We start from the raw sequence: 57,671 nt of genomic DNA, 5'->3' as shown, positions 1-57,671 counted from the left end.
TCAACGTGGTGGACGTCGACCACTACCTGCTCAAGCCGTGGGATCCGCCGGAGGAGAAGCTCTACCCGGTGCTGGACTCGCTGCTCGACGCCTGGCAGGCGACCGGTGACCGGGAGCAGCCGGACATCCGGGTGGTCGGGCACCGGTGGAGTGAGCCGTCCTTCCAGATCCGTGACTTTCTGGCGCGCAACCTGGTGCCGTACCGGTATCTCGGCGCCGACGAGCCGGAGGGCCGCCGCCTGCTGGAGGCCGCGGAGGCCGGGCCGGAGGCGGTGCCGCTGGTGGTGACCGCGGACGGGCGGGCGCTGTCCCGGCCGACCGTGCAGGAGGTGGCGCGGGCGGCCGGCCTGTCCACCGACCCGGGCCGCGACTTCTACGACCTGATCATCGTGGGCGGTGGGCCGGCCGGGCTCGGCGCCGCGGTGTACGGCGGCTCCGAGGGCCTCAGGACGCTGCTGATCGAGCGGCAGGCGGTCGGCGGCCAGGCCGGGCAGAGCTCGCGGATCGAGAACTACCTCGGCTTCCCGGACGGCATCTCCGGCGCCCAGCTCACCGACCGGGCGCGCCGGCAGGCCGACAAGTTCGCGGCCGAGACGCTGACCACCCGGGAGGTGGTGGGGCTCCGGACGGACGGGTCCGCGCGGACCCTCACGTTCGCCGACGGCGGCGAGATCTCCGCGCACGCCGTGCTGCTCGCCACCGGGGTCTCGTACCGTCCGCTGCTGGCCGACGGGGTCGCCGGCCTGACCGGTTCGGGCGTGTTCTACGGGTCGGCGGCCACCGAGGGGCCGGCTTGCGCCGGCACCGACGTCTACATCGTCGGCGGCGCCAATTCGGCCGGTCAGGCCGCGTTGTTCTTCTCGAGGTACGCGCGCCGCGTCACCCTCCTGGTGCGCGGCGACTCGCTCGAGGCGTCCATGTCGTACTACCTGATCCAGCAGCTCGCCCAGGTGGAGAACATCGAGGTGCGGACCCGCTGCGAGGTGATCGGGGCACAGGGCGCGGGCCACCTCCAGGCGATCACCGTCTGCGACAGCAAGAACGGTACGAAGGCGACCGTCGAATGCGGATACCTGTTCGTGTTCATCGGCGCGGAACCCCGGACCGACTGGCTCGGCGACACGGTGCTGCGCGACGACCGGGGCTTCATCCGTACCGGGCCGGATCTGCTCGTCGGCGGGGAGCGTCCGCGGGGATGGGATCGCGACCGGGATCCGTTCTATCTGGAGAGCAGTGTTCCCGGCATCTTCGCCGCCGGCGACGTTCGAGCCAGCTCGGTGAAACGGGTGGCCTCGGCGGTCGGCGAGGGAGCGATGGCCGTCGCGCTGGTCCACCGCTACCTGGAGGCATAGCCATGTCCGACGTCGAGGAGATCCGGCTCGAGCCCTGCGAGCCGGGGGTTCTCACCCCGGCCGACCTGAGGACGCTGTTCCTGTTCGAGAAGCTGACCGAGGAGCAGCTCGGCTGGCTGGCCACGCACGGTTGCACCATGCGGGTTCCGGCGGGCGGCCTGGTGATTCGCGAGGGCGACCCGGCCGAGGCGTTCTTCGTGCTGCTCAGCGGCACGATCGCGCTGACCCGGCGGGTCGGTGAGGACGACGTCACCACGATCCGGACCGAGCAGCGCGGCGTCTACATGGGCGCCACCCAGGCGTACCTGCGTGACGACGGTGTGCCCCGCAACTACATGGCGTCGATGCGGGCGCTGTCCGACAGCGAGTTCTTCATGGTGTCGGCGGCCGACTTCGGGTGGCTCATGCGGGAGTGGTTCCCGATGGCGATCCACCTGCTCGAAGGCCTCGCGCTGGGGATGCGCAGCTCGCAGGCCGCGATCGGGGAGCGGCAGCGGCTGGCCGCCCTCGGCGCGCTCTCGGCCGGCCTCATGCACGAGCTGAACAATCCGGCGGCGGCCGCCGCCCGGGCCACCAGCGCGCTGCGCCAGCGGGTCGCCGCCATGCGGATGAAACTCGGCAAGCTGGCGGCCGGCAAGGTGGCCCCGGACCGGCTCACCGCGCTCCTGGAGTTGCAGGAGGAGGTGATCGAGCGGGCCGCCAAGTCACCCACGCTGACCGCGATGCAGACCGCCGACCTGGAGGACGCGCTCGGCGAGTGGATGGACGAGCGGAACATCACCGGCGGCTGGGACGTGGCCCCGGTCTTCGCCCAGGGCGGCATCGACACCGCGTGCCTCACCGAGCTGGAGTCCCGGCTCGCCTCGCCGGAGCTGCTCGACCAGGCGATCCACTGGATCGGTTACGCGCTGGAGACCGAGCAGCTGATGAGCGACATCGAGGACGCCACCGGCCGGGTGTCGTCGCTGGTGCAGTCGGCGAAACAGTACTCGCACCTGGACCGGGCCGCGCACCAGTGGATCGACGTGCACATCGGGCTGGAGAGCACGCTGGTCATGCTGGCCCACAAGATCGGCGACGGGGTCGAGGTGGTGAAGGAGTACGACCGGGAGCTGCCGCAGATCCCGGCCCACCCGGCCGAGCTGAACCAGGTGTGGACCAATCTGATCGACAACGCGGTCCAGGCCATGTCCGCTGCGGGCACGTTGACGATCCGGACGTTCCGGGAGGACGACCGGCTCGTGGTGTCGGTCGGGGACACCGGCCCCGGGATGCCGCCGGAGATCCGCAAGCGGGTCTTCGAGCCGTTCTTCACCACCAAGCCGGTCGGTGAGGGCACCGGGCTGGGCCTGGACATCTCGTACCGGATCGTGGTCAACGGGCACGGCGGCGACATCTCGGTGGAGTCGCGGCCGGGTGACACGAGGTTCCTGGTCCGGCTGCCGTTCGCCGAACCCGCGTCGTCGTGAGGGCACCCGGGGGCGGCCACCCCGTCGCGGCCGCCCCCGGCGCCCCTCAGGCGATCAGGCAGGAGATCGCCGGCCAGGTCCAGTTCCCGTTGTGCATCACGGTGAAGCCGAACGAGTTGCCGCTGCCGTTCGGCCGTGCGGTCAGCACCGTGTTGTTGCTGCTCAGGGTGGTCGCCGCGTTCCAGCTGTTCTGGAAGTACTGCGGGGACTGGGCGGTGACCGTGACGACCCAGTTGGTGCTGCCCGAGACGTTCACCGTGAGGTTGAAGCGGTCCGCCCACTGCTGTCCCTGCACGTAGCTGGTCGAGCAGGTGCCCGGCGCCGACGGCGAGGTGGACGGCGAGGTCGGCGGCGAGGTGGACGGCGAGGTCGGAGTGGTGCCGCCGCTGAGGTCGGGGGTCTGCCAGTCGCGCCACTCGGCCAGGTTTCCGGTCGCGCGGCTGGAGATCCGCATGACGCCCGTCTGGTTCCCGGTCTTCAGCAGGAACCTCTGGATGTTCTGCCGGAGCGGCTCACGCCACTCGGCCCGGTTGGCGCAATGGCTGCCGTCCTGTACGTCCGACCAGTACGTGATGTTCCCGCCCGCCCCGAGCGCCTTGTAGACCTCCGCCCCGGCGAGTGCGGCCACACTCGCCGACCGCGGACCGAGGTTGGCGATGTGCGGGTTGTCCATGATGAACAGCCCCCGCGGAGCGATCATGGCCACCGTCTCGTGGGTGTCCACCGGCAGCCGGGTGGGGCTGCCGGTGAACGAGCCGAACGCGTCACCGAGCCACGGCTGCTCCCCGTACGCGCTGCTCAGGCTCTGTGCGCCCTCGCCGGGGACGCCGCGGAGGATCGGCACGCCGGCGGTGCCCGACTCGATCGGCATGGTGAGGGCGATCCGCTGGTCGAACGCGCCGGTCACGAACGTGCCCTTGCCGAACCGCGAGCATCCGGTGACCCCGGTGGCGTCGCCGCGCAGGATCGAGCCGCCGGACTGCTCCAGCACGTCGATGATCCGGCTGACGCCCCACGCCCAGGCCACCAGCAGGCCGGTGGCGCTGTTCGAGCCGTGGACGCTGTAGAAGGCGCCCTGCTTGTTGGCCCGGCCGGTGCCCTCGCGGCCCACCGTGTACGGGTCATATTTGATCACCGCGGCGCCGGCGGCCTTGATGGTGGCGGTGTCCGCGCCGAATCCGCCGAGCACCACCACCGCGGGGAACGGCCCGGTGCCGCTGGGCAGCTCGACCCCGGCCGAGAAGGAGGCGCTGCGGCCGTTGTGGCTGACGTTCACCGTGATGTTCGACGCCGAGACGGTGCCGGTGACGCTCGACGGCCTGGCCGGCTTCTCGCCGTAGACGAACTTCTCGGCCAGCTTCTTGATCTCGTTACGCTGGCAGCGCCAGTCGGCCTGCGAGGTGATGCGGGTGCCGTTCAGCCGTTTGAACGGATCCGGCAGGCGGGTCACGGTGGGCAGCGAGCCGGCGTCCGGCAGCGCCGGGGCGGGGCAGCTCACGCCCTCGTCCTCGACTCCGGCCGCGGCGGCGCGGGACTCGGTCGCGGCGGTCGCGCCGACGGCCACGGCGAGGGCCGCCAGCAGGGCGATGGCCGTTCTCCTGAGCAATGGGGGCGGGGACGGGCGCACGGGTCCTCCTCGGGGAGCGGGGGATCCCGGCGCGGCCGTGGGGATGCGGCCGGCACCGGGGCTGACACTCATCGATGGGCTGAGTATTTGACCCCGGTGCGCGACTGTCAATAACTATCGGAAACGTAACGGTAGCAACATTCTTCTTAATGCCTGCTCAGACGCTATTCGGTTGATGGTTCGGTCGACTCCCTCTCCGGAGTCTCCGAAAGTTTCGGATCCTCGGTGGCGGGCGGAGTGGTCGCCGTGGGCTCGGCCGTCTCCGGAGGGGCGGACGGTGCGGGTGCCGTCTCCTCGGTGGCCGGCGTGGTCGGATCCGCCGACGGCGTCACGCCCGACGGCTCCTCTTCGGAGTCCTCGCTCACCGACTGGAACAGGATGGTCGGGGTGCCGGTGTCCCGCCCGTTCGTCACGTCCGCCGCCGATCGTCCCGCGAACAGCTCCGCGGTCGTCAGCGTGCCCATCCCCAGGGCGAAGAACGCGGCGGCCGCCAGCCCCACCCGCTTCCAGTGCACCCGGCGGTCGTTCTCCCCGGACGGAGCCTCGTCGGTGGCGGGCACGTCCGGGGTGCCGACCGCCGCCGGTGCGACCGTGAACGCCGTTTGTAGCCGTCTCGTCCCCCGGTCGATGAACCGGTGGTAGACCTCCGTGCCGATCGAGCTGATCAGGGCCGCCACCGCGGCTCCGATCAGGGTGCCGGCGACTCCCAGGAAGGAGCCGGCCACGGCGGCGGAGACGGCCGCGAGCGTGCCGGCGACGGTCTTCGGAATGTCGATACCGGACCAGAAGCGGCCCTGTGCCTGCTCGGACATGTCCTCCCGATCCTCTGCGCTGGACTCCCGGGTCAGCTCTTCGCCTTAACCCCTCGCTCCGCCGCCAAACCCCGACGCTCCGCCAGCACCGTCCACAGCGGGGGGACCACGATGCCCTCCCGGCGCCGGGCCAGCCGCCGGGTCCGCAGAATGCCTGCCACGCCCACGGCCGCCACCAGGAACTGCACCGACATCGCGACCTTGAAATCATCGATGTGATAGTCGTTACCGCCGCCGGTACGGGCGTCCAGGATCAGCCCGATCAACTGGATGGTGATCAGTGACGCCACGAAGCCGCCCACGTTCACCACCCCGGTCGCGGTGCCCAGCCGGCTCGGCGGGTTGAAGCTGCGCGCGAAGTCGAACCCGATCATCGAACCCGGCCCGCCCAGGCCCAGCGCCACCACGAGCAGCACCAGCACCGGCAGCGGCGCCCGCCCCGGCCATGCGATGACCAGCGCCCAGGCGCCCATGTTGGCGGCCACGATCCCGAGCACCAGCTGGGAGCGGCGCAGCGGGTGCCGCTGGGTCAGCAGGCCGAGCACCGGCCCGGCCGCCATGCCGGTCACCACGAAGACGGTCAGCAGCACGCCCGCGGTGGCCCGGCTCAGACCCTCCCCGGCGATCAGGAACGGCACACCCCACATCAGCGCGAACACCGTGCCGGTGAACTGGGTGGTGAAATGCGCCCACAGGCCCAGCCGGGTGCCCGGGTGCCGCCAGGAACTGCCCAGGTCGGTGCCGAGCCGCTGCCAGCTCATCGCGCCGCCGCTGCTGATCCGCCGCTCCGGGGTGTCCCGCAGCGCGATCAGCACCGCGACCGCCACGAACAGGCCGGTGGCGGCGGCGCCCAGGAAGCCGGTGGCCCAGCCCGCGCCGGCCAGCACGGCGGCCAGCGGCACGGCGGACAGCACCTGCCCGATCTGGCCCATGATCCCGGTGAGCTGGGTGAGCACCGGCACCCGCCGGGCCGGGAACCAGGCCGGCACCAGGCGCAGCACGCTGATGAAGGTCATCGCGTCCCCGGCGCCGACCAGCACCCGGGCGGTGATCGCGCCGCTCAGCCCGTCGGTGAACGCCATCAGGGTCTGCCCGGCGGCCATCACGAGCGCGCCGGACAGCACCAGCCTCAGTGATCCGAAACGGTCCAGCAGGAGCCCGACCGGGATCTGCAACCCGGCATAGACGAGCAACTGGACGACGGCGAAGACGGCCAGCGCGCCCGCGCCGACGCCGAAACGCTCCTGCGCGTCGAGCCCGGCCACCCCGATCGAGCTGCGGTGCAGGACGGCGACGATGTACGCGGCCAGCCCGGCGGCCCACACCGCCCAGGGACGCAGGGGCATGGAGAGCCTTCCGCCGGTCGGGGTAACGTGCCCTCCAACCCTTCTCCCTTACCGGCACCCCGGCAACGTGCGTCTTCTCACTCGGCCGTCAGATAGAGAGACAGCCAGTCCAGGGTGACCCGCAGGAACTCGGCCCGCGCGGAGCGGTGCAGCAGTTCGTGGCCCTCGCCGGGGAAGAGCAGGTAGCGGTGCGGGTGCCCGCGTTCGGTGAGCGACGCCACCACCCGCTCGGCCTCGATCACCGGCACGTTGCTGTCGTTCTCGCCGTGCACGATCAGCAGCGGGGCGCGCAGCCGGTCCAGCCGGTGCAGCGGGGACAGGTCGCGCAGCAGGCCGGCGTCGTGCACCGGATGGCCGTACTTGCTCACCGCGGCCGCCGCGATCCACGGCTCGGTGTGCCGATAGAAGCTATCGAAATCAGACATCCCGCAGATGTCGACGCCGACCGTGAACAGGTCCGGGAAGGCGGTCAGCGCGGCCAGCGTCAGGTAGCCGCCGTAGGAACGGCCCATGATCCCGACCCGCCCGGCGATCCCGGACTCCCGCAGGAACGTCACGCACGACCGGACGTCCTCGATCGCGTCGTAGCGGCGGGCGCCGTTGTCCGCTTCGACGAACGTGCGCCCGAACCCGGACGAGCCGCGCACGTTCGGCGCGAACACCGCGATGCCCCGCGCCACCAGCGACTGGAACAGCGGGCCGTGCCCGGGCCGCTCCTGCGCCTCCGGACCGCCGTGGAACCACAGCACGGTCGGGTGCGGGCCCGGCGTACCTGGCCGGAAGAGCCACCCGCTGAGGGTGAGCCCGTCGTGCGCGGTGACCACCTCCAGCGTCGGGTGGACCGCCTCCGGCGAGGCCGGCGCCGCCGAGACCGCACGCATCTCGCCGGTCTCCCGGGCCCACACCCAGACGCCGCGCGGTCGACCGGGCCCCTCCGCCGTGAAGGCGAGCGTGGCCCCGTCGAAACTCCACGCCAGGCCGCCGACCACCGGGCCGGGCAGCGGCGACACCGGCGTCGGGCCGCGATCGCCGTCGTGGTCCAGGTCGATCAGCGCGGCTTCCGACTCGCCGCCCCGGACGTTGAACAACACCGCGGCGGTACGCCCGTCGGCGGTGATCGTGAAGTCCTCCAGCTCGCCACCCGAGGCCAGGACCTCCACGGCGTCACCGGCGACGCGGATCAGCGCCGGGAACTCGCCGTCCTGGCTGAGCGCGTAGACGCACCCGCCGCCCGGGCTGAACACCGCCTTCTCGCCCCGGGTGACCGGCTTCCCGGTGCCGGTGGACAGATCACGCAGCATGATCTCGCGGGCGCCGCGCGGCCCGTACCGCAGAAGCGCGAAGCGCCCGGCCGGGTCGACGTCCAAGAGCGACAGAAGGTCGCCTTGCGCCACCACCGTCCTGGTCCCCGCGGTCACGTCGATCAGGATGGCGCTGGTCAGGTTCTCGGTGAGGGCCAGCACCGGGCGGCCCGGCAGCCAGCGCATGTCGTCCGCGGTGTCGTCGCCGAAGCCGGCGACCTGATGCAGGTCGGAGCCGTCCGGCCGGACCAGCCACACCTCCTGCCGGGGCGCGCCGCCCGGGGCGATCTGGCAGGCCAGCCAGCCGCCGCCGGACGACCAGGCGGCCGCCGACACCGGCTCCGGGCCGGTGCCGACGCGGAAGGCCAGCTCGCTGCCGACCGGCTGCACCCAGACCGCCGGCGCGCCGCCCCGGTCGGAGACGTACGCCATGTGCCGCCCGTCCGGTGACAGGGTGGGCGACCAGTTCCCGGCGATCTCCGGCTCGACGCGGTTCCAGCCCGCGGGCAGCACTGTCACGTCGACACGGTGGAGCTGACCCTCCATGCTCAGATTCCCCTGTTCTGCAGCCACATCTCCAGCAGCGCGAGCTGCCACAACTGATTCGCCCCGAGCGTGGTACGCGGGGTGTTCGGGTCGGCGAGCAGCGCCGACACGTACTCCGGCCGGAACAGCGCCCGCTCCCGGGCGGCCGGCGCGTGCAGCGCGTCCCGGACCATGTCGAGCACCGGACCCTCCAGATGCCGGATGCCGGGCACCGGGAAGTAGCCCTTCGGCCGGTCGATGACCGCGTCGGGCACCAGCCCGCGGGCCGCCTCCTTGAGCACTCCCTTGCCGTCGTGGGCCAGTTTCAGCTCGGGCGGGCAGGCCGCCGCGAGCTCGACCAGTTCGTGATCCAGGAACGGTACGCGTGCCTCCAGCCCCCACGCCATGGTCATGTTGTCGACCCGTTTGACCGGATCGTCGACGAGCATCACCTGCGAGTCGAGCCGGAGCGCCGCGTCGACCGCGGTGGTCGCCCCGGGCCGGCCGAAGCTCTCCGCCACGAACTCCCGGGCCAGGTCCTCGCCGACCGTCCAGGCGGGGTTGAGCTGCCGGGCCAGTTCGGCGTGCGTGCGGTCGAAGAACTCCTTCGCGTACGCCTCGGCGGCCTGTTCCCGGGGCACGCCGGCGAGGGGTGGGTACCAGCTGTAGCCGGCGAAGATCTCATCGGCACCCTGCCCAGATTGCACCACCTTGACATGCTTTGCAACGTCTTCACCGAGGAGGTTGAAGGCGATGCAGTCGTGGCTCACCATCGGCTCGCTCATCGCCTCGACGGTCCGCATCACCGCCGGCAGGAACCGCTCGTGACCGATCCTGATCTGGTGGTGAGTGGTCTGGAAGTGCTTGGCCACGATGTCCGAGAACTCGAACTCGTCCCCGCTCTCCCCGCCGCCGGCCTCGAACCCGATGCTGAACGTGGTCAGGCCCGCCTGCCCCCGCTCGGCCAGCAGCGCCACGATGAGGCTGGAGTCCAGCCCGCCGGAGAGCAGCACCCCGACCGGCACGTCGGCGACCATCCGCCGCTCCACCGCCTGCCGCAGCTTGTCCCGGACCGCGGCGGCCCAGTCGGCCCGATCCGCCGGGCGGGTGAAGGACGCCTCCCAATACACCCGCTCGGTGGACGTGCCGTCCGCCCGGATCACCCGGATCGTGGCCGGCGGTAGTTTGCGGACCCCGGCCAGGATCGTGCGCGGCGCCGGCACCACCGAGTGGAACGTCATGTAGTGCTGCAACGCCACCCGGTCGAGGGTGGTGTCCACACCGCCCGCGGCGAGCAGCGCGGGCAGCGTGGAGGCGAACCGCAGCCGCCCCGGCGACTCGGCCAGGTAGAGCGGCTTGATCCCGAGCCGGTCGCGGGCCAGCGTCACGGTCCCGCTGTCGTGCTCCACCACCGCGAAGGCGAACATCCCGAGGAAGCGGGTGACGCAGTCGGCGCCCCACCGGTGGTACGCCTTGAGGATCACCTCGGTGTCCGAACCGGAGAAGAACGTGTAGCCGTCCTTCTCCAGCTCCAGGCGCAACTGCCGGTAGTTGTAGACACAGCCGTTGAAGACCACGGTCAGGCCCAGCCGGTCATCGGTCATCGGCTGGGCGCCGGCCTCCGACAGGTCGATGATCTTCAGTCGCCGGTGACCGAGAGCGATCCGTCCGTGCGTCCAGAGCCCGTGGCCGTCCGGGCCGCGAGACGCAAGGCTTGGCAGCATCCGCCGGACCGCCTCGGTGTCCGCGGGCCGGTCGCCGAAACGGATCTCGCCGGCGATTCCACACATGAAATACCTCCTGATGTCAGCCGAGCAACCAGGTGTCCTTCGATCCGCCACCCCGCGAGGAGTTGACGATCATGCTGCCGGCGGGCGCCACCCGGGTCAGGGCCGCCGGGGCCACCACCGACTCCGTACCGGTGAAGACGAACGCCCGAAGGTCGACGTGCCGCGGGGCGAGCCGGTGCCCGTCGAAGACCGGATGGGTGGAGAGCTCGACCAGCTCCTGCGCCACCCAGCGGTGCGGGGCGGCCCGGATCTGCCGGCGCAGCGCGTCCAGGTCGGCGGGGCTCGCGTGCGGGCCGATCACGATCCGGTCGCCGCCGTAGCCGTCGACCGGCTTGCAGACCAGCTCGCCGAGACGGCTCAGCACCTCGGCACGCTGCTCCGGGATCCCGCACAGATAGGTGGGCACGTCCGCGAGCAGCGGCTTCTGGCCCAGGTAGTACTCGATGAGGCGGGGGACGAAGGCGTACACCGCCTTGTCGTCGGCCACCCCGTTGCCGAGCGAGTTGGCCAGCACGACGGTGTCCGCGTGCAGCGCGGACACCAGGCTGGGGCCGAGCGGCATGCCGTCCGCGCCCGGCGAGTGCACCAGACTGTCCTCGCCCATACGCAGGTAGATGACGTCGACCGGGCGCCGGTGGCCGTCCCGCAGCCGCCACACCCGGCCCTCGTCGACGAACAGTTCGGTGCTGCGGACCACCGGCACCTCCATGGCCTCGGCGAGCATCCGGTGCTCGAACCAGGCCGAGTCGTCCGGACCCTGGCTGAGCACCACGAGCGCCGGATCGTCGCCGGCGGACGGGCCGGCCGCCTCCAGCAGGGCCCGCTTCAGCAGGCGCGGGGTCTCCTCCACCGAGGTCAGCGCGGCCGGGCGGGGCAGCTCGGGCAGCACGCTCCAGGTGAGACGGCGGTTCTGCATGGCGTACGCGATCCCGGACGGCACCCGCAGGTTGTCCTCCAGCACGCACCACTTCCCGGCCCCGTCACGGACCAGGTCGACCCCGGCCACCTGGGCGCGGACCGCCGGGCGGCTGATCAGGGCGCCGCTGGCCCGCAGCTCCGGCGACCCGTCGATCACCCAGCCGGGCACGATGCCGTCGGCCACCACCTGCCGGTCGCCGTAGACGTCGTTGAGGAACGCGTCGAGCGCCCGGACCCGCTGCGTCAGGCCCTCGGTGAGGTGCCGCCAGTCGCCGGCCGGCACGATCCGGGGCACCAGGTCGAACGGGAACAGCCGGGTGGCGGCCTCACCGGCCACACTGAACGTGATCCCACGGGCGCGCTGCTCGTCGTCGCGGTGGTCCTCACGGTGCCGCAGGCCGGTGGCGCCGAGCGAGGTGAGCACCGGCAGGATCCCGGCGTAGGCGGGGGAGACGCGCCCGCCCGGGAAGGCCTCGTCGCCGTCGGCCACGTACGCCTCGATCAGCGCCGGCGCCGGGGCGCCCGCCGGCCCCGTCTCGGTCACCCCGCCGCGGGTCTCGGCCACCAGCAGGTCGACCACGTCGGAGAGCCGGCCGCGCCGGGCCTGGGCGCGCCGCTGCCGGGCCGCCGAGCTGCCCCGGCTCAGCGCTCGCAGGGTGAGGTCGAAGACCTGGTCCCAGTCGCCCAGCTCCTCCAGTTGCGGGCGCAGCTCGCCGACCAGGCGCTCCACCGCGACGGCGGCCGGCACCGGAACCGGCGAGCGGGGCAGGTCCAGCAGGTCGCCCTCCAGACCGGACCGGGCTGCCCGCCACATCGCGGCCCGGTGCAGCGGCGGCCTGATCAGGAAAGGTCTTGTCTCCGTTTTACGGGTGGTTGGCGGGGCGGTTGGATGGGGCATCGGGAGACCGGCCCGGTGCTCGGCCCGGGCGCGCAGCACGAGCGCGCGGAACAGCCCGGCCAACAGCACCACGGTCTCCACGTCGGGGCTGGCGTCGGTGACCCGCAGCTCCACGGTGGGCACGTGCGCGGACGGCCGGACGTCGAAGTAGACCATTTTCGGGTCACTGATCGTCCCGGACGCGATCAGGTCGCTGACCAGGGCCTCGTGCTCCTCCGCCGAGTGCAGCCGGCCACTGTCGCCGGCGGTCGGCCAGCGCATCCACACCAGGGAGCGGACACTGGCGTACCCGGAATCCTCACCCATCCAGTAGGGCGAGCTGGCGGAGAGCCCGAGCAGCACCGGCAGCACCGGCGTCACCCGCTGGGCGACCGCGACCGCCTCGTCCCGGTCCGGCACCCCGACGTGCACCTGGGCGCCGCAGATGAGCTGCTCACGGACGAGCATCTGGTACTCGTGCAGCATCCGTTGGTAGCGGGACGTCGGTGTGACAGGCAGCGCGTCCAGGTCGACCAACGGTACGGTGCCGGCCGCGACCAGCCCGAGGCCGAGCGACTCGGCCACCCCGATCGCCGCCCGCCGCCGGGCGACGATCCCGGCCCGCAGATCGTCCAGGGTGGTGCTGACCGGGGTGTTGGTCTCCACCACGGACCGGTGCAGCTCGGCCGAGAAGTGCGCCTCGTCCAGCCGGTCCAGGATCTCCGGCGCCCGGGGAACCAGCTCACGGGTGCCGAGGTCGACGACGTGGAGTTCCTCCTCCACGCCGAGGGTGAGTGCGGTCCGCTCGGGGACGCGCGGATCCGACGCCTGTAATGACTCCGTCATCGAGACCGCCTCTGCACTAGGTTCAGCCCGGTTTCGCCGGAGCCTTTCCATAGGATGTAGCGAATCTGTGACGTGCCCGTTTCGTGCCGCGGTCAAGCATGACGATGGCGACACTCCAGCCCGGGCCGGAGGTCCTTTGCAGCTCACCGGTAGTGTCGCCCGGTGACGCCCGACACCCGCGGAGGTCCTTCATGAGCAGCGTCGTCGTAATCACCGGATCGGCCGGTCTGATCGGTTCGGAGGCGGTCCGGCACTTCGCCGCCCTCGGCATGGACGTGGTCGGGGTCGACAACGACATGCGCGGCTACTTCTTCGGTGCCGACGGCTCCACCCAGTGGAACCTCCAGCGCCTGGTGAAGGAGGTCGGCGACCGGTACACCCACCACAGCGTCGACATCCGGGACCGGGACGGGCTGGACAAGCTCTTCGCCGGCCTGGGGTCGAACGTCGGGCTGGTCATCCACGCCGCCGCGCAGCCCAGCCACGACTGGGCGGCCCGCGAGCCGTTCACCGACTTCGACGTGAACGCGGTCGGCACGATCAACATGCTCGAGGCGACCCGGCGGCACGCGATCGACGCGCCGTTCATCTTCACCTCGACCAACAAGGTGTACGGCGACACGCCCAACTCCCTGCCGCTGGTCGAGCTGGAGACGCGGTATGAGCTGCCCGAGGACCACCGGTGGTACGGCGGCATCGACGAGACCATGACGATCGACAACAGCATGCACTCGGTCTTCGGCGCCTCGAAGGTGGCGGCCGACATCATGGTCCAGGAGTACGGCCGCTACTTCGACATGCCGACCGCGGTCTTCCGGGGCGGCACGCTGACCGGTCCCGGCCACTCGGCGGCCGAACTGCACGGATTCCTGGCGTACGTGATGCGCTGCGTGATGGAGCAGCGGACGTACAAGATCTTCGGCTACAAGGGCAAGATGGTCCGCGACGCCATCCACTCGCACGACCTGATCACCGCGTTCGAGGCGTTCCACAAGGCGCCGCGGGTGGCCGAGATCTACAACATGGGCGGCGGCCGGTTCTCCAACTGCTCGCACATCGAGGCCTTCAAGATCGCCTCGGAGATCACCGGTCTGGAGGCCCGTACCGAGTACGTGGACCAGGCCCGGCAGGGCGACCACCAGTGGTGGATCAGCGGCACCGGCCGGTTCGAGGAGCACTACCCGGACTGGAAGCTGACCTACGACGTGCCGGCCATCCTGCGGGAGATCTACGAGGCCAACAACGAGGTCTGGAAGTCCTGACCGCACAGTTGTGCGCCCGAGTGCCGCCCGGTGATCCACTGGGCGGCACTTTCTGTGTACTTACTGTAAGGGCCGGTTAGTTAATCACCCGTTAACCGACCTTCGGTACATTACCGAAATGTCCGACTTGACGCAGATCCTGCGCCGGGACTTGCCGGCGTCCATCGTCGTATTCCTGATCGCCATTCCGTTGTCCCTCGGCATCGCCGCGGCCTCCGGGGCCCCGTTGCTCTCCGGACTCGTGGCCGCCGTCGTCGGCGGACTCGTCGCGGGCGCCCTGGGCGGCGCCCCGTTACAGGTCAGCGGCCCGGCCGCCGGCCTCACCGTGATAGTCGCCGGCGCCGTCGCCGACTTCGGATTCGCCGGCACGGCCGCCATCGTCGCGGTCGCCGGCCTGGTGCAGATCCTCCTCGGCGCGTCCCGGATGGGCCGCGCCGCCCTGGCCCTGTCACCCGCCGTCGTACACGGCATGCTCGCCGGCATCGGACTGGTCATCGCGCTCAGCCAGGTGCACGTCATGCTCGGCGGCACCCCGCAGAGCTCCGCCTGGCGCAACCTGCGCGACCTGCCCGGCCAGATCGCCGCCCACCACGGCGCGGCAGCCGTGCTCGGCATCCTCACCGTCGCCGTCCTGGTGTTCTGGCCCCGCCTGATCCGCAGCTCGATGCTCCCCGCCGCCCTGGTCGCGGTGGTGTCGATGACCGCGCTCGCCGCCGCCACCGGTGCCGACGTGACCCGGGTCGACCTGCCCGACGAACCGCTCGCCGGGCTGATCACACCCAGCTGGCCGGACGCCCCGGTCCGCGAGATCGCCGTGGCCGTCCTCACCATCGCCCTGGTCGCCAGCGTCGAGTCGCTGCTCTCCGCGGTCGCCGTCGACCGGCTGCACGACGGCCCGCGCGCCAACCTCAACCGGGAACTGGTCGCCCAGGGCGCCGCCAACACCGCATCCGGCCTGCTCGGTGGGCTCCCGGTGACCGGCGTGATCGTGCGCAGCTCCACCAACGTGGCGGCCGGCGCGCGTACCCGGGTCTCGGCGATCCTGCACGGCGTCTGGGTCGCGGCGTTCGTGCTGCTCTGCGCCGGCCTGCTGGAGACCATTCCGATGGCGGTGCTGGCCGCCGTACTGATCGTGGTCGGACTCCGGCTGGTCAGCCTGGCCCAGATCCGCACCTACGCCCGGCACCGGGAACTGCCCACCTACCTGGTCACCGCCCTCGGCGTGGTCGCCACCGACCTGCTCACCGGCGTCGCCCTCGGCATGATCACCGCGGCGCTGCTGATCCTCTGGCGACTCACCCGCTCCGAGATCCGCCGGGTCGAACGCGCCCCCGGCGACTGGCTGGTCACCATCAACGGCACCCTGTCCTTCGTCGAGTCGGCCCGCCTCACCCGTGAGCTGGGCGGCGTACCGGGCGGCAGCGACGTCGACCTCGAACTCCACCTCGACTACCTGGACCACGGCGCCTACGAGACGATCCGCGACTGGTGCTCGGCACACGAGCGGACCAGCGGCACGGTCCGGATCCGCGAGGTGCACGACTCCTGGTTCTCCCAGGCCACCTCGGGCCGGCTGGGCAGCGGCAAACGCACCCCGCGGGTGCTCGGCTCCTGGTCCCGCTGGCAGGACATGGACCAGCAGCGCCGCGGCGCCATGGCGGCCGGCATCGCCGAGTTCGAGCGCACCGTGGCCCCGCTGGTCCGGCCGCACCTGGCCGACCTGGCCCGCGACGGTCAGCGGCCGCAGCAGCTCTTCATCACCTGCGCCGACTCCCGGCTGGTCCCCAACCTGATCACCGCGAGCGGCCCGGGCGACCTCTTCTGCGTCCGCAACGTCGGCAACATCGTGCCCCCGCACGGCGCCGGCGACGTCTCGGCCGGCGCGGCCGTCGAATACGCCGTGGACGTCCTCGGCGTCACCACCATCACGGTCTGCGGCCACTCCGGCTGCGGGGCCGTCCGTGCCCTGATGAGCGGCGCGGCCCCACCCGGCTCCGCACTCGGCGACTGGCTCGCCCTCTCCGGGGTCGACTTCGGCGACATCGCCGACGAGGAACGCTGCTGCACCGACAACGTCGTGCGGCAACTCGCCAACCTGCGCACCTATCCGGCGGTCCGGGCCGCCGAGGCGTCCGGCCGGCTGCGCCTCGCCGGCATGTACTTCGACCTGGCCGAAGCCCGGATGTACGAGGTCGATCCGGTTCTCGGCGACGCCCGCCCCATCTCGTCGATCCCGGCCGCCTGACATCAAAGCCGCGCCTCCCGCGCCTCCCGCGCCTCCCGCGCCTCCCGCGCCTCCCCCGCCTCCCCCGCCTTCCGGGCCTTCCGGGCCTCCGCCGCGATCTTGGACGCTTTCCCACCGCTGGGAGTCTTCTTCTTGGGTGTTCGTGGTTCTACGTCAAGCACCCGGTCGGGCGAATCGCCGATTGGGGGCCGCCGTCCGCCGCGTTAGGTGGAAATGGGGCTTTCGACGGAGTTAGGCGACCGTTTTGCCCGCTTTGCATGCTGAGGTTAGGCGATCTTGGACGATTTGCCACCCGAGACGGTGGCAAATCGTCCAAGGTCGCTCCGGGTGACGCGTCCGCTGGCGAGGGATTGCGGACTCGGCCGCGGGCGGCCAAGAAGAAGGCTCCTGGGGGGTGGCCAATCGTTCAAGATCGCGGGGCCTCGGCCGCGGGGCGGTCAGCGGGGGCGGTCAGCGGGGGCGGTCAGCGGGGCGGTCAGCGGGGGGCGGTCAGCGGGGCATGAACACCAGGCGGTCTCGGAACTGGGCCAGTTTTTCCGGGGTCAGGCCGTCGCAGTAGACCAGCAACTCGTCCGGGCTGGTGAAACCGTTGTGCAGGTCGCGGGCCTCGACGATGCGGTCGGCGAGCGGACGCTCGATCCGCAGGGCGCGGGCCAGCCACTCGGCGGGGACGTGGTTGACGTCGACGAGGCCACCGTCGTCGTACTCGCGGCCCGGCAGGTCGGGGCGGCCGATCATCAGCTCGGAGGCGATGGACGGCTGCTCGGCCTGGACCCGGCGGGCCTCCTCCCGGCGGGCGGCCCGCCACTGCGCCCTGGCCAGCGCCGGATCGACGGCCGGCACCCGGTTCCAGTCCGGGCGCGGCGGCGGGTAGTGGGTCAGGCGGGGGCGGGGCGTGGCTCTGCCGTACGCCGGAGGTTGGGGTCGGGGTTGGGTGTTCCGGCCGAAGAACTCGGCCCGGACCCGCTGCTGGAGGAATCCGACGTGGAACGTCCCGACCACCCACAGGACGAGGGAGACCATGCTGAGCAGGACCGCCACCGCCGAATCCGAGCCGTCGCCGGTGACCGCCGAGCCCGCGCAGTTGCCGAAGAACGCCAGGAAGTAGACGCCGGACAGGATCAGGTGCGTCCGTGAGCGGAGCTTGATCGCACCGGCCAGCACCATCGGGGCCGTGCCCAGCCCACAGGTCAGCAAGGGGACGAGGAACCACCAGAAGGTGACCGGCGGTTCCGGCGGTCGCTGCCATCCGGCACGGGCTCGCGGATCGGGCTGCATGCCACGACGGTAGAACCGGACATCAAGCGAAACCAGGGTCAGCGCCGTGACCAGGGCGAAAGGCCTCCGGACAGCGGCGGCAGCAGCGTGCGCCGCCGGAGGAAGTCGTCGAGCAGCGCGCCGGAGGCCGGGAACTCCGGTCGGGGCAGATCGACGTGGGCCGTGCCGTTCAGCGTCAGGCGGTAACGGTCCGCATGGGTGGATACCGAACGGACCAGTGCCCAGTTCCACACCTTGCGGCTCTCCGCCGTGCGGACCTCGACGCCGTCGTCGGTGACGGTCCAGGTCTCCGGGAGCGGCGTGATCACCCGCCGGGCCCGGCGCGGGCGGGTGCGGATCTCGATGCCGATCGCGCCCAGCCCGGTGATCGCCAGGACCGCGGCGGACACGGTGAACGGGCCCGGAGCGTCCAGCCACAGGCCGAGCGCTGTTCCGGCGACCCCGGCCACCACGAGCGGCGCGACGAGCGGGACGAGCCGGCGCGGAATCCGGCGCAGCGGGGGCAACGGCTCGTTCCGGCTGATCTCGAGATGCACGGTCAGGCCGCCGGCGAGTCCGCGGACGAACCGATGGCGGAGTCCGGGCGGTCGGGGCCGATGCTGGACTCCGGGCGGTCGGGGCCGATGCTGGACTCCGGGCGGTCGGGGCCGATGCTGGACTCCGGGCGGTCGGGGCCGATGCTGGATTCCGGGCGGTCGACCACCGCGCAGAGGAAGGTGCGCAGCTCGGCGTCCTGTTCCGTGGTCAGCGGCGCCCGCGGGATGTCGACGGTCCGGCCGGTCGCGGTGCGCAGCAGGTAGGCGTCGTCCAGCACCCACATCGCCTCGAACGCCGACCATTCGTACTCGGTGGACGACTCTGCCGTGGACGCGACGAGCCGCTCGTCGGTGAGCACCCAGTCGTGTGGGACCAGCTCGGCTTCCGGCGCCGGAGCGGTCCGGCGGGCCGCCCGCACGGCCAGCCACCGCGCGCACCCGATCGCCGCGATCGCCGACAGGATCAGCAGGCCCCCGGTCACCAGGGCGTTCGGGCTGAACTCGCCACCCACCACGATGAACACGGCCACGATCCCGATCGGGTAGACCAGGGCGGCCAGGATCTTGGCGGTCCGCGAGGTCCGGTCCGGGAACCTGTTCCGGTAGTACTCGGGGGAGCGGGCGTGGGTGAACTCGATCTGCACCGATGGATCTTACGAATGTGCCCGCACCCGGGTGGGCGCGGGCACATTCATCCCCGTTTTGCTCAGTTCCGCGTGATGGTGAAGGTGGTCGTCGGGTTCTCGATGTCGCGGTAGTTGTCGTTCAACTGGAGGTTGGTGAAGGTGGCCGAGCCGACCGCCGGCCCCTGGCCCGCCTCCGGCATCGGGTTGGCCCAGATTCCGTAGCCGGATTTCGCGTCGAACTGGTCGCCGCTCTTCTTCGCCCCGGTGATCGACACGTTGGTGAAGATCGTGTCCTTGATCGGGTTCTGCGGCTGCCCGCCCACGTAGTTGGTCTGGAACATGATCCCGGAGTAGGTGGGGTCGACGATGTCGACGTTGTTCACCCGGATGCCCTGGAACACCTTGGACGCCGAGAACACCCAGATCGCCGGGAACACCTGGCTGCCCCAGAAGTGGCCGCCCGCCCGGACGATCGAGATGTTCTCGAACACGGTCGGCGGGCTGGCGCCGAAACCGTTCATCGGGTAGCCGAAGTCCAGCGAGCTGATCGTGATGCCCGAGTAGACCAGGGTGTCCGCGATGTAGATGTTCTTGAACGTGTTGGCGTACCCGCCGTAGACCGCGATGCCGGCGGCCCGCCAGGTCAGCGTGGTGGACAGGTTCGAGTAGACGTTGTTGATCTCGTCGGAGCCGCCGGCGTCGATGGCGGAGAACAGTGCGAAGCTGTCGTCACCGGTGGCCCGGGCGTCGTTGTTGTCGACCAGGTTGTCGGTGCTGCCGTTGGTCATGTTGACGCCGTCGGCGAACATGTTCCGGATCCGCGAGTTGGTGATCTTCATCCGGTCGGTGTTCGCGCCCCAGTAGAGGCACACCGTGTGCTCGGCCCAGATGTTGTCGATCGTGATGTCGGCGACGTTGGCCAGGTCGAACACCTTGCCGGGGCCGTCGATGCGGATCGTGTAGTTGCCGAAGAACGCGAAGTTCGCGAACGTCGAGCCGTTGGCGGTGGCGTCGGCCCGGAAGCCGGCGTCCGTCTCGGACTGGGTGGACGGGGTGTGGAAGCGGGTGTACCAGGGACCGGCGCCGATGACCCGCAACGACCGCCCGTACACCTGGAACTTGTTGCTGGTCTGGTAGTCGCCGGCCGGCAGGTAGACGCCCAGTTTGGTGGCGTCCTGACGGGCGGCGTCCAGTGCGTTCTGCACCGACTGGTGGTCGAATCCGGCCGGCACGACATAGCGGGACGGATCCGGGTTGGCGATCGGGGCGACCTGCTCGAGGTTGATGAAGTCGATGGCGATGTTGCCCGTGTTGACTGCATCCTTCTGTAGCTTGACAGTACTTCCGGCAGGTATTGATCCAGTCAACATGATGTTGGCTTCGTCGTAGATGTGGCGCGGACCGGTCCCCGAGTTCTGCGGGTTGGTCTCGTTGCCGTACAGCCAGGCAAAACGAGAGGTCAGCGGCAACGTCCTGTTGAGCGTGCCGTTGACGTACACGTTGATCGAGCTGGTCGTGCCGTCCGGGATGGAGAACCGTGCCACCACCGTGTTGGTCGCCGCGCGGGTGGTCCACTGCACGTACGAGCCGGTCTGGTTGAGCGTGACCGCCTTCCGGCCGGACGCCTCGCCGGCCAGGTCACCGACGATCCGGTTCGGGCCGACGGCCTGCGCGCCGCCGCCGGTCTGACCGTCCTCGGCCTCGTACATGTCGTACGGCATGTTCGCGCCACGCCCCACGAAGAACGGCTTCTCGCTGGTGTTGTTGCCCCGCTTCACCGGCAGTTCGTTGGTGTCGTTCGCGACCACCGTCCGAACCGTGTACTTACCGTTGGCCGCGGTCCAGGTGCCCAGGTTGATCGACGGCGACGAGGCGCCGGCGGCCAGGGTGCCCGTCCACGAGCCGGTGAACGTCTTCACCATGGAGGCGCCGTTCAGGATCGTCATGGTGACGCCGTGCGCGCCACCGCCGCTGGCCGCGGTGCCCTGGTTCCTCAGCGTCGCCGAGAAGGTGACCGTGTTGCCGGCCGCCGGGTTGCCCGGGGACCAGGAGACCACCGAGGCGACCAGGTCGGAACTGCTGACCGGCGTCACGACCAGGTTGTTCGGGCTGTTGTAGGAGTTGTTGGCGTCGTTGGTCTCGAGGACCGTGTTCGCCTCGTCGACCTTCGCGCTGACCGGGTAGGTGCCGGAGTCCCGCTCGCCGATCGAGGCGGTGACGGTCGCGGTGGCGCCCGCTGCCAGAGCACCCACCGAGGCGGTGCCGGCCTTCGCCGTACCCAGGTAGAAGTTGACCTCGGAGGCGGGAGACGCGGCCGTGCCCGCGTTGCGCACCGTGGCGGACAGCGTGATCGCGTCGGTCTCGACCGGCATGGCCGGAGAGGCCGAGACGGCCGTGATCGTGAGGTCCGGGTTCGGCGCCGGGGTGCCGATGACCTGGAGCTCGGCGACCTGGCCGCTGGGCGCGCCGGTGTTGGCGGTGAAGGACAGGCGGACGTCCGCGGTGGTCGCGCTCACCGGCACGGTCACCGTGTTGCCACTCGCCGGATTGAAGCTGTACGTCGCGGAGCCCACGATCGTGGTGTACGCGGACGCCGACTGCTCCCGCCCGAGGATCGCGAACGTCTGCTGCCGCGCGCCCCACTCGGTCGCCGGGTTCAGCTTGACCACCACCGACGACACGGTGGCGTTGGCGCCCAGCTTGACCGTGAGGTTCGCCGGGTACGCGCTGCCCTCCCAGTAGGTGGCGGTGTCGTTGTCGTTCGCGTTCGCGGCCACGAAGGTGTGGATCACCGAGGACGCCTCGATCGGCTTGCCGACCGCCAGGTTCGTGCCGTTCTGCGGGGTTCCGGTGCGGGTCACCGTGTTGCTGTTCGCCGACACGTTGCCCGCCGCGTCCTTGGCCCGGGCATAGTAGGCGACCGTCGCGCTGTCCGGCTGGTTGTCGATGTAGGTCAGCACGTTGCCGGCCACCGACGTGCGCAGCACCCCGTTGGCGTAGACGTCGTAGCCGGTGACGCCGACGTTGTCGGTCGACGCGTTCCAGGTGAGCCGGATCTGCCCGCTCGCCGGCTGGGTGTAGGCGAGGTTGCCCGGTGCGGTCGGCGCCTGGCTGTCCCCGGTCACCGGGCCGTAGACCTCCAGTTCGGAGAGCTGCCCGGCGGGCCAGGCGGTGTTGCCGGTGAAGTTCAGCCGGACGAAGCGCGCGCTCGCCGTACCGAAATCGATCGTCACCGTGTTGCCGGAGGACGGGTTGAAGCTGTATCCGGCGCTCGCCTTGAGATCGCTGAACGAGGTGCCGTTGGTGCTGCCCTGGATGGACAGCGTCTGGGTGCGGGTGTTCCAGGCGGTGGCCGGCGGCAGCTTGAGGACGGCCTGGTTGACCTGGGTGGCGGTGCCGAGGTCGACCTGGAGCCACTGCGGGAAGGCGTTGTTGTTGCTCTCCCAGTAGGTGTTGGCGTTGCCGTCGCCGGCGTTCCCGGCCGGGTAGACGTCGGTGTAGCTGGAGGCGCTGAAGGTCTTGCCGGCCGCGAGGTTCGGACCGGCGGCCATGGCGGGCGGGGCGTGCACGAGGGCGGCCATCAGTGCGGCGGCTGTCGCCGCGGCTATCAGCCTGAATCTGGACATACGGGAGCGCACCTTTCTTCCACGAGAGGTGTTCTGGGGATCGCCGGGGCGGTGGCTTCGGTGGGTGCCACCACCCCGGACGTTGTCGGGCCTCTACCGGAGGCGCAGCCAGACCGCGGTGTCCCGGGGGAGGAGGTCACCGTCGAGCGGGCTGCTGGCGAGCAGGATGCCCCGGTGTTCCGGCAGGGACACCGGTGCGCCGGAGAGGTTCAGCACACAGGCGAAATCCGTCCCGCGGGTCCAGGCGAGCACGTCCTCGCCACGGTCCAGCCAGGCGAAGTCGTGGCCGGTGAAGGTGCGCAGACGGATCGCCGACCGGTAGAGCTCCAGCATCGAGCTGGGGTCACCGGTCTGGGCCTGGACGGTCCGGTCCTTCCACTCGGCCGGCTGGGGAAGCCACGGGGCGCCGGTGGTGAAGTCGTAGGGCGGCTCGTCGCCCGACCAGGGCATCGGCACGCGGCAGCCGTCGCGGGTGTGGCCGCGTCGCGCGTACATCGGATCCTGAATCTGGTCGTGCGGAATCGCCTCGTTCTCCCAGAGGCCCAGCTCCTCGCCCTGGTAGATGTAGGCCGAGCCGGGCAGCGCGAGGGTGAGCAGCGCGGCCGCCCGGGCCCGCCGGGTGCCCAGCTCCAGGTCGACCGGGGTGCCGTCGAGGTTGTTCTCGAAACTGAACGTGGTGTCGGCGCGGCCGTAGCGGGTCACGTGCCGGGTGACGTCGTGATTGGACAGCACCCAGGTGGGCGGGGCGCCGACGTGCGCGTGCGCGCCGAGGGTGCGGTCGACGCAGTCGCGCATGAGCCGCGGATCCCAGGCGCAGCCCAGGAAGTCGAAGTTGAACGCCGCGTGCAGCTCGTCCGGGCGCAGGTAGTTGGTGAACCGCTCGACGTCCGGCATCCACACCTCGCCGATCAGGGCGCGGCCCTCGTATTCGTCGGCGATCCGGCGCCAGGAGCGGTAGACGTCGTGCACCGCGTCCAGGTCGTGGAACGGGTGCGGCTGTCCCTCGACGACCTCGGGCAGCGCCGGGTCCTTGAACAGCAGCGCCGCCGAGTCGATCCGGATGCCGTCGGCGCCCCGGTCGAACCAGAACCGCAGGATGCTCTCGAACTCGGCCTGGACGTCGGGATGCTCCCAGTTCAGGTCCGGCTGCTCCGGGGTGAACAGGTGCAGGTACCAGGTGTCGTCGTCGACCCGGGTCCAGGCGGTCCCGCCGAATTCCCCCACCCAGTTTGTAGGCATATTTTGGCTTTTACGGAACCAAAAATAGTCCCGCTCCGGGCCACCGGCCAGGGCCGCCCTGAACCACGGATGCTCACTGGAGATGTGGTTCGGGACGATGTCGACGATGATCCGGATGCCGGCCGCGTGCGCCTCCTCGATCAGCGCCTCCGCCTCGGCCAGATCGCCGAAGACCGGGTCGATGTCGCGGAAGTCGGACACGTCGTACCCGGCATCCGCCATCGGGGAGGGGTACCAGGGACTCATCCAGATCGCGTCGACGCCGAGGTCTCTCAGGTGGCCGAGCCGGGCGCGGATGCCGGCGATGTCACCGACCCCGTCACCGTCGCCATCGGCGAAACTGCGCGGATAGACCTGGTAGATCACGGCGTCACGCCACCACTGCATTGTCATCCCGTCATCCCTTGAGGCTGCCTGCGGTCAGGCCGGACATGATGTTGCGCTGGAAGATCAGGAAGATGACCACGGTCGGGAGCGCCGCGATGACCGACGCGGCGACCACCACGTTCTGCGGGGTGCCGGCCGCGAAGGCGTAGATGCCGACGCTGATCGTGCGGGTCTCCGGGTGCGGCATGACCAGCAGCGGCCAGAGGAAGTCCTTCCACACCGCGGTCACCGCGAAGATCGACACCACGCCCAGGATCGGCCGTGACATCGGCAGGATGATCGACCAGAGGGTACGCAGGGGCGTGGCCCCGTCCACGAAGGCGGCCGCCATGATCTCTTCCGGGATCGAGTCGAAGAATCGTTTGAGCAGGAAGATGTTGAAGGCGTTGGCGACCATCGGCAGCCAGATCGCGAACGGTGAGTCGATCAGGCTGATGTTCAGCACCGGCAGGTCGATCACGGTCTGGTACTGCGGGACGATCAGCACCATGGCCGGGATCATCAGGGTCGCCAGCATGGCGCCGAGGATCACGTTGCCGAAGGCCGGCCGCAGCTTGGACAGCGCGTACGCCGCCGCGGTGTCGAACACGAGCTGGAACAGCACCGCGCCGGCCGCGTAGTAGAACGTGTTGAACAACAGCTTCGCCAGGTCCAGTTGGGTCCACGCGTCGACGTAGTTCTGCGGCTGCGGATCCCGCGGGAACAGCGTCGGCGGCGTCTGCGCGATCTCCTGGCCCGACTTGAGCGCGCCGGTGACCATCCAGTAGAGCGGACCGAGGAAGACGAGGGTGAACCCCAGGACGACGACCACCAGCGTGGTCCAGTAGAGCACCCGGCCGCGGCCGCGCCGGAGTTGAGCGTGCGAGATGAGTGTCCGGGTCATGGTCAGTCCTTCGTGCTCAACCGCAGGTAGACGGCGGAGAAGGCGGCCAGGACCACGAGCATGATCACGCCGAGGGCCGCGGCGCCGTTCAGATCGTTCTGGAAGAAGCCGTGCTGGTAGATGAGGTACGCCACGGAGGTCGCCGAGTCCTGCGTGCCGGCGCCGTTGGCCAGGATCAGCGGCTCGATGAACAGCTGCATGGTGGCGACGATCTGCATCATGGCGAGCAGCGCCAGGATCAGCCGGGTCTGCGGGATGGTGACGTGCCAGATCCGCTTCCAGATGCCGGCGCCGTCCAGTTCGGCGGCCTCGTACAGATCTCCGGAGATGTTCTGCAGTGACGCCAGATAGATCAGCACCGCACCGCCCATGTTCATCCAGGTGGAGGCGAGCACCATGGCCGGCATCGTCATGGTCGGCGACTGCATCCACTCCGACGTGGGCAGGTGCAGGAATGTCAGAATCGCGTTGAAGAGACCGGCCTCGCTCGGGTCGTACGCGTAGTACTTGAAGAGGAAGAGCGCCGACGCCGGCGGCAGCATGACCGGCAGGTAGACCAGCACCCGGAGGTAGCCCTTCGCGTGCCGGAACTCGTTGAGCACGATCGCCACGAAGAACGGCACCGCGAACCCGACGATCAGCGCCAGCCCGGTGAAGTAGAAGGTGTTCTTCCAGGCGACCCAGAAACTCGGGTCGTCGATGATCCGGAGGTAGTTGTCCCAGCCCACCCAGGTCGTCACACCGCGACGGGTGCGCTGGAAGCTCATCACCAGCCCGCGGATCATCGGGTACCACATGAAGAGGGCGAAGCAGAGGACCGCGCCGATCAGGAACGCGTGCCCGGTCAGGTTGTCGCGGATCTTGCGGCGACTCTTCGGGGAGACCCCCGCCTCGGCTTTCACCGGGGCGGGGGCAGTCATGACCGCCATGCTCAACTACCGGCCGCCAGCAGTTGGTTGACCTTTTCCTCGGCGGTCTTGAGCAGCGTGTCGATGTTCGCCTTCGGGTCGGTCAGGACCCCGGACATCGCCGAGTCGAGGATCGCGTAGATCGCCTGCGCGTCCCGCGGCTCACCCACGATCGGGAGCTGCTTGTTCTCGAAGAGCGCGAAGTTCTCCACCGGCACGTTCGCGTTCGCCTTGCGCAGGTCGAACTCCTGCTTCTGCGCCTCGGTGCCGTTCGCGAACAGCAGCGGCTGCGGCAGGCCGACCGGGTAGTTCTGCGGCTTGGCCCGTACGTAGTCGAACTGGCCCTTGCCCGGCGTCAGCTTCTGGTAGGCGATCCACTTGAGACCGGCCTCCACCTGCTCCTTGGTGAGATCCTTCTTGAAGAAGTAGCCCTCGCCGCCGCCGAGCGTGCCCTTGCCCAGGTCGCTCTGCCCCGGCAGCGGCGCGACCGCCCAGTCCTCGAACTTGCCCTTGAACTGGCTGACGATCGCCTGGGTGGTGTCCGGCGCGCCGATGAACATGCCGACCTTGCCGGCCGCCGCGTTGGTCAGCAGGTCACCCCACTGGAGGAGCTGGCGGCTGCCCATGCTGTCGTCGCCGTACCGCATGTCCTTGAGGTTCTGGAGGACCTGCTTGCCCTCGGCGCTGTTGAACGCGGCCTTCTTGCCGTCCTCGGACAGGACCCGGCCGCCCTGCGAGTAGAGCAGCGAGGTGAAGTGCCAGCCGCCGGTGTTGCCGGCGCTGTACTCGGCGTAACCGGCCACGCTCTTGTCGGCGGCGGAGATCTTCTTGGCCGCCTCCCGTACCTCGGGCCAGGTCTTCGGCGGGTTGTTGACGTCCAGGCCGGCCTTCTGGAACAGCGTCTTGTTGTAGACCAGGCCCATCGAGTAGTTCTTCACCGGTACGCCGTACAGCTTGCCGCCGTCGGTGAAGACCTCCTTGAGCGCCGGGTCGACGCTGTCCCAGGTCGAGACGGTGTCCTTGCTGACGTACGACGTGATGTCCATGGCCTGGCCGGAGTCCAGCACCTGCTGGAGGTCGGTCATGTAGCCGTAGAAGACGTCGGTGGTGGTGCCACCGGCCAGGCGCGCGGTGAAGTCCGGCGGGTTGTTGCACTGCTGGCCGACGCTGATGCTCTTGATGACGATGTCGGGGTTCTGCTTCTGGAACTCGGTCACATCCGCGTTCCAGTTGTCGAGCAGCTCCTTCTGGGCGGCGACCGGCTGGCAGTCGACCGTGATGGTCACCTTGCCGGCGGCGTCCGAGCCGTCGTCGTCGCTCTTCGTGGAGCACGCCGTAAGGCTGAGCCCCAGGCCGGCCACGAGCGCGAGCGCCGCAACCTTCCGGTACTGCGGTACGGACATCTGTCCATCCCTTCGGAACGGGTTCTATCGCTTGTTTAGGAGTCCTCGTAGTGAGTGGGGTCACTGTAACGAGACGAGCATGTTGCCGCAAGGTTTCGATTTTCCTCTGCAAAAACTCGACTGGCTTGCGGCTGGATTGGATCCCGGGCACCAAAAAGGCCGCCGACCAGTGGTCGGCGGCCTTCAACGAGGCGTTTTGTCAGTCTTTGGGGGCAGGGCCCGTCGAGCCCCGAACCACCAGCTCCGGCTCGAACAGCAGCTCGTCGGAGAACTCCCGGGCCTCGTCGATCTGGCTCACCAGCAGGTCCACGGCGGCCTGGCCCATCGTCTCGATCGGCTGCCGAACCGTGGTCAGCGGCGGATCGGTGCAGGTCATGAACGCGGAGTCGTCGAAGCCCACCACCGAGACGTCACCCGGCACCGAACGGCCCAGCCGTCGCGCCGCCCGGATCGCGCCCAGGGCCAGCACGTCACTGGCACAGATGATGCCGGTCACTCCGCGCTCCACCAGCCGGGTCGCCGCGACCCGCGCCCCCTCCATGGAGAAGCTGGACCGCTCGACCCGCGCCGCGGCGTCCTCCGCGCCGGCCACCTGGAGCATTGCGGCCAGCTTCCGCCGGGACGGGATGTGCCCCTCCGGGCCGAGCACCATGCCGATCCGTTCATGGCCCAGCGAGCGCAGATGCCCGTAGGCCTGCTCGACCGCCACCGCGTCGTCCGTCGACACCCGGGGGAAGCCCAGCTCGTCGACACCGGCGTTGACCAGCACCACCGGCAGGCCGCGCTCGGTCAGCCGCCGGTAGTGCTCGTGCGAGGCGTCGGCCAGCGCATACGACCCACCGGCGAAGATCACGCCGGAGACCTGGTGGTCCAGCAGCATCTCCACGTAATCCGACTCCGGCACGCCGCCGATCGTCCGCGCGCACAGCGCCGGCGTGAACCCGCGCTGCGCGAGCGAACCGGTCACCACCTCGGCCAGCGCCGGGAAGATCGGGTTCTGCAGCTCGGGCAGGACCAGGCCGACGAGCCGGGCCCGCTCCCCGCGGAGTTTGGTGGGCCGCTCATAGCCCAGCACGTCCAGGGCGGTGAGCACCGACGTGCGGGTGGCCTCGGAGACGCCGCTGCGCCCGTTGAGCACCCGGCTGACGGTCGCCTCACTGACCCCGGCCTTCTTAGCCACCTCGGCTAGACGTTTGGTCACCACGGAATCCTACGTCAGATATTTGCAAAAACCGAACCACGTTTCGCGGCGGTCTTGCATCCGTTTGCGACGGCGCCGGTTCTCCGTGGTTCTGTGGCGAGCATATTTCACCCGGTGTCGCGGTGGATCCCCGCATGAAGCGGTTAAGCCGTCGCTCTCCGCGATGTCGCGGTCGTCATCGCTTTCAAACCCCTTTCCGGTACGGGACTCCGCGTCCCCGACCGCAGCCGACGCCGTCGGAGTGGCGCACCGCGATCTCACTGCCCGGTCCCGCCCGCGAGGCGCTTCCGGGCTGAGCCCGGTGGTCAGGCCGGATCGGGGAAAACGCTTCGCGATCGGTGGGCGGGATGGGATGTTTTGCGGAGACCGGTAGAGAGGGGTCGCCACCACCATGTCCGACTGGGATCAGAATGACGGCTACTCCGACGATCCGCGGGACCCGTCCGGTTCCGGCCAGAACGACTGGTCGGCGCAGAACCGGCAGCGGGACTCGGTGCACCGGCTGGCCAACGTCAGCAACGACATGGCCACGGCCACCCAGGCGGCGGTGCACGCGGCCGAGACCGCGGTGCAGGTCATCCAGCGGCTGGAGGCCAGCAGCACGGAGATCGGCAAGGTGGTGCAGTTGATCGCCACCATCGCCAAACAGACGAACCTGCTGGCGCTGAACGCGACGATCGAGGCCGCCCGGGCCGGCGAGGCGGGCCGCGGGTTCGCCGTGGTCGCCAGCGAGGTCAAGGACCTGGCCAACGAGACGGCCACCGCCACCAGCGAGATCGGCACCCAGGTCGGCGGCATCCGGGCCGACACCCAGAACGCGGTGTCCGCCATCGAGGAGATGCAGGGGCTGATCGAGGAACTCGACCGTTGTCAGAAAGTGATCAGCGGCATCGTGATCGAGCAGCAGGCCGGCTGACCTGCGCCGACGCGGAACTGTGGATAACTTCGGGGGCCGCCCGCGGGCTGAGGGAGACTGGGGCGCATGGCTCGCAGATCCCCCAAGCCCCGGAAGACCTCTGCCGTGTGCCCGTGCGGGCGCCCGGCGTACGAGGACTGTTGTGGAAGCCTGCACGGCGGAAAGGCGGCGGCGGACCCGGAAGCGCTGATGCGCTCGCGCTTCAGCGCGTTTGCGCTGGACCGGGCCGACTACGTGCTGGCGACGTGGCATCCACAGACGCGCCCGGCGACCCTGGAGACGGATCCCGGCGTGCGCTGGATGCGTCTTGAGGTGCTGGACCACAGCGGGGGCGGGGTCTTCGACGCGGAGGGGACGGTCGAGTTCCGCGCGCATTTCACCGATGGCGGGCGAGCCGGCGTGATGACGGAGAAGAGTCGATTCGTCAGGCACGACGGCCGTTGGGTGTACTGGGGGCCGCTGTGATCTCCTTGGGACCGGAGGTGGAGTGATGTCGGCACAGCGGCCGCTCGAGAACGGCATCGTCAGGGATTTCAAGGTCAATCTCTCGTATGGTGAGTACCTTCACCTCGCGGAGATCCTGGGCGGGCAGCACCCGGTGAGCGTGCCCGAGCACCATGACGAGCTGCTCTTCATCGTTCAGCATCAGACATCCGAGCTCTGGCTGAAACTGATCATCCATGAGCTGCGGGCGGTCCAGGTGTACCTGGCCAAGGACGAGTTGCGTCCCGCGCTCAAAGGGCTCGCCCGGGTCAAGCACATCCAGCGCACCCTCACCGAGCAGTGGTCGGTGCTGGCCACCCTGACCCCGACGGAGTACGCGCAGTTCCGCAGCTTCCTCGGCACGTCGTCCGGGTTCCAGAGCTATCAGTACCGGGCGATCGAGTTCCTGCTCGGCAACAAGAACCGGCACATGCTGTCGATCTTCGACGACCAGCCCGAGGCGCGTGCCCTGCTGGAGGACGCGCTGGCCAGCCCGAGCGTCTACGACGAGTTTCTGCACTTCCTGGCCCGGCGCGGGCACGGCGTACCGGTCTCGATCCTGGAGCGGGACGTCACCGAGGCGTACGAGTACCAGCCCGACCTGGTGCCCGTGTTCCAGCAGATCTACGAGAACGCCGAACACAACTGGGACGTCTACGAGGCCTGCGAGGAATTCGTCGACCTGGAGGAGAACTTCCAGTTGTGGCGGTTCCGGCACCTCAAGACCGTGGAGCGGACGATCGGCTTCAAACGGGGCACCGGGGGATCCAGCGGGGTCGGCTTTCTGAAGGCCGCTCTCGATCTGACATTCTTCCCCGAGCTCTATGCCGTCCGCACCGAAATCGGAGTGCCCCATTGACCTCCTCCCCGACCGATGACCTGCTCGCCCGTGCCGCCGATCTGGACGCGGCCGACCCCCTCGCGTCGTTCCGGGAGCAGTTCATCACCCCGCCGGCGGCCGAGCTGCTCTCCTACCTCGACGGCAACTCGCTGGGCCGGCCGTTGGAGGCGACCGCCCGGCTCGTCGACGAGTTCATCCGCGAGCAGTGGGGCGGGCGGCTCATCCGCGGCTGGGACGAGGGCTGGCTGGAGTGGCCGCTCACCCTCGGCGACCGGCTCGGCTCGGTCGCCCTCGGCGCCGGCCCCGGCCAGGTGGTGATCGCCGACTCCACCACGGTCCTGATCTACAAGCTGGCCCGCGCCGCGGTGGACGCCCGGCCGGGCCGCCGCAAGGTGGTGCTGGACACCGACAACTTCCCCACCGATCGGTACGTGCTGGAGGGCATCGCCGCCGAACGAGACCTGGAACTCGTCTGGATCGAGACCGACCCGGCCACCGGCATCGACCCGGCACAGGTCGCCGGCGTGGTGGACGCGGACACCGCTCTGGTGCTGTTCAGCCACGTGGCGTACCGGTCGGGGTGGCTCGCCGACGTGGCCGAGATCAACCGGATCGCGCACGAGGCCGGCGCGCTGACCATGTGGGACCTGTGCCATTCCGCCGGCTCGGTGCCGATCGAGCTGGACGCGTGGGGCGTCGACCTGGCGGTCGGGTGCACCTACAAGTACCTCAACGGCGGCCCGGGAGCGCCGGCGTTCGCCTACCTGCGGCGGGAGTCGCAGGGTGCGCTGCGGCAGCCGATCCAGGGATGGATGGGGCACCGGGCGTCATTCGAGATGGGCCCCGGCTACGAGGCGGCCGACGGGATCCGGGCGCTGCTCAGCGGCACCCCGCCGATCCTCGCCATGGTGCCGCTGCACGCCAACCTGGACATGCTCGCGGCCGCCGGGATCGACGCCGTCCGGGCCAAGTCGTTGCTGCTCACCGACTTCGTTCTGGAACTGGCCGACGAGTGGCTGGCCCCGCACGGCGTCACCGTGACGAGCCCACGCGATCCCGATCGGCGCGGCGGCCACGTGACGCTGCGGCGGGACGGTTTCCGCGAATTCCTGGAGCCGCTGTGGGACAGCGGGGTGATCCCCGACTACCGCCGCCCGGACGGCCTGCGCATCGGCCCGGCGCCGTTGAGCACCAGCTTCACCGAGGTCCACCAGGGCCTCACCGTGCTGCGCGACCTGCTGCGGAAGAACCCCCGGTGACCGAGCCCACCACGCCGCCAACCGACTCGACGTCGCCGGCGGCCGATCCCACCACGCCGGCGACGGATCCGGCGTCCCTGGTAGTTGATTCCGCGGCGCCGCAGGCGGGTTCCCCGTCGTCGGTGGCTGATTCCGCGGCGCCGGGGGCGGGTTCGGCGTCGTCGGTGGTCGCCCCCACGGTGCCGGAGGCCGATTCGGCGTCGTCGGACAGCGGTTGTGAGAAGTCCTCGACTGAGCCGGCCTGCTGTGGTTCGGCGGGCGGTTGCGGTTTGTCAGCGCTGCGTCGCAGCAGCGGTCCTCGACCTTCGGTGACCGTCGCCGAGGAAACCGAGATCCCACCGTCCGCCGTCCCACCGTCCGCCGTCCCACCGTCCGCCGTCCCACCGTCCGCCGTCCCACCGTCCGCCGTCCCACCGTCCGCCGTCCCACCGTCCGCCGTCCCACCGTCTGCCATCGCGCCGGCGGCTCCGGAGTGGCTGGTGGCGGAAACCGTCTGGTGGGGTGGGCGGCTGCGGTCCGGGGTGGCCCTGCGGGTCGCGCCGGACGGGCGGGTGCGGCCGGTGCCCGCTGAACTCGCGCCGGACGGTGACGGCACACGGCGCTTCCCGGGCACGCTGCTGCCGGGGCTGGTGGATGCGCATGTGCACTCGGCGCTGGTCGATCTGGGCACGGTCCGGGCCGGTGGGATCGCCGAGGTGTGGGATCTGGGCGGCGTTCCCGAGAAGGTCGCCGCTCTCGCCGAGCGGTCCCGGAAACCTGACGCCGGCCTGCCACGGATCCGCTATGCCGGACCGTTCCTGACCGCTCCCGGCGGTTACCCGAGCGATCGGCCGTGGGCGCCGGCGGGCAGTTGGCGAGAGATCTGCTCGGAGGCCGACGCCGACACAGCGGTGGCCGAGGTACGGTCCGGCGGCGCGAACCTGATCAAGGTCACCGCGCACGCCGGCGGGCCGATGCCGGGCCCGGCCACGCTGGCCGCGCTGGTCGCCTCGGCGCGCTCCGCCGGGCTGCCGGTGGTGGTGCACGCGGAGGGCGCCGGAACGGTGGCCGCCGCCCACGCGGCCGGTGCCGACATGCTGGCGCACACCCCCTGGACCGAGCGGATCGACGACGACCTGCTACGTGCCTGCGCGCAGCGGATGACCTGGATCAGCACGCTCGACATCCACGGCTGGGGCGAACCGGACCCGGCATCCGGGATCGCCGTCGACAACCTCCGGCGCTTCCTGGAGTACGGCGGAAACGTCCGCTACGGCACCGACCTGGGTAACGGCCCGCTCCCACCGGGCATCAACATCCGTGAGATCCGGTTGCTGCTGTCGGCGGGCCTGCCCCCGGACGGCGTCCTCGCCGCGATGACCGAGACCGACAGTTCGACGATCTCCTGGATCCCGGGCGGCCTGGACCTCGCCAACCTCCCGGACTCGCTGGCCACTGCCCGGGTAGTAGGCCCTGACATCCACCCACGGGCTCTCTGAGGGACACGAGAAGACCACCGACCACCGCGCTCCCCGCCTACCACGGCACCCCCGCGAGTTGCGCTCCCCACGCCCGCGCTCGCTGCGGTCTGCGCTCTCCACGGTGCGCTCCCCGTGCCGCGCGCTCGCTGCGGTTTGCGTTCTCCACGGTGCGCTTCCCGTGCCGCGCGCTCGCTGCGGTTTGCGCTCTCCACGGTGCGTGCCCCCGCTGGCCCGGGCACATCGAGAGTTGCTCTCCACGGTCGGCGCTTCCCACCGCCGTGCTCCCGTCCGATCTTGGACGATTGCCCACCGCCTCCGGTGGCGAATCGTCCAAGGTCGGGTCGAGCTTGGTGGGCGTGCGCGCGAGGTCTGTGTGGGTGGTTGAGCAAGCCACTCCGCGCGATCTTGGGTGTCTGTCCACCGTGTTGGGTGGTGGATCGTCCAAGATCGCGCGGCAGTGGGCAGCGGCAGCGGCGGGTGCAGCGGCTGCGGGTGCAGCGGCGGTGGCGGGTGCAGCGGCTGCGGGTGCAGCGGCGGTGGCGGGTGCAGCGGCTGCGGGTGCAGCGGCGGTGGCGGGTGCAGCGGCTGCGGGCGCAGCGGCCGCGGCAGAAAGGAGGGGGTACGGGGGAAGCGGGGGCGGGGCCGTCGGGACGGAGGGCCGTGTCGGGGAGGGCTAGAGGGTGACTGCGATGCCCTGTGTGGCGCTGGTGCGGGCCGCGTCGAGGATCTCCATGGCGCGGACCGAGTCCCACGGGTCGACCGGGAGCGGGCCCTCGCCGAGGATCGCCGAGGCGACGGCCGGGTAGAACGTGTCCCAGCGGCCGCGGCAGCTCTCGACCGGGGCGCCGGTGGCGCCGCGGAAGAGGTGACCCCAGCGGTGCTCGGGTTCGGCGCCCCAGCGGTCGCCGAGTTTGGCGGGGCTCTTACCGGCCTTCAGCATGTCCTCCTGGCAGTCGAGGAGGGCCGAGATGTAGGTGCCGGCGGTGCCGCTGACCCGGAAACGCGGGCCGGGGCCGGCCTGCCGCCAGCTGCCCCACAGGTGCGACTCGACGCCGTTCTCGTGGTGCAGGGCCAGGAAGAAGTCGTCGTCGAGGCCGCCGTCGGGGCCATGCACCTCGGCGTAGACCCGGGTGGCCGGGCCGTGCAGTTGCAGCGCCTGGTCGACGAGGTGTGAGCCGAAGTCGAGGAGGGTGCCGCCGCCGGCGTCCTTGGGCAGGCGGTCGGGCGCCCAGCGTTCCATCCGCGACTCGAAGCGCCGGACCGTGCCGAGCGAACCGTTCTCCATCAGCTTGCGGATGGTGAGCAGGTCGGAGTCCCACCGCCGGTTCTGGTAGACGGTGAGCGGGACGCCCGCCTCCTCGGCGGTGGTGACCAGCTTGCGCGCGGTTTCGGCGTCCAGGGCGAACGGCTTGTCGACGACCACCGCGAGACCGGCCGCGATCGCCTCGTACGCCAGTGCGGCGTGGGTGGCGGCGGGCGTGGAGATGGCCACCGCCTGGACTCCGTCGGCGGCCAGGGCGGCGATCGAGTCGTACGCCGTGACGCCCGGAAGCCCCTCCGCCATCTGGGCCCGGCGTTCCTCGGACGTGGTGACCACGCCGACGAAATCGATGTTCTCCGCCGACGCGATCAGCGGCGCGTGGAACACCCGGCCGCCGGTGCCGTAGCCGACCAGCCCGAACTTAACCCGTTCGATCATGTCCGGAAGTTTTACACATCGGTTGCCGGCCTGTTGCCTGTGATTCCACTCGTCACGTGTGACACATGGAACATCACGGTCTGTGTGGGTTGGTTCCTCCGGCCGGACGTGTGCGGATGCCGCACACTCGCCGGTCGATCTAGCGAAAGGGCAGGTGCCGCGCCTGTCGGATGGATGACGAGGAGCCCCGATCGGTGACGGGGAGATGAACAATTGCGGGATGGAACCCGCGCAGAAGGACCGGACGCCCTTTTCTGACATCGACGCCTTATCGGCTCAGATGTCGGAAATCGTGCTCGACGCGCTCACCGCCATGGGCCGCCATCCGGAGATCCAGCGGGTGCGCCGCGTCGCGTTCGACTCGCTCGGCCCGCGACCGGGGCAGCGGCTGCTCGACGCGGGTTCCGGCTCCGGTGACGTGGCCCGGATGCTGGCGGGGATGGTCGGCGGGTCCGGTGAGGTGCTCGCTGTCGACTATTCGGCGTCGCTGACGGCGACCGCGATCGACCGTCACGACGGCAGCAACGTGCGCTACCTGACCGGTGACGTCTGCGCCCTCGACCTGCCGGACGACTGCGTCGACGGGGTCTGGTGCGAGCGGGTCCTCCAGCACGTGGACGACGCCGACCGGGCGATCGGCGAGCTGGCCCGGGTGACGCGCCCCGGCGGCCGGATCTGCCTCGTCGACACCGACTGGGGTTCGCTCGCCTTTGACGGCATGCCGACCGGCCTGGGCGAGGTGGTGATGGCGCACGTCCGCGGGCACTTCACCCCGAAACAGCACGACATGGGGCGTACGCTGCGGCGCCGGTTGGTCGCGGCCGGCCTGACCCGGCTGAGCGCGACCCCGGTCACCTGCTTCTTCGCCACTCCCGAATCGGCCGCCGTGGTGCTCCCGATGGTCAACCCGGAGGTGCCCGTCGAGGTCTGGGCCACCCCGCCGGGCCTGCGCGACGAGTGGCTGGCCTGCGTGGAGGCGGCCGGCGCGAGCGGAACCTTCCTTGCCGTCCTCACCATCTGGGTGGTCACCGGTACGGTCCCCGGCCGCTGACATCCGACCGGGGACGGTCCCGGGCCGCTAGCCCCCGACCGGCTGCATGCGGCGCAGCAGGTCGTCCAGCGGCATGCTGGCGAAGCCGATCCGTACGTCACTGGAGGCGTACGGCAGCCAGAACCGATCGTCGTGGACGAGCCCCCCGCAGGAGTAGAGCACGTTCGGCACGTACCCCTCACGTTCGACCTCGTCCGGGTCGATCAGCCCCTGCGGCAGGTCGGCGATGACCCGCTCGGGATTTTCCAGGTCGAGCAGCATGGCGCCGATGCCGTACCGCCGCATCGGGCCGACACCGTGGGTGAGCACCAGCCAGCCGGCCTCGGTCTCGATCGGTGACCCGCAGTTGCCGACCTGGATCAGTTCCCAGCCGCGGTGGGGCACGAGCAGCGGGCCGGCCGGCTGCCAGCGGTGCTGCTCGTCACGCACGGTCAGGCCCAGGGTCTCGCCGTCGGAGCGGCAGAGCGCCATCTTCTTCCCCCCGACGTAGCGGGGGAACAGCGCCATGCCCTTGTTGCGGGCGGCCGGGCCCTGGAGCGTGGTCACCTCGAAGTGCCGCAGATCCTTCGAGTAGATGACCCGCCCGGAGATGTTGAACCCGTCGTACGCGGTGTAGGTCGCCTGGTAGGCGGGCCGCCCGTCCGGGTCGACCACCTGCACGAACCGGGCGTCCTCCATGCCCCGGCTCTCGCTCGGCGTGGCCGGCCAGAGCACCCGCTGGTGCAGCGGGATGGTGGCCGGAAACGTCACCGCATAGTCGTCGCCGACGATCCGGCGGATCAGTTCGAGGCTCATCGGGGTGGTCGGCCGGGCCAGCAGTTCGGTCGGCAGGTGGCCGATGATCTCCTCGAACACCGTGTCGTCGTAGCGTTCGGGGAGAGCGTTGAGCACGTACGCGGAGGCCTCGTTGTCCATGTCCTCGTCGCCGAGCGCCGCGACCAGCTGGTGCCGCATGTGCTTGGCGCCGACCCGGTTGCCGATCATCAGCGGGCCGCCGCGGTCCTCCAGCCGGATGGCCCCGCCGGGCCCGAGCACCACGCTGCAGAACCCGATCGACGAGATGTGCCCCTCACCGATCTGGCGCAGGCTGAGCGCGGCCCGGATCTCCCCGGGTTCCAGGTCGCCCTGGTCCGGGTGCGGCACCATCGACGGGTTGCAGAGCGCCGCGGCCTCCACCGAGAACTCGTGGCTGAAGTACGCCCCGATCAGGGTGCGTGCGGCCGGCGACAGTTCGATGTGCGACGGCACCCGGTGCTGCACCACCTCGTAGTGGTGCTGGAAGGTGCCGAGGATGTCGTGATGCCGCCCGGAGAACTGGCTCAGCACGTCGTCCAGCTGGTTGTTGATGTCCGTCTCGTCGAGTCGCAGGATGCGCTCGATGAGGCTGGACGCCCGGTTGTGGGCGACTTGCGCGTCCTCGCCCGGGACGAAGAGCTTGATCACGACACGCCGGTCGTCCGGCGTCATGGTGATGTTGTGACGGGTGATGTCGATGGTGTTCACCGTTGCTGTCACGCTAGGCCGCCTGACGGTCTGGTCGCGCTCCGGCTCGCGAGCGTTCGCGCATGCTGCAGCGTGGAGACGAGCGCGAGGGTGGATTCGGCTCCTTGGTTCACATTAGGACCATTAGCCTTCAACCCGTCATAACATCCGCCAGTCTCGCTATCGGACATCACCGTTCCGGTGTCGTTGTCGCCGAAGAACCAGGCGATCGCCTGGAAGAGCGGCGCGTCCCAGCCGTCGTCGCCGGTCACCGCGGCCGCCGTGGCGCAGGCGTCGGCCGTGGCCGCGGCTTCGATCGGCTGCTGGTCGTACCGGTGGCGCGGCACGCCCGGCCGCCAGCCACCGACCGGGACGGTGGACAGGTGCCCGTCGTTCTCCTGCATCCGGCACAGCCACGTCAGCATCCGCAGCCCGTCGGTGAGCAGGCCCTCGTCGCCGAGGAGATCCCCGGCCGAGATGATCACCTCGGGGAGCGCCGGGTTCGCATAGGTGAGCTCCGGTTCCGGCCAGATCCACTCCGGATCCGGGCCGGGTGTCCCGATCGCCGTGGCCGCGTCGCCGAGCAGGTCGGCGGCCGCCCGGTCGTGCGGATCGGCGCGGAGCACCTCGGCGGCGCCCAGCCCGGCGAACGCCATCGCCCGCGGCCAGGCCGACCGGCAGGCCACGCCCTGCCGGAAGGCGTTGGCCGCCTCCCGGCGGATCCATGCGGACGGGCCGCGGGCCGCGGCTGTGCCCAGCCCCCACATGGCCCGGCCCCACCAGTCGCCGAGGCTCGGCTCGTCCAGCCAGCGGCGGTCGTAGCTCAGCCGGTTGCGGAAACCCCCGTCGGCGCCCTGCGCGTGGGTGAGGAACGCCAGATAGCGCTCGGCCAGCCGGACCAGATCCGGTCCGGGCCGGGGTTCGCGGGACGCCACGAGCAGCCCCCGCGACACGTCGTCCACGCAGTAGCCGTGCTCGCGCCGGGCGATCGCGTTGCGGGCGTGTTCGAGCAGCCCGGTGTCGTCGGAGAGCCGGAACACGTGGTCCCAGCGAGGGGAGGGAAGGTCGTTGAGTCGGATCGGCGGCGGAACCAGCCGCAGTGACAGTCCCATGCCTATGCCGAAATCGTGGCGGCGGCGAGCGGGCGGCGGGCGGCGATCAGCCTTGCGGCCAGCGCCTGGTAGCGGGCGGCCACCGCGGGCCAGCGCAGGGTCGGCCCGCCGCCCAGCCCGGCCAGCCGGCCCGGCAGGCCCGGCTCGGCGAGCACGTGCCGGATCGCCACCGCCATCGCCTCCGGATCCTGATGGGGTACGAGCAGCCCGGGCCCGTCCGCGAGCAGTTCCACCGCGTGCGGGAACTCGGTCGCCACCACCGGGATGCCGGCGGCCACCGCCTCGATCAGCACACCCGAGGTGACCTGCTCGGTGGAGTCGTACGGCAGCACCACGGCGTCGGCCGACCGGATCAGCCGGGACAGTTCGGCCGGCTCCAGGTACACGTCGGACCATCGGACGCAGTCGTCCACCTTGAGGTCCGCGGCGAGTTCCTTGAGCGAGTCGCGGTAGACGTCACCCTGCTGTTCGAGCACGTGCGGATGGGTACGGCCGGCGACCGTGTAGGCCGGGCGCGGGCGTACGTCGTCGAGGTGGGCGAGGGCCCGCAGCGCCCACTCGATGCCCTTGCCCGGCCCGAGCAGGCCCCAGGTGAGCAGGTGCGGGCGGTCGTGTTCCTCGCGCGGGGCGCCGCTGTAGCTGCCGGCGCCGTGCGGGATCATGGTGATCTTGCGCTGGTCGACGTCGTACCGGGTGGAGAGCCGCTGCCGGGCGGTGTCCGTCATGGTCACCACGGCGTCGGCGGTGGCCACGATCTGCTCCAGCACCTCGCGCTGCAACGGGTCGGGGTTGGCCAGCACGGTGTGCAGCACCACGATCCCGGGCACGCGCAGCGCCCGCAGCACCGGCAGCACCTCGGCGCCGGCGTCGCCCGGGTAGATGCCGTACTCGTGCTGGATGATCGCCACGTCGAAACAGTTCAGCGCGGTGGCGGCGGCCACCCAGCCGCCGGCCCGGTCGGTGTTCCAGGTGTGTACGACACGTGGTGCGGCCCGGTCGAGCGCTATCCCTCCGCTGGTGTTCTCGTAGGCGAGTAGGCGTACCACGCCTGATCCGCCGGCGCCGCCGGTGAGGTGGGTGGCGAGTGCCGCATTGAAAGTCGCCAAACCGCATTGAGTGGGGGGATAAGTGCTCAAAAACCCGTATGTCGCGGGCATTACTGGGCCTTTCTCTCCTCGGCCGGCTGCATACCACGCAGCACGGACTCAGCGCGCGCGGGCACGGTGCCGTGCACCGCGGGTGAACAGCGCAAAGTCGGCACCGGAATAGAGCCTGTTCAACGCGCAATTCACGTTGCGACGTTAACAAGATCTGGCTATTCAGCTGATGATGTTCCGGTAAATCGCCAGGTACTGGTCCACCATCCGGTCAGCCGAGAAGCGTTGCCGGGCGCGCGCCGAACAGGCCGCCCGGTCGATGTCCGCGATCCTTTGCACCGCGGCAACCGCTTCGTCGGCCCCATCGACGAGGTGGCCGGTCACCCCCTCGTCCACCACTTCCGGCATCGACCCTTTCCGGTACGCGATGACGGGCGTCCCGCAGGCCATCGACTCGACCACGGACAGCCCGAACGGCTCGGCGAACCGGATCGGGTGCAGCAGCGCCGCACCGGAGCCGAGGATCGTTCCCCGCTCGTCCGGGCCGACCGAGCCCAGATAGACCACCCGCTCGCCGTCGATGAGGGGTTCCACGCATTCGGCGAAATACTCCCGGTCCTGCACGATTCCGCAGATCACCAGCCGGCGGCCGGCCCGCCGGGCGATCTCGATGGCGATGTCGGTGCCCTTGTCCGGATGGATTCGCCCGAACAGGATCAGATCGTCGCCGCCGTCGGCGTGGAACGGCAGCCCACTCAGGTCGACGCCGTGGTGGACGGTGGCCAGATAGTCCAGGTCGGGGGAGCGGTCACTGTCCGAGATCGAGACGAAGTGCGACCGGGCCCGCCGGTACGCCGGCAGGATGTTGTTCCCCGAGAAGCCGTGCACCGTGGTCAGCATCGGGGTCCGGCAGTGCGCCGAGAACGCCAGCGGAAGCCAGTCCAGGTGGTTGTGGATCAGGTCGAACTCGCCGGACCGCTCCAGCGCGTGACTGACGTGGATGGCTTCCCAGACCCGGCCGTCGATGTCGGCGTTCTCCTCGTACCCGGCCGCCACGACGCCGTCGAGGGTGGCCTTGGTGACCGAGTCCAGAGTGGCGAAGAGCGTGACGTCGACGCCGCGGTCGGTCAGCCCCTCGGCGAGCAGGCTGGTGATCAGTTCCCACGGGCCGTAGTGCAGCGGCGGCGTGCGCCAGGCGATCGGCCCCAGAAGCGCAATCCTCATGACAAACCAGAACTCTCGCCCATAACCACCTGGTCAGTATGCATCGCGGCAGCGGGCCCGTTTACGTGTTAGAGAAGACCGATGACGGATTCGTGGTGGAAGAAGTCGGTCGTTTACCAGATCTACCCGCGCAGCTTCGCCGACGCGGACGGCGACGGCATGGGCGACCTGCGGGGCGTCATCGATCACCTCGACCATCTCGCCGAGCTCGGCGTCGACGTGCTCTGGCTCTCCCCCGTCCACCCCTCGCCGCAGGACGACAACGGCTACGACATCAGCGACTACCAGGACATCGAGCCGCTCTTCGGCACCCTGGAGATCTTCGACGAGCTGCTGGCCGGGGCACACGCCCGGAACATGAAGATCATCATGGATCTGGTGGTGAACCACAGCTCCGACGAGCACCGGTGGTTCCAGGAGAGCCGCTCCTCGACGGACAACCCGAAACGTGACTGGTACTGGTGGCGGCCCGCCCGTCCCGGCATGGAACCGGGCGCCCCGGGCGCCGAGCCGACCAACTGGGGCTCCGTCTTCGGCGGCCCCGCCTGGGAGTTCGACGAGAAGACCGGCGAGTACTACCTGCACCTGTTCTCGAAGAAGCAGCCCGACCTCAACTGGGAGAACCCGGAGGTCCGGCAGGCCGTCCACGCCATGATGCGCTGGTGGCTGGACCGCGGTGTGGACGGCTTCCGGATGGACGTCATCAACATGATCTCCAAGGACGTCAGCCTCCCGGACGGCCGGCTGACCGCGGGATCGGCGTACGCCGACGGCTCCGCGGCCTTCATCGGCGGCCCCCGCCTGCACGAGTTCCTCCAGGAGATGCACCGCGAGGTCTTCGAGGGCCGAGACGGCCTGCTGACCGTCGGCGAGATGCCCGGCGTCACCGTGGACGAGGCCGTCCTGCACACCGACCCGGTACGGCACGAGGTCGACATGGTCTTCCAGTTCGACCACGTCTGGGTCGACCGTGGACCCGACCCGTGGCTGCTGGTCCCGCTCCGGCTCACCGCGCTCAAGGCGATCCTCGGCCGCTGGCAGGCCGGCCTCGCCGACGTCGGCTGGAACAGTCTCTACTGGAACAACCACGACCAGCCCCGGGTGGTCTCCCGGTACGGCGACGACGGTCCCGCCCACCGGGCCGCCTCCGCCAAGATGCTCGGCACCGTCCTGCACCTGCACCGCGGCACGCCCTACGTCTACCAGGGCGAGGAACTCGGGATGACCAACTACCCGTTCGGCGGCATCGACGAGTTCCGCGACATCGAGGCCCTCGGGCAGTACCGGCAGGCGGTAGAGCTCGAAGGGCGTACCCCTGAAGAGGTCTTGACGGTGTTGCGGGCCCGCGGCCGGGACAACGCCCGCACACCGATGCAGTGGGACGACTCCCCGCACGGCGGCTTCACCACCGGCACACCGTGGCTGCCGGTGAACCCCAACCATGCCGAGATCAACGCGAAGGCGCAGCGGGCCGACCCGGGCTCGGTCTTCCACTACTACCGGCGACTGATCGAACTGCGGAAGACCGAACCCGCGGTGGCCGACGGCGACTTCACCATGCTGCTGCCGCACGACGAGCGCGTCTACGCCTTCACCCGTCGTCTAGGGAGCACGGAGCTGCTGGTGATCGGCAACTTCTCCGGCGTGGAGGCGCACGCCGCGATCGACGGGTGGGACGGCGCCGAACTGCTGCTGACCAACCTGGAGCCACCGGCCGGCGGGCCGCACCTGGCCCCCTGGCAGGCCGTCGTCTACCGCCGCTCTGTCTGACTATCCGGTCCGGCGCATCATCGCGCCGAGTGCGGCCGTCGTGACCCGCCGCCCGGCCAGTCGCCCAGCGTTGATCATCAGGCTGTTCATCCGGCCGGTGATCAGGCTGGGCGGCGGGTTGCGCCGGTCCAGCGCCCGCAGCGCCAGGTCGACCACCCGGTCGGCGTGCATCCGCCGGGTGCCGCCGTCGGCGCCCTGACCGGCCACGTCGAAGAACTCCGTCTCGGTGGCGCCCGGCGACAGCGCCATCACTCGCAGCCCGGTGCCGCGCGACTCGGACCAGAGCGCCTCGGTGAAGCTGAGCACGTAGGCCTTGGTCGCCGCATACACCGCCAGGGTCGGGCCCGGCTGGTAGGCGGCGATGCTCGCCACGTTGAGCAGCACCCCACCGGGCTGGGCGCGCAACCGCTCGATGAACGCCCGGCTGATCTCGGTCAGGCTGGTGACGTTGAGGGTGATCTCGTCGGTGATCCGCTGTGGATCCGCCTCGTGGAAGAGCCGGTGCGTGCCGAACCCGGCATTGTTGATCAGGCTGGTCACCTCCAGCCCGCGCTCGGCCACCGCGGCGCTCAGCTTCGCGCCCGCGCCCGGCGCGGCCAGGTCCATCGTGATCGGGGTGACGGTCACGTTCGGCAGCTCGGCGGCCAGGCTCTCCAGCCGGTCGGTGCGCCGGGCGACGAGCACCAGGTTCGAGCCGCGGGCGGCCAGGCGCCGGGCGAACAGGGCTCCGAGCCCCGAGCTGGCCCCGGTGATCAGGGTGGTCTGGTTGCGATAATCGACGGCCATGGGTGGCACGCTATGCCGATTTGGCACTCAGTGTCAATCAGGCATGGCGTGTTAGGGTGCGGTCATGTCGCTCTGGTCCCGGACCCGCAACACCGTCTACCGCGAGATCACCGCGACCGCGATGGCGCTGTTCCTGGAGCGCGGCTTCGACGCCACCACCATCGACGACATCGCCGCGGCCGCCGGCATCTCCCGGCGGTCCTTCTTCCGCTACTTCGGCACCAAGGAGGACGTCGTCCTCGGTGACCTCATCGCCAGCGGGGACCTGGTCCGCCAGGCGCTGGAGGCCCGCCCCGACGACGAGGAGGTGTGGACCGCGCTGCGCAACGCACTGCACAGCGTCAAGGACACCGCCTTCGACGAGCCGACCATGCTGAAGATCTTCACGATGGTCCACGAGACCCCCTCGCTGCGTGCCCGCAGCATCGAGAAACACCTCCAATGGCAGGCGCTGCTCACCCCCGAGGTCCGCCGCCGGCTGGGCGCCGATCCCGCGGACCCCTTGGATGTACGCGCGGACGCGCTCGTCGCCACCGTGATCACCTGCCTGGACGTGGCGGGCGACGCCTGGACCCGTTGCAACGGCGCGGTCCCCCTGGAGACTCTCTTCGACGCGGCCGCCGCCGCCGTCCGAACGCCGGGGGGGTAGGCGGGGGCGAACGGGGTAACGGGTGGACATGACCAGTCATGTGATGCGCGGGCGCGGTGGGACGGTTTCACCCTGGCTGGGGCTTGCCGGGTTCGGGGGCGCGGTGGCGGTGGCCGCTCTTCTCGGTGGGCTGGGGGTGGCCGGGACCGCGGGTGAGTACCAGGGTCTGGAGCAACCCGCCTGGGCGCCACCGTCGGCGGTGTTCGGGCCGGTGTGGACGGTGCTCTACGTGATGATCGCGGTGAGCGGGTGGCTGGTCTGGCGGCGGACCGGATGGTCGCCGGCGCTGAACTGGTATGCCGTTCAGCTCGTCCTGAACGCGATCTGGACGCCGATCTTCTTCGGATTCGGGCAATACGGCCTCGCACTGGTCGACATCGTGATCCTCTGGGTGTCGATCGGAGTGACCGTGTGGAAGTTCCGGCCGGTCTCGAAGGCCGCGGCCGGGCTGCTCCTGCCCTACTGGGCGTGGGTCACCTTCGCCACCGCGCTGAACGCGGCGATTTGGCTCATGAATCACTAAATCTGAGCAATTTTCACAGAATGTACCACCTGTCCCGTCTGTCCCCGGCAAGGTGTCAGGTGGCCCCGGCGTATCCGACATGACCCTTTTGCCGGTGGCCGGGGGAGTTCTCTATGCGCCGCAACCGGCTCACCGCACGTCTCGTCGCCGCCCTGATGGCCGCCACTCCGGCGGTGGCTGTCGCGATCACCGGAGGTGCCGCGCCGACTCCGCCGACTCCGGCCGAGCCGGTGCTTCAGACCTTCCCCCTGACCGCGTGGCGGGATGAAGCGGTGTTCAGCGGTGGGATGCGGCTGGTCGCGGGCCGGGCCGGGGCGCGTACCGCGGAGTTGGCGCGCCGGGCGACGGAGCCGTTCAGCCTGGTAGGCGTCACCTGGAGCGACCCGAAGGCGGTGCCGGCCGGGGCCATCGAGGTGCGCACCAGGGGCGCGGCGACCGGGCGGTGGACGTCCTGGCAGCGGCTGGAGACCGACAACCCGGATGCTTCCGCCGGGGCCGGTGGCTCGCATGTCCGCGGGGCGAGCGACCCACTCTGGGTGGGGCCGTCGGACGGCGTCCAGGCACGGGTTGTCGGCGCCGTCCTGCCCACCGGCCTGCGTGTCGACCTGATCAACCCGGACGCCCGGGGGACCGCGACAGTGCCCGGGGCCGCCGGCCTGGTCCCGGTGGCCGGGGAGGCGGCGGGGCGTGAGGAGCGGGCCGGGGTCGCGGGCAAGGTGGCGCTGCCGCTGCGACCGGTGCCGAGGATGGTGACCCGGGCCGGCTGGCGGGCCGACGAGTCGATCGTCGAGGAGCCGCCCGAGTACACCGGCGCCGTGCAGGTGGTGTTCGTGCACCACACCGCGACCGGGAACGGCTACGGCTGCGCGCAGTCGGCGGGGATCGTCCGGGGGATCGAGGCGTACCACGTCCGGAGCAAGGGGTGGAACGACATCGGTTACAACTTCCTGGTCGACAAGTGCGGGCAGATCTTCGAAGGGCGCGCGGGCGGGGTGCACAGGTCCGTGCTCGGCGCGCACACGCTCGGTTTCAACGCGAACGCCACCGCGGTCGCGGTGATCGGCGACTACGGGTCGGTGGCGGTTCCGGCGAGGGCGCGGGCCGCGGTGGCGCAGGTGGCCGCGTACAAGCTGGGGGCCGGGAGGAATTCGGCGCTCGGCCGGGTGCGGCTCGTCTCCACCGGCAGCGACCGCTACCCGGCCGGGAAGGCGGCGGTTCTGTACCGGATCTCGGGGCACCGGGACACCGGGCGGACCGAGTGCCCGGGAAACTCTCTCTACGCGCTGCTCCCGTCGATCCGCCGGATGGCGGGGGCGGCTCCGTCCGGGCTGCGGTACCGGGGGGTCAACGCGGCCACCCGGCGGGCCGGCCGCTACTACACCAAGGGGCCGGCCGGACCGGCCTGGGATCTGGACACCCCGACCCGGATGCTGGACCGCTTCGAGGTGTGGGTGGACGGCCGGCTCGCGGCGGCCGTGCCCGGCGGGCACCGGCAGGCTCCGGTGCGGCTGACCCCGGGCGAGCACCTGGTCACCGTCAAGGCGGTGCACCTGTCCGGCCGGATCGCCACGACCAGCGCGAAGGTCGTCGCGGACGCGGTCGCGCCCGCCTTCACCCGTGCGCCGCTCGTGTCGCTGCGGGAGGGCGCGGTCGGCGCCACCGCCCCGGTCCGGGTCGACTGGGGGCTCAGTGACACCTCCGGCGTCCGATCGGTACGGATCTCCGGCGAGACCCTGACCGGCGCCGCCCGGGGGATCACCGACACCGTACGGCTCGGTGCCCCCGAGACCTGGTCGGTGAGCGTCACCGACCAGGCCGGGAACACGAGGAACGGCGCGGTCACCCGTACCCCCGTGGTGTTGACCGAGGCCGGTGCACCGCGGACCGGAACCTGGCGCACCGTGCGCGACCGGGGGCATCTCGGCGGCGCAGCCGGCGCCGCATCGGCCGCCGGATCGTCGTTGACCTGGCGTTTCACCGGCAGTTCGGTGGCTCTGCTGGCGGCCCGGACCGCGATGTCCGGCCGGGTCCGGGTCTATCTGGACGGCGCGTTCCAGGGGGTCGTGGATCTGCGGTCCGGCGAGCCCCAGTACCGGAGGTCGGTGTGGACGCGGACGTGGCGAACCAGCGGCACCCACACCGTCCGGGTGCGGGCCGAGGGCACCACGGGCCGTCCGTCAGTGGTGCTGGACGGGCTCGTCTATCTGCGCTGACAGCGCCGGATAGTCACGCAACGTGATCCGCTCGGCCTTGCTGAACTGCCGCGCGGCGATCTGACGGGACGGCCACCGGGTCATCATCCGGGTGGAGAACGCCCGTAGACGGATCGCCGCCCGGCTCATCGGCGCGAACATCGCCATCCCGCCGGGCGGCAGTTCGAGGCCACTCTCCACGTAGTCCGCCATCGCACCCTGATAGGCCGCGAAGGCTCGCTCCGGATCGGCCGCCCGGGTCAGCTCACCGGCCAGCACGTACCCGCCGACCAGGCTCATGCTGGTGCCCAGTCCGGCCAGCGGTGACCCGCAGTAACCGGCGTCGCCGAGCAGCACGGCCCGGCCGCGCCACCAGCGGTCCACCCGGACCTGGTTGATCGAGTCGAAGTAGAAGTCGCCGGCGCCCGGCATCGCGGCCAGCAGATCCGGGATCCGCCACCCGGCCCCGGTCATCCGATCGCTGACCAGGCGTTCCGCGTCGGCCCGGGACAGCCGCTCGTAGCTCGGGTCCGGGTGCCGGAAGCTCAGCCCCGCCTTCACGGTGCCGTCGTTCTCCGGGCGCAGGTAGGCGACCCGGCCGCCGGGCGCGTTGTACATCAGCATCCAGTGGCCTAGGTCGCCCGGGTCGGGAACGGTGAAGTACGCGGTGTAGCCGCCGAGGTAGCGGACGAACCGTTCCCGCGGTCCGAAGGCGAGCGCCCGGACACCGGAGTGGACACCGTCGGCGCCGATCACTACGTCGTACCGCTCGGTGCCGCCGCTCGCGAACGTCACCGTCCCGTCGTCGACGGCGGTGACCCGGTCGCCGAACCGGTAGTCGACGCCGGGTGTGGCGTCGAGCAGGATCCGGGCCAGGTCGCCGCGGGCGATCTCGATCTCGGCGACGATGCCCTCGCCGCCGAACGCGTCGGCCGGCATCTCGGCGAGTCGCCGCCCGGTTCCGTCGACCAGGGCCCAGCCGCGCTCGTCGACCTGGCGCCGCCGGATCGTCTCGCGCAGGCCCATCCGCTCGACCACGGTGCGGGCCACGCCCCGTACGTCGACCGCGTGCCCGCCGGGGCGCGGCTCCGCCGTCCGTTCCACCACGGTCACCTCGGCGCCGGCCCGGTGCAGCCAGAACGCGCACGCCGGCCCGGCGATCCCGGCGCCGGAGATCAGTACCCGCATTTCCCCGCTCCTCTGCGTACTCTGTACATCGATGTACTAGACGCTAGGACCGAGTTCAGAAATGGCAAAGCCGCACTAGTACGGGGAGGCTGGTGTACTACCGTGGACGCGCCCTACCGCCGGATCGTCGCCGACATCCGCGACCGCATCGAGGCCGGTGGACTACGTCCCGGCGACCGGGTGCCGTCGGCCCGGGCCATCACCCGCGAGTGGGGCGTCGCCATCGCCACCGCCACCAAGGCGCACGCCGCGCTGCGTGAGGAGGGCCTGACCGTGGCCCGGCCCGGCGTCGGCACGGTCGTGGCCGGGCCGGTCCCGCCGCACGACACCGACCTGAGCCGGGACCGGATCGTGGCCGCGGCCATCGCTCTCGCCGACCGCGACGGGATGGCCGAGCTGTCCATGCGCCGGATCGCCGCCGAACTGGACGTGGCGACCATGTCCCTCTACCGGCACGTGCCGGGCCGCGACGAACTGATCGTCGCCATGATCGACGGGGCGCTCGGTGAGCTGCGGGTGCCGGCCCGGCACACCGGCGACTGGCGGGCCGACCTGGCGTCCTGCGCCCGCGCCGTGTGGCAGATCTTCCAGCGGCACCCGTGGCTGGCCCTGTCCATGTCGCTGACCCGGCCGCAGCCGGCGTACAACGCGCTCCGCCTCGGCGAGTGGATCATGAGCACGGTGAAGCCGACCGGACTCGCCGTCCCCGACCGGTTCATGGTGCAGGTGCTGCTGTTCAGTTTCGTGCGCGGCGTGGCGAGCGCGCTCGAACCGGAGGCGCAGGCGATGCGGGACACCGGAATGACCGACGACGAGTGGATGGAGCAGCAGGGCGCCGCCTTCGAGCGGTTCGCCGCGCGGCATCCCGCACCGCACTACGAGCAGTTGTTCAGTGGTGAGGCCGGCTTCGAGTTCGACCTGGACGTCCTCTTCGAGTTCGGCCTGGCCAGGTTCATCGACGGGCTCGGCGTGTGGATCAGCTCCCGAACGTGACTACCACCTTGCCGCGGGCGTGCCGCGACTCCACGGCCGCGTGCGCCGCCGCCACCTCCTCGAACGCGAACGGCAGCACCGGCAGGGTGATCTCGCCCGCGGCGGCCAGCGCCACCACCTCGGCCAGCCGCTCCGGGGAACGGCCCGCGCGCACCACCCGGGCGCCGTGCTCGGCGGCCGCGCGGTCGTCGACGATCGTGCCGACCCGCTCCGGCGCCACACCCAGCGCGATCGACTGCGCGATCGCCTCGCCGCCTCCGGCGTCCAGGGCCACGGTCGGCTTCAGGCCGGTGGCCCGCACGGCTTCGAGCAGGTCGATTCCGTACGGCACGGGCGTCGCGCCCATGGCCCGCAACCGGTCGTGATTGCCGGGACTCGCCGTGCCGATCACGGTGGCCCCGGCCCGGACCGCCAGCTGGGTGGCGATCGACCCGACACTGCCCGCGCCGGCGTGCACCAGCAGCACGTCACCGGCGGTCACGTCGAGTTCCAGCAGGGCGCCGCTCGCCGTCTGCGCCGCGGCGACCAGGCCGGCCGCCTCCGGGAAGGGCAGGCTGTCCGGTTTGGCGACCAGGTTCGCGGCCGGGACGGTGAGCAGCTCGGCGACGGCGTTCAGCATGGTCGAGCCGAGGACCGGGTCACCGGCGCGGACGTTCTCCACCCCGGGGCCGGCGCGCTCGACGACACCGGCGTACTCCTGGCCGATCTGCTGCGGGAACTCGGCCCGCACCCAGGGCATCACGCCACGGCGTACCGCGACGTCGAACGGTTGGACACCGGCGGCCCGTACCCGGACCAGCACCTCGCCGGGCCCGGGCACCGGATCCGGCAGTTCGGCGACGTGGAGGACCTCGGGCGGACCGAAACGGTCGAAGACGGCAGCTCGCATGAACGAAGCCTGCAAGCTCAACGAGGGTTGAGGTCAAGCGGCAGGCTGGACGGCATGACATCACCGACCGCCATCCTGGGTGAGCGCCTGCTCGGCGCGCTCACCGGCGCCCTCGAACTCTGCACCGTCGAACTCGGCCGCCAGCTCGGCCTCTACACCGCGCTGCGGGACGGCCCGCGCACCCCGGCAGGTCTCGCCGCGGCCGCCGGAATCGACGAACGGTACGCCCGTGAATGGCTGGAACAGCAGGCCGCGGCCGGCTTCCTGAACTCCGGCGACGACGGTTTCGCCCTCGCGCCCGGGGTGGCCGAGGTGCTCCTCGACGAGGACGGGCCGGCGTACGCGGGCGCCGCCGGCGAGTTCGCCCTCGGCATCGCCCTGCTCACCCCGCGGGTCGTCGAGGCCTTCCGGACCGGCGCCGGAGTGCCCTACACCGAGTACGGCCACGTGCGCCACGGCATCGCCGGCTTCAACCGCCCGTTGTTCACCCATCTGCTCGGCGGCGAGTGGCTGCCCGCCGTGCCCGGCATCGACCGCCGCCTGCGCGACCGGCCCGGCGCGCGGGTGCTCGACCTGGGCTGCGGCATGGGGCACTCGTCGGTGGCCATGGCCCGCGCCTACCCGGCGATCACGGTCCACGGCGTCGATCTGGACGAGCACTCGATCAGCGAGGCCCGGCGGGTCGCGGCCGAGGCCGGGGTCGCCGACCGGGTCGGGTTCAGCACCGGGGACGCGGTCGCCGCCGCGGGCACCTACGACCTGATCACCGTGTTCGAGGCGCTGCACGACATGGGCGACCCGGTCGGGGTGCTGCGCAACGCCCGTGAGCTGCTCGCCCCCGGCGGCAGCGTGTTCATCGCCGACGAGCGGGTCGCCGACGAGTTCACCGCGCCGGCCGGGGAGGTGGAGCGGTTGCAGTACGCGTTCAGCGTCCTGCACTGCCTGCCCGCCACCCGGGCCGAGGACCCGGTGCTCGCCAACGGGACGATCCTGCGTACGCCGACCCTGCTCGGCTGGGCTCGCGAGGCCGGATTCACCACGCCCGAGGTGCTCGACATCGAGAACGACTTCTGGCGCTTCTACCGGCTGCGGTGACCGTCGGCCCGCTCCCCGCGAGGAGTGGTTGACAGACCGCCCGGCGCGGGGCTCGATACGGTGAACGGGTGTCTCAGATCCCGTGGTGGGGGCTGCCCCTGGTGGCTGTCGTGTTCGCGCTCGCCGGTGCCGCCGTGGCGCACCTCGTCGCCGCCCGTAACAAGGTGCTGCTGACCCGGGAACGCCGGGACCGGCAGTGGTATGAGGAACGCAAGGACGCCTACTGCCGGTTGATGGCCGCCTTCGACCGGGCCACCCACAGCCTGCGGGCCGCCTACGAGGCGGGTGAGAAGCCACCGCCCGCGCTGGTGTACGTGGACCAGGTCGGCCCGGCCCTGATGCCGGTGCGGCTGCTCGCCTCCGGCCCGGTGCGCAGCGCGGCCCTCGCCGTCCACCTCCAGCTGGAACGCCTGCACGGGGAGATGAATCCGGCCGGGGTGGTCGGGGTGCACCCGCACACCCACTTCCGTGAGCTGCTGGCACAGGTTCCGCTGGTCATGCAGCAGTTCGAGGCGGCGGTCCGCGAGGAGCTGGGCATCGTGGACACTCCGCCGAAGTCGTCGCCGTCGCTTAACGGGCGGGCGCGGTCGCTCAGCGAGCCAGACCGAGAACGACGCTGAAGACGACCAGCACCAGGGCCGCGGCCAGGAACGCCCACAGCAGATGACGGTTGTCGTCGGTCTGCGAGCCGGGACCGGTGTCGGGGACCGGTAGATCGGCCGTGACCGCGGCCAGATCGCCGTGGGTGCGGCAGGCGAGGGCGCGGTCGACGCGCTCGGTGAATTCATCAAGTGTCAAACGACCTGCGGCCGCATGCTTTTCGAGCATGGCGACGACACGGTACCGTTCCGCGTCGGAGGCCCTGAGGGTTGGGTCAGTCACGGCGACAGGGTAACCTCCGCGAACTTTCCCCCCACCTGAACGGGAGATCGAGATGGCCAACAGTTTGCTGGTGATAGAACGCCTGCTCCGAGACCGGGACGGCATCTGGAACCAGATCAACGAGGAGCGCGACCTCAAGCAGCTCACCGGGCAGATGCTGGTCAGCTCGGCGCTGAGCCTGGCGCTGTACGGCGCGGTCCTCGGCTTCTCCAACGGCGCCATCCAGGCCGCCGCGTCCTTTGTGAAGCTTCCGCTGCTGTTCCTCGCCACCCTCGCCATCTGCCTGCCGACCCTGTACCTGTTCAACCTGGTCTTCGGGGCCAAGCTGTCGGTGCTCCAGGCGCTCACCCTGATCATGGTGACCATTACGGTGACCGCCGTGCTCACCCTGGCGTTCGCGCCGATCAGCCTGTTCTTCCTGATCACGGCCCAGAGCTACGCGTTCTTCAAGCTGCTCAACGTCGGGATCCTGATGCTGACCGCGATGGTCGGGCTGCGCTTCCTGACCGCCGGCATGCGGGCCCTCAACGAGCACCAGGAGGCCAAGGCGCTGGCCGCCAAGAGGGCCGCGCAGAAGCCGGTGATCGCCGCGCCCGCCGAGCCGGCCGTGGACGCGTCCGACAAGAACGGCGCCGTGCTCACCGCCCCGGCGCCGGTGAAGACGCAGGTGCAGATCCCCGATTTCGGCTCGCGCCCCCCGGCCGCCCCCGACGGCTCGACCAGCATGACCCTGCTCTACATCTGGATCCTGCTGTTCGGCTTCGTCGGCACCCAGCTCGCCTGGACGCTGCGGCCCTTCTTCGGCAGCCCGGGCAAGGACTTCCAGCTCTTCCGCAGCATCGGCGGCACCTTCTACGCCGACGTCTTCGACACGATCGGCCGCCTGCTGGGCGGCTGAGCCGGCGATCGGAGAGTCTGGCTGCAAACGTTTGCATCGGGCAGGATCGAAAGGTGACCGATCAACGCGCTCCCCTCGATCCTGTCTCCGCCGCCATCGTCGACAGCGGTCTCGTCGCCGTCCTCCGGGCCCCGACCGCCGACGGGTTCGCCGCCGTCGCCGATGTGCTGGTCGCCGCCGGCATCACCGCCCTCGAGGTCACCCTCACCTCGCAGGGCGCCCTCGAGGCGATCTCCGGCCTGCGCCGGCAACTGCCGGAAACCGTCATGGTCGGCGCGGGCACCGTTCTCACCGACGACGACGCGAAGGCCGCGGTCGACGCCGGCGCGGCCTTCCTGGTCGCGCCGGTCAGCGGCCTCGGCCCGCAGTCCGTCCCGTTCTACCCCGGCACGTTCAGCCCCACCGAGATCCACGCCGCGTTCCAGGCGGGCGCCCCGCTGATCAAGCTGTTCCCGGCCGGTGGCCTCGGCCCCGGCTACCTCAAGGACGTGCGCGGCCCACTGCCCGGCGTGCGGATCATGCCGACCGGCGGGATCGGGCTCGACGACATCGCCAAGTGGCTCACGGCCGGCGCCGTCGCGGTCGGCCTCGGCGGCCCGCTGATCGGCGACGCCGCCACCGGTGGCAGCCTCACCGCCCTCGCCGCCCGCGCCCGCCACGCGGTCGACGCCGTCGCCTTCGCCCGCTCATGACCGGCGGGCTCCTCACCCTCGGTGAGTCGATGGGCATCTTCGTGGCCGAGGGGATCGGCCCGCTGGAGCACGCCCGCGGCTTCACCCTCGGTGTCGCCGGCGCGGAGAGCAACGTCGCCATCGGGGTGGCCCGCCTCGGCGGTTCCGCGACCTGGCTGGGCCGTCTCGGCCCGGACGCGACCGGCGCTCTCGTCGCCGCCCGCCTCCGGGCATCGGGGGTCCGCGTGCTGGCCGTCCCCGGCGAGGCGCACACCGGCCTGATGATCCGCTACCGCAGGTCCGGCGAGTTCATCCAGGCCGACTACCACCGGGCCGGCAGCGCGGGCTCCCGCCTGGCACCGGCCGACATCCCGCGCGACGAGGTGGCGGCGGCCGGGATCCTGCACGTCACCGGCATCACCCCGGCGCTGAGCGACACCGCCCGGGCGGCCGTCTTCCACGCCGTCGAGGAGGCCCGCGCGGCCGGCGTCACGGTGTCGGTGGACGTCAACTACCGCGGCAAACTGTGGTCGCGGTCCGATGCCGCCCCGGTGCTGCGCGACCTGGTGAGCCGGGCCGACGTGGTGTTCGCCGGCCCGGACGAGGCGGCCCTCGTCGTGGACTCCGCCGACCCGGTGGACGGTCTGGCGAAACTCGGGCCGTCCGAGGTGATCGTCAAGGACGGGGCACGCGGCTGCACGGCCTCGATCGCCGGCGAGCGGTTCGACGTCCCGGCGCTGCGGGTGACGGCGATCGACCCGGTCGGGGCCGGGGACGCGTTCGTGGCCGGCTATCTGGCCGACCGGCTGGCCGGGGAGGACCCCGCCCGGCGGCTGCGCACCGCGATCGCCGCGGGCGCCTTCGCGGTCACCGTCCCGGGCGACTGCGAGGGCCTGCCGGATCGTGCCGAACTGGCCGCGCTGAACGGAAGTGACATCGTGCGGTGATTAGCCCGCGGTGCGGTGGGTAGCAGATGAACAACGGCGAATTCATCGATTTGAGGAGGCCGTCATGCAACCTACGCCGTTCACCCCGTGGACCTGGCGTGAACCGTCGGCACTGGGCGACGACCCGGTGACCGTGGAGAGTGCCGAAGAGACCGGGCGGACCGGCGTGGACCTGGTCGGTTACCGAGTCGAGGCGACCGATGGCCACATCGGTTCGATCGACAAGGCCAGCTACGACGTCGGCGACGCGTTCCTCGTGGTCGACACCGGACCGTGGATCTTCGGACGGAAGGTTCTCCTCCCGGCCGGCATGGTCCAGACCTTCGATCACACGGAGCGGAAGGTCTACGTGGACCGTACGAAGGAGCAGATCAAGGACTCCCCGGAGTACGACAAGGAGACCTTCGAGACGCCGGAGTACCGCCGGCAGGTGGGTGACTACTACTCCGGTAGTTACCGCGACTTCCCGTACTGATCGCCGAGATGCGCCGCCCCGCCCGTGACCCCTACGGGCGGGGCGGCGTCCGTCCGCTCCAGGAATTCCGCCAGCCGCGCCGATCCGGTCAGCATGGCCCGGCCGCGGGCGGTGAGCCGCTCCCGCCACTGCTCGATCGACGCGGCAAGCGGCCCCGGACCGCCCGCCGCGCGAACCTGCTCGATCACGGTCGCGATGTGATCCAGCAGGTACCCGCCGCGGCGCAGCAGGTGTGCCAGTTCGGCGTCGCGGACGTCGTCGGGGGAGTAGACGCGGGCACCCTTCGACCGCTCCGGGGTCAGGATCCCGGCCCGCTCCCATTTGCGCAGCGTGGCCGGGGTGAGGCCGAGCCGGTGGGCGAGCGCGCCGACGGGGAGCGGCCGATCCGACGGTGGCCCGGACGGGGCCTCGACCAGGGCCGCGGCGACAGCGGCCACGGTGTCCCGGTCCCGGCGCGACTGCACGTGTGCGGCGTCGATCAGGGCCAGAGCGGCGTCGATGTCGTCCCGCAGCACCGCCCGCATGATCTCGCCGGCCGTGGCGTGGCCGTACCCGGGAATCAGCCCCAGGTAGGCGGCCAGCGCACCCACATGATCGCCGGTGTAGATCCGGTACCCGCTCGCCGTGCGGCCGGCCGGCGGGATCACCCCGGCCCGTTCGTAGTTGCGGATCGCCTGGGCGGACAGCCCGTGCGCCCGCGCCAGATCCACCGGCCGGTGAACCCCGTTTTGAGACTTCAGCGCACTCTCTCCAGGTAGATCGAAGGAAAGTTTCAACCGCTGGTTCAACGATACGGTTGAGGTCATGGCTTTCGACACCGAGCTCCAGTCCCTGATCTCCGGGCGCCGGCCGCAACTGCTGGCGCTCGGCGAGCCCTACCACGCCGAACCGGCCTTCCCGCGCCTGCGCAACCGGATCCTCGAGACGCTCGCCGGCCACGGGTTCCGGTCCATCGCGATCGAGTCGGACCGGGCCGCCGCGCTCGCGGTCGACGACTACGTCCGCGGCCGCCGCGACGACCTCGACCTGAGCACCGGCATCAGCCACGGCTGGGGCGAGCACCCGGCGACCCGCGAACTCATCGACTGGCTGCGCGCCCACAACGAGAAGCTGCCGCCCCACGAGCGCGTCGCCTTCCACGGTTTCGACGCCCCGACCGAGATCGAGGCCGCCCCCAGCCCCGGGAAATACCTTCGTGAGCTGCGCGAATACCTCGGCGTCCCGGCGCCCGACCTGGATCGCCTGATCGGCGACGACGCCCGCTGGACCGCGCCGGAGATCATGTACGACGCGGCGCGATCACCCGGCGGGTCACCCGAGGCAGCCGCGCTTCGCGGCATCGCCGAGGACTTCAAAACTCTCCTGTACGCCCACGCGCCCCGCCTCGTCGCGGACACCTCCCCGGCCGCCTGGCACCGGGCGAAGGTGCTCGCCACCACGGCCGTCGGCCTGCTCACCTACCACGCGGCGATGGCCGTGCCCGGCACCCAGTCGGAGCGGATCGGCCGCCTGCTCGGGGCGCGCGACGCGATCATGGCGCAGAACCTGCTCGACATCCTCGCCGTCGAACGCGACCGCGGCCCGGTCCTGGTCGCCGCCCACAACACCCACCTCCAGCGCGGCCCGAGCCGCTGGGAGACCCACTGGGAAGGCGTCGACCACGCCGCCGAGTGGGCCGGCGCCGGCTCGATCGTCTCGGCGCTGCTCGGCGACCGGTACGTCTTCGTCGCCGGCAGCCTCGGCGCCAGCGCCCCGGCCGGGCTCGGGCGACCGGAGACCGGCACCTACGAGGAACGGCTCGGCGCCGAGACCGCCCTGCTCCCACCGCCGGCCGGCGAGGACCTGCGGGAACGGCGGACCGACCTGCTCGGCCACTTCCCGCTGACCACCGGGATCGTCGAGGCGAGCGACGCGATCCTGCACATCGGCCACGGGCCCGGCGCGGCCGTCGCCGCCCGGATCAGCGGGATGCCCGGGGTGACCGAGACCCGGATCGAACCCGGCTCCGAGATGCCGCCCTACACCTGGGGCGACCGGTTCTTCTTCGCGGGCGACGACCGGATGCGGCCGTTCGCCACGATCGTCCACGCCGACGTGCCCGACTTCGACGAACGGTCCCGGCTCTCCGGGGACGGCCGTCACCGGCTCAACATCGAGGTCGGGCGGGACGAGTTCCGCACCCTGTTCGGCTACGGCCCGGAGGAGTTCGCCGCACACAGCGAGAAGATCGACTTCGCGGAGGTGGACACGCTGATCCCACATCCGGCCTACGCCGTGCAGGGCTGGGTCAGCGTCGTCGACCCCGGTCCGGCCACCGTGGACGAGGTCGAACGCCTGGTCACACGGGCCCGGGTGCGGTCCGCCGCCCGCGAGCGGCGCCGGAGCAGGGAGTCCTAGGAGCAGGGAGTCCTAGGAGCAGGGAGTCCTAGGAGCAGGGAGTCCTAGGTGTGGGGAGTCCTAGGAGCAGGGAGTCCTAGGAGCAGGGAGTCCTAGGTGTGGGGAGTCCTAGGCCGTGTATCGAAGTCGGTGGTGGTGGGTGGAGAGGATCACGCGCGTCGTTGATCGATAGACAGTGAGGTCTCCGGTAGACGGTTTAGCGACCAAGCAGAACCGGAGACCACCGGAGACCTCG

47 protein-coding genes (1 of these 47 running past the window's edge) are annotated in these 57,671 nt (G+C 70.7%); 22 read left to right on the top strand and 25 right to left on the bottom strand.

The features are described from left to right. A protein-coding gene (locus KZ829_RS19880) for an NAD(P)/FAD-dependent oxidoreductase (protein WP_220145437.1) crosses the window boundary here: on the top strand, positions 1 to 1,352 show its 3' portion. Its footprint begins 304 nt before the window's first position; only the last 1,352 of its 1,656 coding nucleotides appear in the window; its start codon lies beyond the left edge, outside the window; it ends in the stop codon at positions 1,350 to 1,352. Between the two features lie 2 nt (positions 1,353 to 1,354). Next, a complete protein-coding gene (locus tag KZ829_RS19875; RefSeq protein ID WP_220145436.1) occupies positions 1,355 to 2,821 on the top strand; it encodes an ATP-binding protein in 1,467 nt (488 codons plus the stop codon). 46 nt (positions 2,822 to 2,867) lie between these two features. On the opposite strand, the gene KZ829_RS19870 is transcribed toward KZ829_RS19875, so the two are convergent. The 6 genes from KZ829_RS19870 to KZ829_RS19845 all read right to left on the bottom strand — a co-directional run bounded on the left by KZ829_RS19870 (position 2,868) and on the right by KZ829_RS19845 (position 12,863). Then, on the bottom strand, positions 2,868 to 4,448 hold the full coding sequence (locus KZ829_RS19870; protein WP_308285582.1) for a glucuronyl esterase domain-containing protein: 1,581 nt from the start codon (positions 4,446 to 4,448) through the stop codon (positions 2,868 to 2,870). Between the two features lie 164 nt (positions 4,449 to 4,612). After that, the gene (locus tag KZ829_RS19865; RefSeq protein WP_220145435.1) at positions 4,613 to 5,260 is read right to left on the bottom strand and encodes a hypothetical protein; all 648 of its coding nucleotides are present in this window, start codon (positions 5,258 to 5,260) and stop codon (positions 4,613 to 4,615) included. Between the two features lie 32 nt (positions 5,261 to 5,292). Then, positions 5,293 to 6,606 (bottom strand): MFS transporter, encoded by a 1,314-nt coding sequence (locus tag KZ829_RS19860; protein WP_220145434.1) that lies wholly within the window; start codon positions 6,604 to 6,606, stop codon positions 5,293 to 5,295. A 77-nt stretch (positions 6,607 to 6,683) separates the two neighbouring features. Then, positions 6,684 to 8,426 (bottom strand): S9 family peptidase, encoded by a 1,743-nt coding sequence (locus KZ829_RS19855; RefSeq protein ID WP_308285581.1) that lies wholly within the window; start codon positions 8,424 to 8,426, stop codon positions 6,684 to 6,686. Between the two features lie 29 nt (positions 8,427 to 8,455). Then, on the bottom strand, positions 8,456 to 10,222 hold the full coding sequence (locus tag KZ829_RS19850; protein WP_220145432.1) for an N-acetylglutaminylglutamine amidotransferase: 1,767 nt from the start codon (positions 10,220 to 10,222) through the stop codon (positions 8,456 to 8,458). Between the two features lie 16 nt (positions 10,223 to 10,238). Further along, positions 10,239 to 12,863 (bottom strand): carboxylate--amine ligase/circularly permuted type 2 ATP-grasp protein, encoded by a 2,625-nt coding sequence (locus tag KZ829_RS19845; protein WP_220145431.1) that lies wholly within the window; start codon positions 12,861 to 12,863, stop codon positions 10,239 to 10,241. Positions 12,864 to 13,054: 191 nt separating this feature from the next. On the opposite strand from KZ829_RS19845, the gene KZ829_RS19840 reads away from it, so the two are divergent. Further along, on the top strand, positions 13,055 to 14,125 hold the full coding sequence (locus KZ829_RS19840; RefSeq protein WP_220145430.1) for an NAD-dependent epimerase/dehydratase family protein: 1,071 nt from the start codon (positions 13,055 to 13,057) through the stop codon (positions 14,123 to 14,125). 118 nt (positions 14,126 to 14,243) lie between these two features. Further along, positions 14,244 to 16,370, top strand: a complete 2,127-nt coding sequence (locus KZ829_RS19835; RefSeq protein WP_220145429.1) for a SulP family inorganic anion transporter — start codon at positions 14,244 to 14,246, stop codon at positions 16,368 to 16,370. 489 nt (positions 16,371 to 16,859) lie between these two features. Here KZ829_RS19835 and KZ829_RS19830 read toward each other — a convergent pair whose 3' ends face one another. From KZ829_RS19830 to KZ829_RS19790, 9 genes are all read right to left on the bottom strand, one after another. Further along, the gene (locus KZ829_RS19830) at positions 16,860 to 17,648 is read right to left on the bottom strand and encodes a ComEA family DNA-binding protein (RefSeq protein WP_220145428.1); all 789 of its coding nucleotides are present in this window, start codon (positions 17,646 to 17,648) and stop codon (positions 16,860 to 16,862) included. Positions 17,649 to 17,686: 38 nt separating this feature from the next. Beyond that, a complete protein-coding gene (locus tag KZ829_RS19825; protein WP_220145427.1) occupies positions 17,687 to 18,184 on the bottom strand; it encodes a hypothetical protein in 498 nt (165 codons plus the stop codon). A gap of 2 nt (positions 18,185 to 18,186) precedes the next feature. Next, positions 18,187 to 18,828 carry a YcxB family protein gene (locus KZ829_RS44575; RefSeq protein WP_220145426.1) on the bottom strand — a complete coding sequence of 214 codons (642 nt, stop codon included), beginning with the start codon at positions 18,826 to 18,828 and terminating at the stop codon, positions 18,187 to 18,189. Positions 18,829 to 18,890: 62 nt separating this feature from the next. After that, entirely contained in the window at positions 18,891 to 22,436 is a 3,546-nt protein-coding gene (locus tag KZ829_RS19815; protein WP_246635954.1) for a discoidin domain-containing protein, read from the bottom strand. A 93-nt stretch (positions 22,437 to 22,529) separates the two neighbouring features. Continuing rightward, the gene (locus KZ829_RS19810; protein WP_220145425.1) at positions 22,530 to 24,068 is read right to left on the bottom strand and encodes an alpha-amylase family glycosyl hydrolase; all 1,539 of its coding nucleotides are present in this window, start codon (positions 24,066 to 24,068) and stop codon (positions 22,530 to 22,532) included. 4 nt (positions 24,069 to 24,072) lie between these two features. Beyond that, positions 24,073 to 24,945 (bottom strand): carbohydrate ABC transporter permease, encoded by an 873-nt coding sequence (locus tag KZ829_RS19805; protein WP_220145424.1) that lies wholly within the window; start codon positions 24,943 to 24,945, stop codon positions 24,073 to 24,075. A gap of 2 nt (positions 24,946 to 24,947) precedes the next feature. Beyond that, complete coding sequence (locus KZ829_RS19800) at positions 24,948 to 25,874, bottom strand: carbohydrate ABC transporter permease (RefSeq protein WP_183215811.1); 927 nt, start codon at positions 25,872 to 25,874, stop codon at positions 24,948 to 24,950. A 2-nt stretch (positions 25,875 to 25,876) separates the two neighbouring features. Continuing rightward, positions 25,877 to 27,256: an ABC transporter substrate-binding protein gene (locus KZ829_RS19795; RefSeq protein WP_220145423.1), complete on the bottom strand. Its 1,380-nt coding sequence runs from the start codon at positions 27,254 to 27,256 to the stop codon at positions 25,877 to 25,879. A 199-nt stretch (positions 27,257 to 27,455) separates the two neighbouring features. Further along, entirely contained in the window at positions 27,456 to 28,457 is a 1,002-nt protein-coding gene (locus KZ829_RS19790; RefSeq protein WP_220145422.1) for a LacI family DNA-binding transcriptional regulator, read from the bottom strand. A gap of 391 nt (positions 28,458 to 28,848) precedes the next feature. On the opposite strand from KZ829_RS19790, the gene KZ829_RS44050 reads away from it, so the two are divergent. The 5 genes from KZ829_RS44050 (at position 28,849) to KZ829_RS19765 (ending at position 33,434) form a co-directional block, all read left to right on the top strand. After that, positions 28,849 to 29,373, top strand: coding sequence for a methyl-accepting chemotaxis protein (locus KZ829_RS44050; protein WP_220145421.1), 525 nt, complete (start codon positions 28,849 to 28,851; stop codon positions 29,371 to 29,373). Between the two features lie 105 nt (positions 29,374 to 29,478). Beyond that, positions 29,479 to 29,838, top strand: coding sequence for a YchJ family protein (locus KZ829_RS19780; protein WP_308285596.1), 360 nt, complete (start codon positions 29,479 to 29,481; stop codon positions 29,836 to 29,838). Positions 29,839 to 29,863: 25 nt separating this feature from the next. After that, complete coding sequence (locus KZ829_RS19775; protein WP_220145419.1) at positions 29,864 to 30,715, top strand: tryptophan 2,3-dioxygenase; 852 nt, start codon at positions 29,864 to 29,866, stop codon at positions 30,713 to 30,715. Then, entirely contained in the window at positions 30,712 to 31,956 is a 1,245-nt protein-coding gene (kynU, locus tag KZ829_RS19770; protein WP_220145418.1) for a kynureninase, read from the top strand. Before KZ829_RS19775 ends, kynU begins: the two co-directional genes overlap by 4 nt. A 308-nt stretch (positions 31,957 to 32,264) precedes the next feature. After that, positions 32,265 to 33,434: an amidohydrolase family protein gene (locus tag KZ829_RS19765; RefSeq protein ID WP_308285580.1), complete on the top strand. Its 1,170-nt coding sequence runs from the start codon at positions 32,265 to 32,267 to the stop codon at positions 33,432 to 33,434. 655 nt (positions 33,435 to 34,089) lie between these two features. Here KZ829_RS19765 and KZ829_RS19760 read toward each other — a convergent pair. Further along, on the bottom strand, positions 34,090 to 35,115 hold the full coding sequence (locus KZ829_RS19760; protein WP_220145417.1) for a Gfo/Idh/MocA family protein: 1,026 nt from the start codon (positions 35,113 to 35,115) through the stop codon (positions 34,090 to 34,092). Between the two features lie 280 nt (positions 35,116 to 35,395). Here KZ829_RS19760 and KZ829_RS19755 point away from each other — a divergent pair, with 280 nt between their 5' ends. Next, entirely contained in the window at positions 35,396 to 36,166 is a 771-nt protein-coding gene (locus tag KZ829_RS19755) for a methyltransferase domain-containing protein (protein ID WP_246635953.1), read from the top strand. A gap of 27 nt (positions 36,167 to 36,193) precedes the next feature. Here KZ829_RS19755 and KZ829_RS19750 read toward each other — a convergent pair whose 3' ends face one another. From KZ829_RS19750 to KZ829_RS19735, 4 genes are all read right to left on the bottom strand, one after another. Next, the gene (locus KZ829_RS19750; RefSeq protein WP_220145415.1) at positions 36,194 to 37,681 is read right to left on the bottom strand and encodes a glycoside hydrolase family 130 protein; all 1,488 of its coding nucleotides are present in this window, start codon (positions 37,679 to 37,681) and stop codon (positions 36,194 to 36,196) included. Next, on the bottom strand, positions 37,678 to 38,760 hold the full coding sequence (locus tag KZ829_RS19745) for a glycosyltransferase (protein ID WP_220145414.1): 1,083 nt from the start codon (positions 38,758 to 38,760) through the stop codon (positions 37,678 to 37,680). The genes KZ829_RS19750 and KZ829_RS19745 overlap by 4 nt, the downstream gene beginning before the upstream one ends. 2 nt (positions 38,761 to 38,762) lie before the next feature. After that, entirely contained in the window at positions 38,763 to 39,917 is a 1,155-nt protein-coding gene (locus KZ829_RS19740) for a glycosyltransferase (RefSeq protein WP_220145413.1), read from the bottom strand. A 162-nt stretch (positions 39,918 to 40,079) separates the two neighbouring features. Next, entirely contained in the window at positions 40,080 to 41,081 is a 1,002-nt protein-coding gene (locus KZ829_RS19735; RefSeq protein ID WP_220145412.1) for a glycosyltransferase family 4 protein, read from the bottom strand. Positions 41,082 to 41,162: 81 nt separating this feature from the next. Between KZ829_RS19735 and KZ829_RS19730 the strand changes: the two genes are divergently transcribed. After that, positions 41,163 to 42,851, top strand: a complete 1,689-nt coding sequence (locus KZ829_RS19730) for an alpha-glucosidase (RefSeq protein ID WP_220145411.1) — start codon at positions 41,163 to 41,165, stop codon at positions 42,849 to 42,851. Here KZ829_RS19730 and KZ829_RS19725 read toward each other — a convergent pair whose 3' ends face one another. Further along, positions 42,852 to 43,637, bottom strand: a complete 786-nt coding sequence (locus KZ829_RS19725; protein ID WP_220145410.1) for an SDR family NAD(P)-dependent oxidoreductase — start codon at positions 43,635 to 43,637, stop codon at positions 42,852 to 42,854. It abuts the gene before it with no gap. A 64-nt stretch (positions 43,638 to 43,701) separates the two neighbouring features. On the opposite strand from KZ829_RS19725, the gene KZ829_RS19720 reads away from it, so the two are divergent. From KZ829_RS19720 to KZ829_RS19710, 3 genes are all read left to right on the top strand, one after another. Next, positions 43,702 to 44,286, top strand: coding sequence for a TetR family transcriptional regulator (locus tag KZ829_RS19720; RefSeq protein WP_220145409.1), 585 nt, complete (start codon positions 43,702 to 43,704; stop codon positions 44,284 to 44,286). A 28-nt stretch (positions 44,287 to 44,314) separates the two neighbouring features. Next, positions 44,315 to 44,809 carry a TspO/MBR family protein gene (locus KZ829_RS19715; protein WP_220145408.1) on the top strand — a complete coding sequence of 165 codons (495 nt, stop codon included), beginning with the start codon at positions 44,315 to 44,317 and terminating at the stop codon, positions 44,807 to 44,809. Positions 44,810 to 44,922: 113 nt separating this feature from the next. Further along, the gene (locus tag KZ829_RS19710; RefSeq protein ID WP_220145407.1) at positions 44,923 to 47,022 is read left to right on the top strand and encodes a peptidoglycan recognition protein family protein; all 2,100 of its coding nucleotides are present in this window, start codon (positions 44,923 to 44,925) and stop codon (positions 47,020 to 47,022) included. On the opposite strand, the gene KZ829_RS19705 is transcribed toward KZ829_RS19710, so the two are convergent. Beyond that, complete coding sequence (locus KZ829_RS19705; protein WP_220145406.1) at positions 46,987 to 48,189, bottom strand: FAD-dependent monooxygenase; 1,203 nt, start codon at positions 48,187 to 48,189, stop codon at positions 46,987 to 46,989. The two genes, KZ829_RS19710 and KZ829_RS19705, sit on opposite strands and share 36 nt — an antisense overlap. A 102-nt stretch (positions 48,190 to 48,291) precedes the next feature. Between KZ829_RS19705 and KZ829_RS19700 the strand changes: the two genes are divergently transcribed. Beyond that, positions 48,292 to 49,182: a TetR/AcrR family transcriptional regulator C-terminal domain-containing protein gene (locus KZ829_RS19700; RefSeq protein WP_220145405.1), complete on the top strand. Its 891-nt coding sequence runs from the start codon at positions 48,292 to 48,294 to the stop codon at positions 49,180 to 49,182. On the opposite strand, the gene KZ829_RS19695 is transcribed toward KZ829_RS19700, so the two are convergent. Beyond that, on the bottom strand, positions 49,166 to 50,071 hold the full coding sequence (locus KZ829_RS19695) for an NADP-dependent oxidoreductase (RefSeq protein ID WP_220145404.1): 906 nt from the start codon (positions 50,069 to 50,071) through the stop codon (positions 49,166 to 49,168). The two genes, KZ829_RS19700 and KZ829_RS19695, sit on opposite strands and share 17 nt — an antisense overlap. Before the next feature lie 54 nt (positions 50,072 to 50,125). Here KZ829_RS19695 and KZ829_RS19690 point away from each other — a divergent pair, with 54 nt between their 5' ends. Together KZ829_RS19690 and KZ829_RS19685 are read left to right on the top strand one after the other, a co-directional pair. Continuing rightward, positions 50,126 to 51,166 carry an SAM-dependent methyltransferase gene (locus KZ829_RS19690; protein ID WP_220145403.1) on the top strand — a complete coding sequence of 347 codons (1,041 nt, stop codon included), beginning with the start codon at positions 50,126 to 50,128 and terminating at the stop codon, positions 51,164 to 51,166. A 68-nt stretch (positions 51,167 to 51,234) separates the two neighbouring features. Then, positions 51,235 to 51,786, top strand: a complete 552-nt coding sequence (locus tag KZ829_RS19685; RefSeq protein ID WP_220145402.1) for a hypothetical protein — start codon at positions 51,235 to 51,237, stop codon at positions 51,784 to 51,786. On the opposite strand, the gene KZ829_RS44045 is transcribed toward KZ829_RS19685, so the two are convergent. Continuing rightward, complete coding sequence (locus KZ829_RS44045) at positions 51,758 to 52,048, bottom strand: DUF1707 SHOCT-like domain-containing protein (protein WP_308285579.1); 291 nt, start codon at positions 52,046 to 52,048, stop codon at positions 51,758 to 51,760. The two genes, KZ829_RS19685 and KZ829_RS44045, sit on opposite strands and share 29 nt — an antisense overlap. A 52-nt stretch (positions 52,049 to 52,100) precedes the next feature. Between KZ829_RS44045 and KZ829_RS19675 the strand changes: the two genes are divergently transcribed. From KZ829_RS19675 to KZ829_RS19660, 4 genes are all read left to right on the top strand, one after another. Next, a complete protein-coding gene (locus tag KZ829_RS19675; protein WP_220145401.1) occupies positions 52,101 to 52,946 on the top strand; it encodes a hypothetical protein in 846 nt (281 codons plus the stop codon). A 53-nt stretch (positions 52,947 to 52,999) separates the two neighbouring features. After that, positions 53,000 to 53,638, top strand: coding sequence for a bifunctional 4-hydroxy-2-oxoglutarate aldolase/2-dehydro-3-deoxy-phosphogluconate aldolase (locus KZ829_RS19670; protein ID WP_220145400.1), 639 nt, complete (start codon positions 53,000 to 53,002; stop codon positions 53,636 to 53,638). Beyond that, positions 53,635 to 54,564, top strand: a complete 930-nt coding sequence (locus KZ829_RS19665; RefSeq protein ID WP_220145399.1) for a sugar kinase — start codon at positions 53,635 to 53,637, stop codon at positions 54,562 to 54,564. The genes KZ829_RS19670 and KZ829_RS19665 overlap by 4 nt, the downstream gene beginning before the upstream one ends. A gap of 64 nt (positions 54,565 to 54,628) precedes the next feature. Beyond that, positions 54,629 to 55,039 carry a PRC-barrel domain-containing protein gene (locus KZ829_RS19660; protein WP_220145398.1) on the top strand — a complete coding sequence of 137 codons (411 nt, stop codon included), beginning with the start codon at positions 54,629 to 54,631 and terminating at the stop codon, positions 55,037 to 55,039. Here the strand turns inward: KZ829_RS19660 and KZ829_RS19655 are convergent. Continuing rightward, positions 55,018 to 55,779: a TioE family transcriptional regulator gene (locus tag KZ829_RS19655; protein WP_246635971.1), complete on the bottom strand. Its 762-nt coding sequence runs from the start codon at positions 55,777 to 55,779 to the stop codon at positions 55,018 to 55,020. The genes KZ829_RS19660 and KZ829_RS19655 overlap by 22 nt on opposite strands. A gap of 64 nt (positions 55,780 to 55,843) precedes the next feature. On the opposite strand from KZ829_RS19655, the gene KZ829_RS19650 reads away from it, so the two are divergent. Then, the gene (locus KZ829_RS19650) at positions 55,844 to 57,436 is read left to right on the top strand and encodes a DUF6194 family protein (RefSeq protein ID WP_220145396.1); all 1,593 of its coding nucleotides are present in this window, start codon (positions 55,844 to 55,846) and stop codon (positions 57,434 to 57,436) included. Positions 57,437 to 57,671: the final 235 nt, after the last annotated feature.

It is taken from the genome of Actinoplanes hulinensis, from assembly GCF_019429605.1.
GTDB lineage: Bacteria > Actinomycetota > Actinomycetes > Mycobacteriales > Micromonosporaceae > Actinoplanes > Actinoplanes campanulatus.
Note: the sequence above shows the minus strand (reverse complement) of the source record. Positions and strands in the feature narration are given on the sequence as shown.

Excerpts from the sequence above, each read along its gene's own strand:
- KZ829_RS19875 (WP_220145436.1), top strand. The coding sequence starts at position 1,355 with ATGTCCGACGTCGAGGAGATCCGGCTCGAGCCCTGCGAGCCGGGGGTT.
- KZ829_RS19865 (WP_220145435.1), bottom strand. The coding sequence starts at position 5,260 with ATGTCCGAGCAGGCACAGGGCCGCTTCTGGTCCGGTATCGACATTCCG.
- KZ829_RS19860 (WP_220145434.1), bottom strand. The coding sequence starts at position 6,606 with ATGCCCCTGCGTCCCTGGGCGGTGTGGGCCGCCGGGCTGGCCGCGTAC.
- KZ829_RS19850 (WP_220145432.1), bottom strand. The coding sequence starts at position 10,222 with ATGTGTGGAATCGCCGGCGAGATCCGTTTCGGCGACCGGCCCGCGGAC.
- KZ829_RS19845 (WP_220145431.1), bottom strand. The coding sequence starts at position 12,863 with ATGACGGAGTCATTACAGGCGTCGGATCCGCGCGTCCCCGAGCGGACC.
- KZ829_RS19840 (WP_220145430.1), top strand. The coding sequence starts at position 13,055 with ATGAGCAGCGTCGTCGTAATCACCGGATCGGCCGGTCTGATCGGTTCG.
- KZ829_RS19835 (WP_220145429.1), top strand. The coding sequence starts at position 14,244 with ATGTCCGACTTGACGCAGATCCTGCGCCGGGACTTGCCGGCGTCCATC.
- KZ829_RS19830 (WP_220145428.1), bottom strand. The coding sequence starts at position 17,648 with ATGCAGCCCGATCCGCGAGCCCGTGCCGGATGGCAGCGACCGCCGGAA.
- KZ829_RS19815 (WP_246635954.1), bottom strand. The coding sequence starts at position 22,436 with ATGTCCAGATTCAGGCTGATAGCCGCGGCGACAGCCGCCGCACTGATG.
- KZ829_RS19810 (WP_220145425.1), bottom strand. The coding sequence starts at position 24,068 with ATGACAATGCAGTGGTGGCGTGACGCCGTGATCTACCAGGTCTATCCG.
- KZ829_RS19805 (WP_220145424.1), bottom strand. The coding sequence starts at position 24,945 with ATGACCCGGACACTCATCTCGCACGCTCAACTCCGGCGCGGCCGCGGC.
- KZ829_RS19800 (WP_183215811.1), bottom strand. The coding sequence starts at position 25,874 with ATGGCGGTCATGACTGCCCCCGCCCCGGTGAAAGCCGAGGCGGGGGTC.
- KZ829_RS19795 (WP_220145423.1), bottom strand. The coding sequence starts at position 27,256 with ATGTCCGTACCGCAGTACCGGAAGGTTGCGGCGCTCGCGCTCGTGGCC.
- KZ829_RS44050 (WP_220145421.1), top strand. The coding sequence starts at position 28,849 with ATGTCCGACTGGGATCAGAATGACGGCTACTCCGACGATCCGCGGGAC.
- KZ829_RS19775 (WP_220145419.1), top strand. The coding sequence starts at position 29,864 with ATGTCGGCACAGCGGCCGCTCGAGAACGGCATCGTCAGGGATTTCAAG.
- KZ829_RS19760 (WP_220145417.1), bottom strand. The coding sequence starts at position 35,115 with ATGATCGAACGGGTTAAGTTCGGGCTGGTCGGCTACGGCACCGGCGGC.
- KZ829_RS19755 (WP_246635953.1), top strand. The coding sequence starts at position 35,396 with ATGTCGGAAATCGTGCTCGACGCGCTCACCGCCATGGGCCGCCATCCG.
- KZ829_RS19745 (WP_220145414.1), bottom strand. The coding sequence starts at position 38,760 with ATGGGACTGTCACTGCGGCTGGTTCCGCCGCCGATCCGACTCAACGAC.
- KZ829_RS19740 (WP_220145413.1), bottom strand. The coding sequence starts at position 39,917 with ATGCCCGCGACATACGGGTTTTTGAGCACTTATCCCCCCACTCAATGC.
- KZ829_RS19735 (WP_220145412.1), bottom strand. The coding sequence starts at position 41,081 with ATGAGGATTGCGCTTCTGGGGCCGATCGCCTGGCGCACGCCGCCGCTG.
- KZ829_RS19730 (WP_220145411.1), top strand. The coding sequence starts at position 41,163 with ATGACGGATTCGTGGTGGAAGAAGTCGGTCGTTTACCAGATCTACCCG.
- KZ829_RS19725 (WP_220145410.1), bottom strand. The coding sequence starts at position 43,637 with ATGGCCGTCGATTATCGCAACCAGACCACCCTGATCACCGGGGCCAGC.
- KZ829_RS19720 (WP_220145409.1), top strand. The coding sequence starts at position 43,702 with ATGTCGCTCTGGTCCCGGACCCGCAACACCGTCTACCGCGAGATCACC.
- KZ829_RS19715 (WP_220145408.1), top strand. The coding sequence starts at position 44,315 with ATGACCAGTCATGTGATGCGCGGGCGCGGTGGGACGGTTTCACCCTGG.
- KZ829_RS19710 (WP_220145407.1), top strand. The coding sequence starts at position 44,923 with ATGCGCCGCAACCGGCTCACCGCACGTCTCGTCGCCGCCCTGATGGCC.
- KZ829_RS19705 (WP_220145406.1), bottom strand. The coding sequence starts at position 48,189 with ATGCGGGTACTGATCTCCGGCGCCGGGATCGCCGGGCCGGCGTGCGCG.
- KZ829_RS19695 (WP_220145404.1), bottom strand. The coding sequence starts at position 50,071 with ATGCGAGCTGCCGTCTTCGACCGTTTCGGTCCGCCCGAGGTCCTCCAC.
- KZ829_RS19690 (WP_220145403.1), top strand. The coding sequence starts at position 50,126 with ATGACATCACCGACCGCCATCCTGGGTGAGCGCCTGCTCGGCGCGCTC.
- KZ829_RS19675 (WP_220145401.1), top strand. The coding sequence starts at position 52,101 with ATGGCCAACAGTTTGCTGGTGATAGAACGCCTGCTCCGAGACCGGGAC.
- KZ829_RS19665 (WP_220145399.1), top strand. The coding sequence starts at position 53,635 with ATGACCGGCGGGCTCCTCACCCTCGGTGAGTCGATGGGCATCTTCGTG.
- KZ829_RS19660 (WP_220145398.1), top strand. The coding sequence starts at position 54,629 with ATGCAACCTACGCCGTTCACCCCGTGGACCTGGCGTGAACCGTCGGCA.
- KZ829_RS19650 (WP_220145396.1), top strand. The coding sequence starts at position 55,844 with ATGGCTTTCGACACCGAGCTCCAGTCCCTGATCTCCGGGCGCCGGCCG.